Source organism: Mycobacterium mantenii, from assembly GCF_001667865.1.
GTDB lineage: Bacteria > Actinomycetota > Actinomycetes > Mycobacteriales > Mycobacteriaceae > Mycobacterium > Mycobacterium mantenii_A.
On record NZ_LZJP01000076.1, the window covers coordinates 1 to 56,389 of the forward strand.

At 69.3% G+C, this 56,389-nt stretch carries 50 protein-coding genes, 1 tRNA gene and 4 pseudogenes; 41 read left to right on the top strand and 14 right to left on the bottom strand.

Annotated elements, in window-relative coordinates:
- Window positions 1-201: pseudogene (locus A5688_RS11710) on the top strand (MmpS family transport accessory protein); the annotation flags it as partial.
- Complete coding sequence (locus A5688_RS11715; protein WP_067833647.1) at window positions 201-860, top strand: DUF2561 family protein; 660 nt, start codon at window positions 201-203, stop codon at window positions 858-860. The pseudogene A5688_RS11710 and the gene A5688_RS11715, both read left to right, overlap by 1 nt.
- A 311-nt stretch (window positions 861-1,171) precedes the next feature.
- Here A5688_RS11715 and qcrB read toward each other — a convergent pair whose 3' ends face one another.
- From qcrB to ctaE, 4 genes are read right to left on the bottom strand one after another with little or no spacing between them, the layout of a single operon-like run.
- Window positions 1,172-2,872, bottom strand: coding sequence for a cytochrome bc1 complex cytochrome b subunit (qcrB, locus tag A5688_RS11720; protein ID WP_067909911.1), 1,701 nt, complete (start codon window positions 2,870-2,872; stop codon window positions 1,172-1,174).
- Window positions 2,869-4,095 (bottom strand): cytochrome bc1 complex Rieske iron-sulfur subunit, encoded by a 1,227-nt coding sequence (gene qcrA / locus A5688_RS11725; protein WP_067833641.1) that lies wholly within the window; start codon window positions 4,093-4,095, stop codon window positions 2,869-2,871. Before qcrA ends, qcrB begins: the two co-directional genes overlap by 4 nt.
- Window positions 4,092-4,949, bottom strand: coding sequence for a cytochrome bc1 complex diheme cytochrome c subunit (gene qcrC / locus A5688_RS11730; RefSeq protein WP_067833638.1), 858 nt, complete (start codon window positions 4,947-4,949; stop codon window positions 4,092-4,094). Before qcrC ends, qcrA begins: the two co-directional genes overlap by 4 nt.
- Before the next feature lie 40 nt (window positions 4,950-4,989).
- Complete coding sequence (gene ctaE / locus A5688_RS11735) at window positions 4,990-5,601, bottom strand: aa3-type cytochrome oxidase subunit III (RefSeq protein ID WP_067833635.1); 612 nt, start codon at window positions 5,599-5,601, stop codon at window positions 4,990-4,992.
- A 138-nt stretch (window positions 5,602-5,739) separates the two neighbouring features.
- Between ctaE and trpD the strand changes: the two genes are divergently transcribed.
- The gene (gene trpD / locus A5688_RS26875) at window positions 5,740-6,852 is read left to right on the top strand and encodes an anthranilate phosphoribosyltransferase (protein ID WP_431602656.1); all 1,113 of its coding nucleotides are present in this window, start codon (window positions 5,740-5,742) and stop codon (window positions 6,850-6,852) included.
- Here the strand turns inward: trpD and A5688_RS11750 are convergent.
- Window positions 6,790-8,679 (bottom strand): annotated as a pseudogene (locus tag A5688_RS11750) (DEDD exonuclease domain-containing protein); the annotation flags it as partial. The gene trpD and the pseudogene A5688_RS11750 overlap by 63 nt on opposite strands.
- A 139-nt stretch (window positions 8,680-8,818) precedes the next feature.
- Between A5688_RS11750 and A5688_RS11755 the strand changes: the two are divergent.
- From A5688_RS11755 to pimB, 4 genes are all read left to right on the top strand, one after another.
- Window positions 8,819-9,073, top strand: coding sequence for a hypothetical protein (locus tag A5688_RS11755; RefSeq protein WP_207546651.1), 255 nt, complete (start codon window positions 8,819-8,821; stop codon window positions 9,071-9,073).
- Between the two features lie 180 nt (window positions 9,074-9,253).
- Window positions 9,254-10,414 carry a peptidoglycan hydrolase RipC gene (gene ripC, locus A5688_RS11760; protein ID WP_067909903.1) on the top strand — a complete coding sequence of 387 codons (1,161 nt, stop codon included), beginning with the start codon at window positions 9,254-9,256 and terminating at the stop codon, window positions 10,412-10,414.
- Between the two features lie 46 nt (window positions 10,415-10,460).
- Window positions 10,461-11,291 (top strand): hypothetical protein, encoded by an 831-nt coding sequence (locus A5688_RS11765; RefSeq protein WP_067909900.1) that lies wholly within the window; start codon window positions 10,461-10,463, stop codon window positions 11,289-11,291.
- 64 nt (window positions 11,292-11,355) lie between these two features.
- On the top strand, window positions 11,356-12,486 hold the full coding sequence (gene pimB / locus A5688_RS11770) for a GDP-mannose-dependent alpha-(1-6)-phosphatidylinositol monomannoside mannosyltransferase (protein WP_067909921.1): 1,131 nt from the start codon (window positions 11,356-11,358) through the stop codon (window positions 12,484-12,486).
- A gap of 6 nt (window positions 12,487-12,492) precedes the next feature.
- Here the strand turns inward: pimB and A5688_RS11775 are convergent, their stop codons facing one another.
- Window positions 12,493-14,295: an AMP-dependent synthetase/ligase gene (locus tag A5688_RS11775; RefSeq protein ID WP_067909897.1), complete on the bottom strand. Its 1,803-nt coding sequence runs from the start codon at window positions 14,293-14,295 to the stop codon at window positions 12,493-12,495.
- A gap of 177 nt (window positions 14,296-14,472) precedes the next feature.
- On the opposite strand from A5688_RS11775, the gene A5688_RS11780 reads away from it, so the two are divergent.
- The 5 genes from A5688_RS11780 to A5688_RS11800 all read left to right on the top strand — a co-directional run bounded on the left by A5688_RS11780 (window position 14,473) and on the right by A5688_RS11800 (window position 17,881).
- Window positions 14,473-14,862: a polyketide cyclase / dehydrase and lipid transport gene (locus A5688_RS11780; RefSeq protein ID WP_067909918.1), complete on the top strand. Its 390-nt coding sequence runs from the start codon at window positions 14,473-14,475 to the stop codon at window positions 14,860-14,862.
- Between the two features lie 102 nt (window positions 14,863-14,964).
- Window positions 14,965-15,402 carry an SRPBCC family protein gene (locus A5688_RS11785; RefSeq protein ID WP_067833618.1) on the top strand — a complete coding sequence of 146 codons (438 nt, stop codon included), beginning with the start codon at window positions 14,965-14,967 and terminating at the stop codon, window positions 15,400-15,402.
- Complete coding sequence (locus A5688_RS11790) at window positions 15,395-16,675, top strand: ArsA family ATPase (RefSeq protein WP_207546652.1); 1,281 nt, start codon at window positions 15,395-15,397, stop codon at window positions 16,673-16,675. Before A5688_RS11785 ends, A5688_RS11790 begins: the two co-directional genes overlap by 8 nt.
- Window positions 16,672-17,067 (top strand): hypothetical protein, encoded by a 396-nt coding sequence (locus A5688_RS11795; RefSeq protein ID WP_067909915.1) that lies wholly within the window; start codon window positions 16,672-16,674, stop codon window positions 17,065-17,067. Before A5688_RS11790 ends, A5688_RS11795 begins: the two co-directional genes overlap by 4 nt.
- Before the next feature lie 85 nt (window positions 17,068-17,152).
- On the top strand, window positions 17,153-17,881 hold the full coding sequence (locus A5688_RS11800; RefSeq protein WP_067833612.1) for a lysophospholipid acyltransferase family protein: 729 nt from the start codon (window positions 17,153-17,155) through the stop codon (window positions 17,879-17,881).
- On the opposite strand, the gene A5688_RS11805 is transcribed toward A5688_RS11800, so the two are convergent.
- Window positions 17,878-19,167 (bottom strand): glycosyltransferase 87 family protein, encoded by a 1,290-nt coding sequence (locus A5688_RS11805; RefSeq protein WP_120312531.1) that lies wholly within the window; start codon window positions 19,165-19,167, stop codon window positions 17,878-17,880. The two genes, A5688_RS11800 and A5688_RS11805, sit on opposite strands and share 4 nt — an antisense overlap.
- A 93-nt stretch (window positions 19,168-19,260) precedes the next feature.
- Here A5688_RS11805 and A5688_RS11810 point away from each other — a divergent pair, with 93 nt between their 5' ends.
- From A5688_RS11810 to A5688_RS11820, 3 genes are read left to right on the top strand one after another with little or no spacing between them, the layout of a single operon-like run.
- Window positions 19,261-20,145, top strand: a complete 885-nt coding sequence (locus A5688_RS11810; protein ID WP_067833609.1) for a hypothetical protein — start codon at window positions 19,261-19,263, stop codon at window positions 20,143-20,145.
- Between the two features lie 21 nt (window positions 20,146-20,166).
- Window positions 20,167-20,691 (top strand): polyadenylate-specific 3'-exoribonuclease AS, encoded by a 525-nt coding sequence (locus A5688_RS11815; protein WP_067833606.1) that lies wholly within the window; start codon window positions 20,167-20,169, stop codon window positions 20,689-20,691.
- Between the two features lie 44 nt (window positions 20,692-20,735).
- Window positions 20,736-22,124 (top strand): class II 3-deoxy-7-phosphoheptulonate synthase, encoded by a 1,389-nt coding sequence (locus tag A5688_RS11820; protein ID WP_067833669.1) that lies wholly within the window; start codon window positions 20,736-20,738, stop codon window positions 22,122-22,124.
- 18 nt (window positions 22,125-22,142) lie between these two features.
- Here A5688_RS11820 and A5688_RS11825 read toward each other — a convergent pair whose 3' ends face one another.
- Complete coding sequence (locus tag A5688_RS11825) at window positions 22,143-23,375, bottom strand: protein kinase domain-containing protein (RefSeq protein ID WP_067909893.1); 1,233 nt, start codon at window positions 23,373-23,375, stop codon at window positions 22,143-22,145.
- A gap of 188 nt (window positions 23,376-23,563) precedes the next feature.
- On the opposite strand from A5688_RS11825, the gene A5688_RS11830 reads away from it, so the two are divergent.
- On the top strand, window positions 23,564-23,968 hold the full coding sequence (locus A5688_RS11830; protein ID WP_067833602.1) for an Rv2175c family DNA-binding protein: 405 nt from the start codon (window positions 23,564-23,566) through the stop codon (window positions 23,966-23,968).
- Between the two features lie 10 nt (window positions 23,969-23,978).
- On the opposite strand, the gene A5688_RS11835 is transcribed toward A5688_RS11830, so the two are convergent.
- Window positions 23,979-25,520 carry an alpha-(1->6)-mannopyranosyltransferase A gene (locus A5688_RS11835; protein ID WP_067909890.1) on the bottom strand — a complete coding sequence of 514 codons (1,542 nt, stop codon included), beginning with the start codon at window positions 25,518-25,520 and terminating at the stop codon, window positions 23,979-23,981.
- A gap of 3 nt (window positions 25,521-25,523) precedes the next feature.
- Window positions 25,524-26,573, bottom strand: coding sequence for a bifunctional (2E,6E)-farnesyl/geranyl diphosphate synthase (gene idsA2, locus A5688_RS11840; RefSeq protein WP_067909886.1), 1,050 nt, complete (start codon window positions 26,571-26,573; stop codon window positions 25,524-25,526).
- A 261-nt stretch (window positions 26,574-26,834) separates the two neighbouring features.
- Here idsA2 and A5688_RS11845 point away from each other — a divergent pair, with 261 nt between their 5' ends.
- Window positions 26,835-27,731: a mycobacterial-type methylenetetrahydrofolate reductase gene (locus A5688_RS11845; RefSeq protein ID WP_067909882.1), complete on the top strand. Its 897-nt coding sequence runs from the start codon at window positions 26,835-26,837 to the stop codon at window positions 27,729-27,731.
- A 52-nt stretch (window positions 27,732-27,783) separates the two neighbouring features.
- On the opposite strand, the gene A5688_RS11850 is transcribed toward A5688_RS11845, so the two are convergent.
- Together A5688_RS11850 and A5688_RS11855 are read right to left on the bottom strand one after the other, a co-directional pair.
- A complete protein-coding gene (locus A5688_RS11850) occupies window positions 27,784-28,434 on the bottom strand; it encodes an LppM family (lipo)protein (RefSeq protein ID WP_067833666.1) in 651 nt (216 codons plus the stop codon).
- A 147-nt stretch (window positions 28,435-28,581) separates the two neighbouring features.
- Window positions 28,582-29,190, bottom strand: coding sequence for a GNAT family N-acetyltransferase (locus A5688_RS11855; protein WP_067833663.1), 609 nt, complete (start codon window positions 29,188-29,190; stop codon window positions 28,582-28,584).
- 332 nt (window positions 29,191-29,522) lie between these two features.
- Here A5688_RS11855 and A5688_RS11860 point away from each other — a divergent pair, with 332 nt between their 5' ends.
- The 20 genes and pseudogenes from A5688_RS11860 (at window position 29,523) to A5688_RS11955 (ending at window position 52,196) form a co-directional block, all read left to right on the top strand.
- Window positions 29,523-29,924: a DUF3040 domain-containing protein gene (locus A5688_RS11860; protein ID WP_067833587.1), complete on the top strand. Its 402-nt coding sequence runs from the start codon at window positions 29,523-29,525 to the stop codon at window positions 29,922-29,924.
- 411 nt (window positions 29,925-30,335) lie between these two features.
- The gene (gene mraZ, locus A5688_RS11865) at window positions 30,336-30,767 is read left to right on the top strand and encodes a division/cell wall cluster transcriptional repressor MraZ (protein ID WP_067909879.1); all 432 of its coding nucleotides are present in this window, start codon (window positions 30,336-30,338) and stop codon (window positions 30,765-30,767) included.
- Window positions 30,742-31,926, top strand: coding sequence for a 16S rRNA (cytosine(1402)-N(4))-methyltransferase RsmH (gene rsmH / locus A5688_RS11870; RefSeq protein WP_120312532.1), 1,185 nt, complete (start codon window positions 30,742-30,744; stop codon window positions 31,924-31,926). The genes mraZ and rsmH overlap by 26 nt, the downstream gene beginning before the upstream one ends.
- Window positions 31,923-33,203 carry a hypothetical protein gene (locus A5688_RS11875; protein WP_067909873.1) on the top strand — a complete coding sequence of 427 codons (1,281 nt, stop codon included), beginning with the start codon at window positions 31,923-31,925 and terminating at the stop codon, window positions 33,201-33,203. Before rsmH ends, A5688_RS11875 begins: the two co-directional genes overlap by 4 nt.
- 104 nt (window positions 33,204-33,307) lie before the next feature.
- Window positions 33,308-35,269: a peptidoglycan D,D-transpeptidase FtsI family protein gene (locus A5688_RS11880; RefSeq protein WP_082951194.1), complete on the top strand. Its 1,962-nt coding sequence runs from the start codon at window positions 33,308-33,310 to the stop codon at window positions 35,267-35,269.
- Between the two features lie 103 nt (window positions 35,270-35,372).
- Window positions 35,373-36,958, top strand: a pseudogene (locus tag A5688_RS11885) (UDP-N-acetylmuramoyl-L-alanyl-D-glutamate--2,6-diaminopimelate ligase).
- Complete coding sequence (locus tag A5688_RS11890; protein ID WP_067833569.1) at window positions 36,955-38,520, top strand: UDP-N-acetylmuramoyl-tripeptide--D-alanyl-D-alanine ligase; 1,566 nt, start codon at window positions 36,955-36,957, stop codon at window positions 38,518-38,520. The pseudogene A5688_RS11885 and the gene A5688_RS11890 overlap by 4 nt, the downstream one beginning before the upstream one ends.
- Window positions 38,517-39,596 (top strand): phospho-N-acetylmuramoyl-pentapeptide-transferase, encoded by a 1,080-nt coding sequence (gene mraY / locus A5688_RS11895; protein WP_067833566.1) that lies wholly within the window; start codon window positions 38,517-38,519, stop codon window positions 39,594-39,596. The genes A5688_RS11890 and mraY overlap by 4 nt, the downstream gene beginning before the upstream one ends.
- Window positions 39,596-41,065 carry a UDP-N-acetylmuramoyl-L-alanine--D-glutamate ligase gene (murD, locus tag A5688_RS11900; RefSeq protein WP_067910007.1) on the top strand — a complete coding sequence of 490 codons (1,470 nt, stop codon included), beginning with the start codon at window positions 39,596-39,598 and terminating at the stop codon, window positions 41,063-41,065. The genes mraY and murD overlap by 1 nt, the downstream gene beginning before the upstream one ends.
- Window positions 41,066-41,072: 7 nt before the next feature.
- Entirely contained in the window at window positions 41,073-42,770 is a 1,698-nt protein-coding gene (gene ftsW / locus A5688_RS11905) for a putative lipid II flippase FtsW (protein ID WP_067910023.1), read from the top strand.
- A complete protein-coding gene (murG, locus tag A5688_RS11910) occupies window positions 42,767-44,002 on the top strand; it encodes an undecaprenyldiphospho-muramoylpentapeptide beta-N-acetylglucosaminyltransferase (protein WP_067910012.1) in 1,236 nt (411 codons plus the stop codon). Before ftsW ends, murG begins: the two co-directional genes overlap by 4 nt.
- Window positions 43,999-45,480 carry a UDP-N-acetylmuramate--L-alanine ligase gene (gene murC / locus A5688_RS11915; RefSeq protein ID WP_067833655.1) on the top strand — a complete coding sequence of 494 codons (1,482 nt, stop codon included), beginning with the start codon at window positions 43,999-44,001 and terminating at the stop codon, window positions 45,478-45,480. The genes murG and murC overlap by 4 nt, the downstream gene beginning before the upstream one ends.
- Window positions 45,477-46,490 (top strand): cell division protein FtsQ/DivIB, encoded by a 1,014-nt coding sequence (locus tag A5688_RS11920; protein WP_082955071.1) that lies wholly within the window; start codon window positions 45,477-45,479, stop codon window positions 46,488-46,490. Before murC ends, A5688_RS11920 begins: the two co-directional genes overlap by 4 nt.
- A 281-nt stretch (window positions 46,491-46,771) precedes the next feature.
- Window positions 46,772-47,932: a cell division protein FtsZ gene (ftsZ, locus tag A5688_RS11925; protein ID WP_067833653.1), complete on the top strand. Its 1,161-nt coding sequence runs from the start codon at window positions 46,772-46,774 to the stop codon at window positions 47,930-47,932.
- A 79-nt stretch (window positions 47,933-48,011) separates the two neighbouring features.
- Window positions 48,012-48,728, top strand: coding sequence for a peptidoglycan editing factor PgeF (pgeF, locus tag A5688_RS11930; protein ID WP_067910015.1), 717 nt, complete (start codon window positions 48,012-48,014; stop codon window positions 48,726-48,728).
- Window positions 48,729-48,733: 5 nt separating this feature from the next.
- The gene (locus A5688_RS11935; protein WP_067910026.1) at window positions 48,734-49,519 is read left to right on the top strand and encodes a YggS family pyridoxal phosphate-dependent enzyme; all 786 of its coding nucleotides are present in this window, start codon (window positions 48,734-48,736) and stop codon (window positions 49,517-49,519) included.
- Between the two features lie 66 nt (window positions 49,520-49,585).
- Window positions 49,586-50,230 carry a cell division protein SepF gene (locus A5688_RS11940; RefSeq protein WP_007770769.1) on the top strand — a complete coding sequence of 215 codons (645 nt, stop codon included), beginning with the start codon at window positions 49,586-49,588 and terminating at the stop codon, window positions 50,228-50,230.
- A 156-nt stretch (window positions 50,231-50,386) separates the two neighbouring features.
- Window positions 50,387-50,677, top strand: coding sequence for a YggT family protein (locus A5688_RS11945; RefSeq protein WP_007770770.1), 291 nt, complete (start codon window positions 50,387-50,389; stop codon window positions 50,675-50,677).
- 279 nt (window positions 50,678-50,956) lie between these two features.
- Window positions 50,957-51,766, top strand: a complete 810-nt coding sequence (gene wag31, locus A5688_RS11950; protein WP_067833556.1) for a DivIVA-like cell division protein Wag31 — start codon at window positions 50,957-50,959, stop codon at window positions 51,764-51,766.
- A 91-nt stretch (window positions 51,767-51,857) separates the two neighbouring features.
- Complete coding sequence (locus tag A5688_RS11955; RefSeq protein ID WP_067833553.1) at window positions 51,858-52,196, top strand: hypothetical protein; 339 nt, start codon at window positions 51,858-51,860, stop codon at window positions 52,194-52,196.
- Between the two features lie 30 nt (window positions 52,197-52,226).
- On the opposite strand, the pseudogene A5688_RS11960 reads toward A5688_RS11955, so the two are convergent.
- Window positions 52,227-52,910: pseudogene (locus tag A5688_RS11960) on the bottom strand (phosphoribosyltransferase); the annotation flags it as partial.
- Window positions 52,911-53,303: 393 nt separating this feature from the next.
- Window positions 53,304-53,389, bottom strand: a tRNA-Leu gene (locus A5688_RS11965).
- 112 nt (window positions 53,390-53,501) lie between these two features.
- Here A5688_RS11965 and A5688_RS11970 point away from each other — a divergent pair.
- The 4 genes from A5688_RS11970 to A5688_RS11980 form a co-directional block, all read left to right on the top strand.
- Entirely contained in the window at window positions 53,502-54,875 is a 1,374-nt protein-coding gene (locus tag A5688_RS11970; RefSeq protein ID WP_431602658.1) for a M20/M25/M40 family metallo-hydrolase, read from the top strand.
- Between the two features lie 37 nt (window positions 54,876-54,912).
- A complete protein-coding gene (locus A5688_RS11975) occupies window positions 54,913-55,443 on the top strand; it encodes a YbhB/YbcL family Raf kinase inhibitor-like protein (protein ID WP_067833544.1) in 531 nt (176 codons plus the stop codon).
- Window positions 55,444-55,585: 142 nt separating this feature from the next.
- Window positions 55,586-55,747: a hypothetical protein gene (locus A5688_RS27750; protein ID WP_165606928.1), complete on the top strand. Its 162-nt coding sequence runs from the start codon at window positions 55,586-55,588 to the stop codon at window positions 55,745-55,747.
- Window positions 55,744-56,389: DUF222 domain-containing protein (locus tag A5688_RS11980; RefSeq protein ID WP_120312533.1), on the top strand; the 646-nt coding region annotated here is incomplete at its 3' end. The genes A5688_RS27750 and A5688_RS11980, both read left to right, overlap by 4 nt.

Here is a 56,389-nt window from a genome sequence, read left to right on the forward strand (position 1 = left end):
GACGCGTCCGGCCGGCGCCGCACGCAGCACAACGTGTACATCCCCTGGTCGATGACCGTCACCCCGATCTCGCAATCCGACGTGGGCTCGGTGGAGGCATCCAGCCTGTTCCGGGTCAGCAGGCTCAATTGTTCGATCACGACCAGCGACGGAACCGTGCTCTCGTCGAACAGCAACGACTCACCGCAGACGAGCTGCTGATGGTCAGCAAGTATTCGGCGTATCGGCGCGGGGTGGGCGGCGACGACACCATCGCACCCGAAGTCATCGACCGCATCCTGATCGGGGCGTGCGCCGCCATCTATCTGGTGCTGCTGGGTGTCAGCGTGGCGGCCGCCGTTGCCCTGGCTGATCTGGGCAGGGGCTTTCACAAGGCGGCCAGCAGCCCGCACACCACCTGGGTTCTGTACGCGGTCATCATCGTGTCGGCGCTGATCATCGCGGGCGCGATCCCCATCCTGTTGCGGGCCCGCCGGATGTCGCAGTCCGAGCCGGCCGCTTCGGCGATGACCGCGCCGGCGCGCGGGCCGTCCAGGCCCTCGGTGCGGCTGGGGACCGGCGCTTCGCGCACCGGGACCGAGCGGATGCAGCAGACCACGGTGCAGACGGCGACGTCGGCGCCGGGTGCAGAGTGGTCGGGCGAGGCGGTGGACCGAGTCTGGTTGCGCGGCACCGTGATACTGACCGGCACCATGGGCGCGGCGCTGATCGCGGTCGCGACGGCGACCTATCTGATGGCGATCGGTCACGACGGCGGGTCGTGGGTCGGATATGGCTTTGCCGGTGTCATCACCGGGGCCATGCCGGTGGTGGAGTGGCTGCACATCCGCCAGCTGCGCCGCGTCATCGCCGAGCAATAGCCGCCGGCGAACAGGGCCGTCAGACGGGTCCGGCCAACAGGGGAGGGCGGCCGCCCCGCGACGCTGCCGGCCCGCATACCTCAACCGCTCACGAGCCCGCAATGCCGGATGCCTGACCGCCGTTAAGATTTCGCGGCGCTAGCGCCGACACGTAAACCACGCAGACGACACGCCGCGCTCGGTCGCCATGGTTTACGTCTCGCGGTCATGCCCGCCGGGTGCGTGCAGCGACGCAACCCGGTGCGGCGCTGGATTACCGGCTGTGCGCCGCCCGCGCAAGCGCGGCCGGCGTCGTCGCCTGACGGTGCGAGCTAGTGCTCGCCCCCCTCGCCGTTGGTCGACCCGTTCGTCGAACCGTTGAGCCCGTCCTGGTGTTCGCGCAGTGCGGTCAGGGCGCGCTGCTCGGAGCCGTGCGCCGCCTCCCGCAATGCCGCGTCCTCGGACGCCGGGTCGGCGAACAGGAAGCTACCGCTACCCGGCGATCCGGCCGAGCCCAGCTTGTTCATCTTCTTGGGCAACGGCGCACCCTGGTAGGCGAGCGGCAGCGGGTGGCCGTGGTCGTCGACCGGGCCCAGGGGCTGATGCAGTTCGATGTAGGCGCCGTGCGGCAGCCGCTTGATGATGCCGGTCTCGATGCCGTGCTCGAGCACCGCGCGGTCGCTGCGCTGCAGTCCGATGCACCACCGATAGGTGATGAAGTAGACCACCGGCGGAACGATCACCATGCCGATGCGCCCGATCCACGTCGTCGCGTTCAGCGAGATGTCGAACTTGTACGCGATGATGTCGTTCATCGCACACAGCGTCAGCAACATGTAGAACGCGATCGCCATCGCACCGATTGACGTGCGCACCGGCACGTCGCGCGGCCGCTGCAGCAGGTTGTGGTGGGCGTAGTCGCCGCTGAACCGCTTCTCCAGGAACGGGTAGACGATCAGCAGACCGAACACGCCGCCCATGATCAGCGCCACCCAGACCACCGCCGGGATGGTGTGATGCCAGAAGTAGAACTCCCACGGCGGCCAGATACGGGCCAAGCCTTCCGTCCACATCATGTAGAAGTCCGGCTGCGAGCCGGCCGAGACGTGAGATGGCTTGTAGGGGCCCAGGTTCCAGATCGGGTTGATCTGCAGCAGGCCACCCAGCAGGCCCAGCACGCCGACGATCGCGGCGAAGAACGCGCCGGACTTGACCGCGAACACCGGCATCACTCGCACGCCGACCACGTTGTGCTCGGTGCGGCCGGGGCCGGGGAACTGGGTGTGCTTCTGGAACCACACCATGGCCAGGTGCAGCCCGATCAGCGCCAGGATGATCCCGGGCAGCAGCAGGATGTGCAGGGCGTACATCCGCGGGATGATGTAACCCGCTGTGGCGCATTCGCTTCCGACGCCACCGCAGGGGAAGTCACCGCCGAACAGTGCCCAGTGCAGCCAGGTGCCGATCACCGGCATGCCCAAGGTGATCGAGGACAGCGCGGCGCGCAACCCGATGCCGGACAGCAGGTCGTCGGGCAGCGAGTAGCCGAAGTAGCCCTCGAACATGGCCAGGATCAGCAGCAGCGAACCGATGACCCAGTTGGCCTCGCGCGGTCGCCGGAAGGCGCCGGTGAAGAAGATGCGGGCCAGGTGGACCATGATCGACGCGGAGAAGATCAGCGCGGCCCAGTGGTGGACCTGGCGCACGAACAGGCCGCCGCGGACCTCGAAGGAGATGTCGAGGGTCGACGCGAAGGCCTTCGACATGTCCACGCCGCGCAGCGGCTGATAGGCGCCGTTGTAAGTGATTTCGCCCATGGACGGGTCGAAGAACAGCGTCAGGTACACGCCGGTGAGCAGCAGCACTATGAAGCTGTACATCGCGATCTCACCCAGCAGGAACGACCAGTGGGTGGGGAACACCTTGTTCAGCTGTCTGCGGACCGCAGCCGACGGGTGATAGCGCGTATCGATGTCCTCGCCCTGGCGGGCCAGGACATCGCCGATCTTCGGGGGACTCAATTTCGGACTCATGTTGTCGTCCTCTCCCAGAATGCCGGTCCGACGGGCTCGACGAAGTCACCGTTGGCGACCAGATACCCGTTGGTGTCGATGGTGATCGGCAGTTGCGCCAACGCACGCGCGGCCGGCCCGAAAATCGGCTTGGCGAAGTGCAGCGCGTCGAACTGCGACTGGTGGCAGGGGCACAAGATTCGGTAGGACTGCTCCTCGTAGAGCGAGGCGGGGCAACCCAGGTGCGAGCAGACCTTGGTGTAGGCGAAGAACTCGCCGAAGTTGAAGCTCTCCTGGCCCTGCCGCTTGACCACGCGGTTCATGTCGGTGGGCCGAACTCGGATGAGCATCACCGGGTTTCGCACACCCTGGTTGATGGCCCGCAGCTTTTCCTGCGACTCCGGGGTGGTGCCGTCGCCGTCGGACTCCCGCCACGGGAAGACGGTCTCCATGCCGCCGGCGTCGAGGTCCTCGGGGCGCATCTTGACGAACGGGGACGTGGAGGCCGAGCCGGTGGCGCGCGCCAGATAGATGGTCTCGCCGTGGTAGAGCGGGGTCCATCCGGACGTCCACAGCACGGCCTTCTTGCCGTCGGCGGTGGGCACGACCGGCTTCCACGGGTTCTTGATCAGGCCGCCGGCAAACGCGACCAGGGTGGACAGGCCGAACGCGCCCAACCCCATGCCCAGCGACAGGCCGATCAGCTTGCGTCGCCCGACGGTCGAACCCTGATACGCGTCGGCCAGGTTCGCCACCACCGTCTTGCGGTCGACGTCGCGCGAGGCGCCGTCGTGGCGGTCCTGGATCGAAATCTCTTCGGGGATAAAGCGTTTCTGGTACAGGATGACGCCGATCCCGATCGACAGGATCGCCATCCCGAAGGTCAGACCGTACAGCGGGGTGGTCAGGTCGTAGAGAATGCTGCCGCCGGCCTCCTTGGGCTTGTACTCCCACGGCCAGAACAGGAAGATCAGCAGCAGCGCCAGCCCGAAAAAGCCGCCCAGCAAAAGCCAGAGGGCGACGCCGCGTTCGGCGCGCTTCTCGGCTTTAGTGCCCTCGATCGGCCAACGAGGTTCCTTGAACACCGTTTCGACGCCGTCGAGCCTGCCGCCCAGCGCCACCAGTTCCTGCTGCGACATGGCGGCCAGGGCCGCGTCGTTGGGCTCGCGCTCGCCTGCGCCGTGCGGGTTCCCGCCGGTGTCAGAGCCGCGAACGTCTCCCTTGCCACCCACGGCGTCGCTCATGCTCGTGCCCCAATCCACAGTGCCAGCCCGATGGCGGCGACCATCCCGATGATCCAGGCGGCCATGCCCTCGGGTGCGGGCCCGAATCCGCCCAGGCCGTAGCCGCCCGGCTGGCGCTCCTCGGTGACGGCCTTGATGTAGCCGATGATGTCCTTCTTGGCCTCGAAGGACAGCTGGCGGTCGGAGAACTTCGGCATGTTCTGCGGGCCGGTTCGCATGGCCGCCAGGATCTGCTGTTCGTTGGCGGGCTCGAGGTCCGGCGCGTACTTACCCGACGACAGCGCCCCGCCCTTGCCGGTGAAGTTGTGGCACGAGGAGCAGTTCAGCCGGAACAGGTCGCCGCCGCGGCCCAGGTCCTCGCCGCGCAGCGAGCGCATCGCCAGGCTGCCGTCCGGGTTGCGCACCGTGGTGGGGCCGCCGCCGTTGGCCTGGACATAGGCGCCCAGCGCGTCGACCTGCGCCTCGTCGAAGATCGGTTCCTTGCGCGGGGCCTGGGCCTCGCCGGTCATCGCGGGCATCCGGCCGGTCGACACCTGGAAGTAGACGGCTTCCTCGCCGACACCGATCAGGCTCGGCCCGCGGTCGCGGACACCCTGCAGGTTGGCGCCGTGGCAGGACACGCACGACGTGTCGAACAGCTGCTTGCCGGTGCGCAGCAGCGCCGAGTTCGACTCGTCGGCGACGGCCACCTGGGGCCGCGGGGTCAGGATCGCGGCCAGGCCGCCGGCGATGGTCAGCGCGATCAGCAGCAGCAGGCCACCGGACAGCCGGCGACGCAGCCGCCGCCGCGAGCGGTCCCGCTGCCCTTTTGGCGATTTGACCGCACCGGATCGGGTAGATCCCAGTTTCTTCAACCCAGCACTCCTGTCCCGTCTTGTATTCGGAGCCGCCTGCTCATCGGATGAAATAGATCACGGCGAACAGCGCGATCCACACGATGTCGACGAAATGCCAGTAGTACGAGACGACGATGCTGGCCGTCGCCTGCGCCGGGGTGAACTTGCTCATCGCGGTGCGGGCCAGCAGGAAGATGAAGGCGATCAGGCCGCCGGTGACGTGCAGGCCGTGGAACCCGGTCGCCAGGTAGAACACGCTGCCGTAGGCGCTTCCGGGGATGGTCGTCCCGTGCGTTGCCAGGTGGAAGTACTCGTAGCCCTGGCCGCAAATGAAGAACAGGCCCATCAGGAAGGTCAGCACGTACCAGCGGCGCAGGCCGAACACGTCGCCACGCTCGGCGGCGAACACCCCCATCTGGCAGGTAAACGACGACGCGATCAGCACCAATGTGACCGGGACGGCCTGGTAGAGGTTTAGCTCGGTCGGTGGCGGCGGCCACTTCCCGCCCGATTGGGCGCGAGCGGTGAAGTACATCGCGAAGAGGCCAGCAAAGAACATCAGCTCGCTGGAAAGCCAAACGATGGTGCCGACGCTGACCATGTTGGGTCGGTTCAGCGAATGCACCCGCGACGTAATTGCAGTACCCGAAGTCCCGGCAGCGCTGGTCACATCCGCAAGTATGACGCTTTGTAGTTGTTGAACTCCACCCGGGGCGGCATTTGATGTCTGGCGCGTCGCGGTCGCGGGCGCGGCGGGCAGCTCGCGGCACGGTTGGGGCAGCTGTGGTCGGCGTGGGACCATCGGCGCGTGGCTTTGTCATCTGGGGCTTCGTCGTCCGGGGCTTCGTCGTCCGGGGCTTCGTCGTCTGGGGCGTCCACGACATCGTGGCCGCGGGTGCTGTCTCGCCTGACGGGTGGTCAGGACCTGACGCGCGGGCAGGCCGCCTGGGCCATGGACGAGATCATGGCCGGCGCCGCGACCCCGGCCCAGATCGCGGCCTTCGCGGTGGCGCTGCAGGTGAAGGGGCCGACGTCGGCCGAAGTCATCGAGCTGGCCGAGGTCATGCTCGACCACGCGTTGCCGATGCCGGCCGGCGCCGTCCGCGACGACACCGTCGACATCGTCGGCACCGGCGGCGACGGCGTCAACACCGTGAACCTGTCCACGATGGCCGCGATCGTGGTCGCGGCCGCGGGTGTGCCGGTGGTCAAACACGGCAACCGGGCGGCCTCGTCGTTGTCCGGCGGGGCCGACACGCTCGAGGCGCTCGGGATTCGGATCGACCTCGGGCCCGAGGAGGTCGCACGCAGCCTCGCCGAGGTCGGCATCGGGTTCTGCTTCGCGCCGTTGTTCCACCCGTCCTACCGGCACACGTCTGCGGTGCGCCGCGAGATCGGCGTGCCGACGGTGTTCAATCTGCTTGGGCCGCTTACCAATCCGGCCAGGCCGCGGGCCGGGTTGATCGGCTGCGCGTTCGAGGACCTCGCCGAGGTGATGGCGGGCGTGTTCGCCGCCCGCCGGTCCAGTGTGCTGGTGGTGCACGGTGACGACGGGCTCGACGAGTTGACGACCACCACCACCAGCACGATCTGGCGGGTGCAGGCCGGGACGGTGGACAGGCTGACGTTCGATCCGGCCGGATTCGGTTTCCCGCGAGCCGATCTCGACGACTTGTTGGGCGGCGACGCGCAGGCCAACGCGGCGGAGGTGCGTGCGGTGTTGACGGGCGGCAAGGGCCCGGTGCGCGACGCCGTCGTCCTGAATGCCGCCGGGGCGATCGTCGCCCACGCCGGTTTATCCAGTCGCGCTGAATGGTTGCCGGCGTGGGAGGACGGGTTGGCGCGCGCCTGCGCGGCCATCGATTCCGGTGCGGCCGAACACCTGCTCGCGCGATGGGTGCGGTTCGGCCAGCAGTTCTGATTCCCGCAGCGCCTGCGCCGAGAACTGTTCCGCGGCCAGTCGTGCCGAGCGCGCCGAGGCGGCCCACGCCGACCAGGCGCCCGCCGAGCGCAGCGGGGAGGCCCACCCCTCCTCCGACTCGGCCGTGACCCGAACGATGCGCACCCCGGGCGTCGTCAACCAGCGCGTGATCAGCGCGGTCTCCTCGACGAGCGCGCCGCCCAGCGGGGCCGGTGTGGGCAGAATCGCTTGTGCCCCAGCAACGATCGCATCGACGACCGGCATTGGCGGCACCCCGCGCTTGGCGCGGCCGGCCGCCGCGAGCTGGCCATGACGGACGACGGCCAGGTGATAGCCGCCCTCGCCGTCGGGCGCGGCGGCGATCAGCTCGGGCAACGCGGCCAGGGCGCGCAGCCGCTGACCGCGCCACAGCGTCTCGACCGCGGTGACGGTGCGGTCACGCAGGCGCGCGGCGCTCTCGAAGTGATGCCGCTCGGCCAGCGCGCCGACCTGGTCCACGGCCGAGGCCAGCGCGCTGTTGTCGACGCCGTCGACCAGCGCCGCGACCCGCGCCACGGCGGCGGCGTACTGGGTGGCGGTGACACCGCGCGTGGCCGGGCACGGCGACACCTCGGCCTCGGCACACAGCGGCCCGTGCAGGGCCGTGCGACCCAGCCGGTTGGTGCAGGTTCGCAGCCCGGTGAACCGGGCCAGCAGGGCGGCCGTGTCGGCGGCATCGGCGCGGGCGCGGAACGGGCCGACGGCACGGTCGTGCCGCGGCGCCCGCACCACCGCCAGCCTGGGAAACGCCTCCTCGGTCAGTGCCACCCACCACCAGCGCTGCGGGAACCTCGACCGCCGGTTGTACGGCGGGGCGTGCGCGGCCAGCAGTCGCAGCTCACGCACGCCGGCCTCCAGCGCGTGGGCGCACTCGACGTGATCGACCGCGCCGGCCAGCGCGACCATCTCCTTCATGCGGCCCCGGGGGTCGGCGCCGGTGAAGTACTGGCCGACCCGGCGCCGCAGGTCGACGGCGGTGCCGATGTAGAGCACCTCGCCCGACGGCCCGCGGAAGAGATACACCCCCGGCCGCCGCGGCAGGCCTTCGGCGAGCACCCGCTTGCGGCGCTGCGTGGGGGTGACGTCGGGGAGGTAGGCGCGCAGGTCGGCGTAGGTGTGCACGCCCTGGTTGCCTACTCGTTCGATGAGGGCGTGCAACACGTCGACGGTGGCGCGCGCATCGTCCAGGGCGCGGTGGGTGGGCTGGGTGGCGACGGCGAACAGCCGCGCCAGCGCCCCCAGCCGCACGCTGGGGGCTTCCTCACGGCTGAGCACCCGGCGGGCCAGCCGGACGGTGCACAGCACTTGCGGCCGCGGCCAACGGATTTCGCAATGCTCGGCGGCGGCTTTCAGGAAGCCGACGTCGAAGCCCGCGTTGTGGGCGACCAGCACCGCCCCGTGGTCCAAGCCGGCGAACTCCAGAAACATCGGCAGCACCGCGTCGATGGTCGGCGCGTCGCAGACCATTGCGGTGGTGATGCCGGTCAGCTGCACGATCTGGGGCGGGATGCTGCGCTGGGGATCGACCAGGGTGGCGAACTCGCCGAGTACCACGCCGCCGCGTACCTTGACCGCCCCGATTTCGGTGATGGCGTCGGGCACGGTTCCCTCGGTGCTCTTGGTGCGGCCGCCGGTGGTTTCCAGGTCGACCACGACGAAGGTGGTTTCCCGCAGGGCGAGTTCGTCGGGCGTGAACGGCGACCCCACGGGCGAACCTTCATAGGCGAAGCTCAGCTGAGTCGCACCCCGGGAAGCCACGGCGGTGACGTTAAGCGCGACGACCGACATCCGCGCAGCTCCCACGCCGGGCGCGGGGCCGGGATGCGTCGAAGGGAAACGTGTCGGTGCCCGCGGTTACCGTTCGGGCAGTCCGGCGTGATGTTCGCCCACCCAATTTGCCGGAGCCAGAGCGAGAGGACCGATCCCGATGGCACCAAGAACTGGACCCACCGACCTCGGCATGACGCCGCCGGACCCGGGGACGCCGGTGGTGATCGACTGCGACGATTGCGCGGTGCGCGGCCCCGGCTGCCGCGACTGCGTCGTCAGCGTGATACTCGGGGTCCCGGATACTTTATTGCAGGACGAGCGGGCGGCATTGGAGGTTCTTGCCGAGGTGGGCTTGGCGCCGCGACTTCGCCTCGTCCCGATTCGTCGGGATCGGGGATCTGGTGTAGCCTAATTGCCTTGTCCCACAAAGGTCCTCGGGCCACGCGAAACGATTCACATAGAAATGACAGGATTCTTTCTAATTTCTTAACCGCTCGCTTTGGACAAACGCCGATATCGTTTCGTAACCTGTTTGAGACCTAAACCAGCTCGACGACAACTTTTCGTCGATGGCCGTTTAAGGAAGCAAATCTTGAGGCTTGACTCTAGGTACCCGGTTGCGCGTGTCCTCACACGTTCGGCCATAGGGGCACTAGCTGGCTTCGCGATCTTCTCCGGCGTCATGACCGCCCCCGCGTGGGCAGACCCGGCCGAAGACGCCACGGCAAAACTTCACGAACTGTCCCGCCAGGCCGAGCAGACCACCGAGGCGATGCACAGCGCCCAGCTCGATCTGAACGACAAGCTGGCCGCGCAGCGCGCCGCGGACAAGAAACACAACGACGACCAGGCCGCGGTCGATGCGGCCAAGGCGCATCTGGCGTCGTTTCAGGACTCGGTCAACAAGCTGGCCGCGGCGACCTACATGGGTGGCCGCGTCGACGGCATGGAGGCCATCCTGACCGCCGGCTCACCGCAGGGCCTGATCGACAAGCTGGCCGTGCAGCGGGTGATGGCCACGCAGATGGCCAGCCAGATGAAGAGCTACCGGATCGCCGGGGACCAGGCCGCCAAGGCCGAGCGGGAGTCCGCCAAGTCCGCCGCCGACGCCAAGAGCGCCGCCGAGCAGGCGGCCGCTGTCCGGGCGAGCCTGCAGTCCAAGCAGAGCCAGCTGCAGGTGCAGATCGCGGTCGTCAAGTCGCAATACCTCTCGTTGACCGCCGATCAGCGCACCGCGCTGGCCAATCCGGCACCCGCGGCCGCGCCGGGCCCCGGGGCCCCGGCACCGGACGCGGCGCCCCCGGGCGCGGTTCCCGGGCAGGCGCCGGGCGAGGTTCCGCCCCCCGGTGGATTGCCCGGCATGCCCGGCATGCTGCCCCCGGGCGGCGTGGGCGGCGTGGGCGGCGGTGACCGCGCGACCGTCGTGCAGGCGGCGTTGACCCAGGTCGGTTCGTCCTATGTGTGGGGCGGCGCCTCACCCGGGGCGTTCGATTGCTCCGGGTTGGTGATGTGGGCGTTCCAGCAGGCCGGCATCTCGCTGCCGCACTCCAGCCAGGCGCAGGCCCAGGGCGGTCAGCCGGTGGCGCTGTCGGACCTGCAGCCCGGCGACGTGGTGACCTTCTACAACGACGCGTCGCACAGCGGCATCTACGTCGGCGACGGCATGGTGATCCATTCCTCCACCTACGGCGTGCCGGTGCGTGTGGTGCCCATGGGCGCGGCAGGCCCGATCCACGACGCCCGCCGTTACTAGAGACCCTCGACCGCGGCGCCGGCGGCTCCCCGTCCTGCTGGCCTGGGTGTTCGTCGTCGAGCTGCTGGTGGCCGCCGCGGTGCCGTTCGACGCCGCGCGGGAAAGCCGGATCCGGCCCGCCCAACTGGTCACGCCCGCCCGCAGCCAGATCAGCGCGTCGACGAAGTCGATCACCGTCGGCGGCCGCACCGTCCGGCTGCTGGGCCTCGGCGGTCCGGCCAGTGACCGGTTGCTGTCCCGGGTGGCGTCGGGCATGGGCGCGGCGATCGCCGCGGTGGAGTCGTTCTGGGGCGTCGACTGGACCCGCGAGATCTCGGTGGTCGCGGCGGGTACCGACGAGGAGTTTCGCGCGGCCGCCGGCGGGGGACCGGCGTCCCAGTGGGCCGATATCGCGGCCGTGACGGTCGTCGACCATGTTGATCCCGTTCGCCGGGTCGCTGTCGGCCAGCGGATTGTGTTCGCACCGGGCGCGGCCAACATGAGCGCCGCATCATTGCCAATCGTGTTGGCCCACGAGCTTTTTCACTACGCCGCGCGCGCCGACACCGTCGCGGATGCACCGCGCTGGCTCAGCGAGGGGGTCGCCGATTTCGTGGGCCGCCCACCGGCGCGGGTGCCCGCCGACGCGTTGCTCCCCATGACGCTGCCCACCGACAGCGACCTGGACGTGCCGGGGGAGCAGCGCTCGTTGGCCTATGACCGCGCCTGGTGGTTCGCGCGGTTCGTGGCCGACGACTACGGACCGCCGAAACTGCGCGACCTGTACCTGGCCACCTGCGGCATCAGGCACGCCGACATGGCCACCGCCAGCCAGGACGTGCTGGGCACCAGCCCGGCGGGCCTGCTCACGCGCTGGCATCAGTGGCTGACCCACTAGGGCCGGGTCGCCGCGCTCCGACCGTGTGCACGGTCTGCACGGTCGCCAGGCTAGCCTGACGCAGGTGAGTCGGGTCCTGCTGGTAACCAACGACTTTCCGCCCCGGCCGGGCGGCATCCAGTCGTACCTCGGTGAGTTCGTCGGCCGGCTCGTCGACGCCGGGTCGCATTCGGTGACGGTGTACGCGCCGCAGTGGAAGGGCGCCGACGCCTACGACGAGGCCGCCTGCTACCGGGTGGTGCGCCACCCGGGCACGCTGATGCTGCCCGGACCCGCGGTCGACACCCGGATGCGGCGGCTGATCGGCGAGTTCGGCATCGACGCCGTCTGGTTCGGCGCGGCCGCCCCGCTGGCGCTGCTGGCCCAGCGCGCCCGCGGGGCCGGGGCGACCCGGGTGGTGGCCAGCACGCACGGCCACGAGGTCGGCTGGTCGATGCTTCCGGTCGCGCGCTCGGTGCTGCGCCGCATCGGCGACGACACCGACGTCGTCACGTTCGTCAGCCGCTATACCCGGTCCCGGTTCGCGCCGGCCTTCGGCCCCAAGGCCTCGCTGGAATACCTGCCGTCCGGGGTGGACACCGACCGGTTCCGGCCCGATCCGGCGGCCCGGGCCGAACTGCGTCACCGCTACGGGCTGGGAGAGCGGCCCACCGTGGTGTGCGTGTCCCGGCTGGTGCCGCGCAAAGGGCAGGACATGCTCATCAAGGCGTTCCCGTCGATCCGGCGACGGGTCCCCGGCGCCGCCCTGGTCATTGTCGGCGGTGGCCCCTACGCGGACCCGCTGCGCGCACTGGCCCGCGACTGCGGGGTGGCCGACGACGTGACGTTCACCGGCGGGGTACCGGCCGCCGAGTTGCCCACGCACCACGCGCTGGCCGACGTGTTCGCGATGCCGTGCCGCACCCGCGGCGCCGGGCTGGATGTCGAAGGACTGGGCATCGTATTCCTCGAGGCGTCGGCGACCGGCGTGCCGGTCATCGCCGGAAATTCCGGCGGAGCTCCAGAAACGGTGCAGCACAACAAGACCGGACTGGTGGTGGATGGCCGCGAGGTGGACCAGATCGCCGACGCCATCACCGAATTGCTGACCGATCGCGACCGGGCCGCGGCGATGGGCGCGGCCGGGCGCGACTGGGTGACGGCCCAGTGGCGCTGGGACACCCTGGCGCAACGGTTGGGGACGCTGCTCGGCTGAGCGGCGCTACTCGGACTGGTAGATGGCCTCGATGTCGGAGGCGAACTTCTCGGCCACCACGTTGCGCTTGACCTTCATCGTCGGCGTCAGTTCACCGGTGTCCTCGGTGAAGTCCACCGGCAGGATGCGGAACTTGCGGATCGACTCCGCGTGCGACACCGCCTGATTGGCGTCCTTGATGGCCGCGTCCACCTCGGCGACCAGGTCGGGATCGGTGGCCAGATCGCCCACCGACGCGCCGGCCCCCTTCTGGTTGCGCTGCTTCCAGCCGTCGAACGCTTCCGGGTCGATGGTGATCAACGCGCCGATGAACGGCTTGTTGTCCCCGACCACCATCGCCTGACTGATCAACGGGTGGGCGCGCAGCCGGTCCTCCAGCACGGCCGGCGCGACGTTCTTGCCGCCCGCGGTCACGATGATCTCCTTCTTGCGCCCGGTGATCTTCAGGAAGCCGTCCTCGTCGAGCACGCCCAGATCGCCGGTCTTGAACCAGCCGTCGGTGAAGGCGTCGCTGGTGGCCTGCTCGTTGCGCCAGTAGCCGCTGAACACGACGCCGCCGCGCACCAGCAGTTCGCCGTCGTCGGCGATGCGCATGCTGTTGCCGGGCACCAGCGTTCCGACCGTCCCGATCTTGACGTTGCCGACCTGATTGACGGTGATCGCCGAGCTGGTCTCGGTCAGGCCGTAGCCCTCGTGAATGGTCAGGCCCACGCCGCGGTAGAAGTGCCCCAGCCGCGAGCCCAGCGGAGCGCCGCCGGACACGGCCGCGTGGCAGTCTCCGCCCAGCGCGGCGCGGAGTTTGGTGTACACCAGCCGGTCGAACAGGGCATGCTTGGCGCGCAGCGCGAGCCCGCGGCGGCCGCGATCCTGCGCCTCGCTCCAGTCGACGGCGGTCTGCACGGCCGCCGCGAAGATCTTGCCCTTGCCGTCGTTCGCGGCGTTCTGCTCGGCCGTGTTGTAAACCTTCTCGAACACCCGCGGGACCGACACCACCACCGTCGGTTTGAACACGGCGAACAGCGGGACCAGGTTCTTGATGTCGCTGGTGAATCCGACGGTGACCTTGTTGGCGAACGCGGACAGCGTCAGGGAGCGCGCCAGCACGTGTGCCAGCGGCAGGAAAACCAGCAGCCGCTGACCCTCGTCGAGCAGTGTCGGCAGGCTCTCCTTGGCGCCGCGGGTCTCGTACAGCAGATTCGAGTGCGTCAGCTGGCAGCCCTTGGGCCGGCCGGTGGTGCCCGAGGTGTAGATGAGCGTCGCCGGATCCTCGGCCCGCAGCGCCTCGAGGCGGGCGGTGAGCTCGGCCGGTTCCACCTCTGCGCCGGCCTCCACCAGCTGGTCGAGCGCCTTGGGGCCCGAACCGTCGATGTGCAGCACGCGGCGCAGCGACGGCAGTTCGGCGGTCAGCTCGGTGACCATCGCCGCGTGCTCGTCGGTCTCGGCGAACGCCAGCACCGCCTCCGAGTCCTGCAGCACCCAGCGCACCTGCTCGGCCGACGACGTCTCATAGATGGGCACGGTGACCGCGCCGACCGCCAGGATCGCCAGGTCGAGGATCGCCCACTCGTAACGGGTGGCCGAGAAGATGGACACCCGGTCGCCGGCCTGCACGTCCAGGGAGATCAAACCGAGTGCGGCGGAGCGGATCTGGTCAGCCGCCTCTGCGCAGGTGACGTCGGTCCACTCGCCGTCGACTTGACGTTGGTAGATGACGAAGTCGGGGTCATCGCGCTCGTGTTCGAAGACCATCGCCGCGATGTTGTCGTGTTCGCCGACGGTGAAGCGGGCGGGGACGCTGTACTCACGCACTCTTATGACCTCGATTTGACCTCGTGGAGATTCCCGGGAGCGGGTTGCTGTTGACCAGCCTAATCCGCGCGTTGACCCAGCCCCGCCGGAGTCGGGCGGGCCGGGGCGGCGATTGCCCGCGCGACGAGCGGCCCGCCCTGAGCGGGGTGCCGCCGGCCGGTGTGTGAAGCTGTGGTCATGAACAGCATCCAGATCGCGGATGAGACGTTTGTCGCCGCCGACGGCGCACGGGTGGGCGCCGCGGTCGCCGATCAGTCGAGCTGGCGCCGCTGGTGGCCGGACCTGCGGCTGGAGGTCGTCGAGGATCGCGGGGAGAAGGGCATCCGGTGGTCGGTCACCGGCGCGCTGACCGGCACCATGGAGATCTGGCTGGAACCGTCGCTGGACGGCGTCGTGCTGCACTACTTCTTGCACGCCGAGCCGACCGGGGTGGCGGCCTGGCAGCTGGCCAAGCTGAATCTGGCGAAGATGACGCACCGCCGTCGGGTGGCGGGAAAGAAAATGGCCTTCGAGGTCAAGACGACACTGGAACGTTCACGTTCGGTCGGAGTTTCTCCGGTAGTTTAGCCGGGTCAGGTCCGCGCGGGGAGTACCGTGTCGGACCGGGACTTGCGGGATCCCCCACATCGGAGGGGTCGATCCGTTCGCAGGAGAGAGGGCAGCAACCAGGTGGCGGAGAAGACGACGCAAACCATCTACATCGAAGCCGACCCGGACACCGTGATGCGGGTGATCGCGGATATCGATTCCTATCCGCAGTGGATCTCGGAGTACAAGGAAGCCGAGGTTCAGGAGAAGGACGCCGACGGCTACCCCAAAGTGGCGCGGATCGTCATGGACGCCACGGTGCTCAAGGACACGATGGTGATGTCCTACGAGTGGCCCAAGGATCGCCAATCGGTGAGCTGGACGCTGGTGTCGAGCTCGCTGCTGCGTGCCCTTGAAGGCTCTTATCGGTTGGCGGCCAAGGGGTCTGGCACCGAAGTCACCTACGAACTCTCCGTTGACCTGGCCATGCCGATGATCGGCCTGCTCAAGCGCAAGGCCGAGCGCCGGCTGACCGACACCGCGTTGAAGGATCTCAAGAAACGAGTCGAGGCTGAGTGAGTCCACTGAATTCCGAGCGCCCGCCCCGGCCCGGATCAGCCTTTTCGTCGGCAAAGGCGGGGTAGGGAAATCCACCCTGGCTTGCGCCACCGCCGTCGGCGCGGCAAGCGCCGGGCAGCGAGTGCTTGTGGTCTCCACCGACCAGGCGCATTCGCTGGGTGACGTCCTCGGCGTTCCCGTTTCGCCGAGTCAGGGCGAACGGGTGCGGGTGTTCGCCGACCTCGAAACCGGCCACGCGGAGTCCGGTGGCGGGTTTCTCGACGCGCTGGCATTGGACACCCTGGCCCTGCTCGAGGCCCGGTGGCATGACGTCGTGGCGACACTGGACCGGCGCTTTCCCGACTCGGAATTGAGCACCATTGCGCCCGAAGAGCTTTCGGCTCTGCCGGGGGTTCAGGAAGTGCTCGGCCTGCACGCGGTCGGCGAGCTGGCCCGCTCCGGGGAGTGGGACCGCGTGGTGGTCGACTGCGCGTCGACCGCCGATGCCCTGCGGATGCTGACGTTGCCCGCCACCTTCGGGCTGTATGTCGAGCGGGCGTGGCCGCGGCACCGCCGGCTGTCGGTGACCGCCGACGACGCCCGGTCGGCGGCGGTGGTCGCGCTGCTCGAGCGGATCAGCTCAAGCGTGGAGTCGCTTGGCGCGCTGCTCACCGACGGTGATCTGGTCGGTGCGCACCTGGTGCTGACCCCCGAGCGGGTGGTCGCGGCCGAGGCGGCCCGAACGCTGGGGTCGCTCGCCCTGATGGGGGTGCGCGTCGAGGAGCTGATCGTGAATCAGGTTCTGCTGCAAGACGACTCGTACGAGTATCGCAACCTGCCCGAGCACCCCGCCTTCTACTGGTACACCGAGCGCATCGCCGAGCAGCAAACCGTGCTCGACGAGCTCGACGCCACCATCGGTGAGGTGGCGCTGGTGATGACCCCGCACCTGTCCGGCGAGCCGATCGGTCCCAAGGCGCTGAGCGGGCTGCTCGACGCCGCGCGTCGCCGGGGCGGCGCGGCGCCGCCGGGACCGCTGCGGCCCACCGTGGACCTCGAATCCGGGACGGGACTAGGGTCCATCTACCGAATGCGGCTAGCGTTGCCGCAACTCGATCCGTCGGCCCTGACGCTGGGCCGCGTCGACGACGATCTGATCATCAGCGCCGGGGGACTGCGGCGCAGGGTTAGGTTGGCGTCGGTACTTCGGCGGTGCACGGTGCTGGACGCACATCTGCGGGGTAGCGAGCTGACGGTGCGTTTTCGACCAGATCCGGAGGTGTGGCCGAAGTGAGTGGGGCTCATTCCGACATCGGTCCGGAACTGCGCAGGCTCGCCCAGACGATCCTGGACGGCATCGACCCCGCGGTGCGCGCGGCGGCGGCGCTGACGGCCGGCGCGGGGGTCGGCACCGGCAAGTGCCAACAGGTCTGGTGCCCGGTGTGCGCGCTGGCCGCGTTGGCGACCGGCGACCAGCACCCGTTGCTGACCGCGATCGCCGACCACAGCATCGCCCTGCTCGAGGTGATTCGGAGCATCCTCAACGACGTCGACCGCTCTGCCAAGCCGACACCGGAGCCGCCGCCGGACGGCCCGCCCGGCGGCGGACCGGGCGCGCCGGTCGACGCCAAGGACTCGCCGCCGCGGACCCGTTATCAGTCCATCCCGGTCACGCTCGAGGAGTGAGCGCGCTGCGTCGCAGGTGGTCGGTTCGGGTGGGGATGGGTACAGTTGGCGCAGAACATCAGCGGTATAGCCGAGAGGGAGGGCCATGTGGTACTGGCTATTCAAGTACGTGCTCCTCGGCCCGCTGCTTTCACTGCTGGGACGCCCGAAAGTTGAAGGCCTAGAACACGTTCCGAATTCGGGACCGGTGATCCTGGCCAGCAACCACCTGGCGGTGATGGACAGCTTCTACCTTCCGCTGGTGGTGCGGCGCCGAATCACGTTCCTGGCCAAGTCGGAATATTTCACCGGCACCGGCCTCAAGGGCTGGTTCCAGCGTTGGTTCTTCACCGCCGTCGGTCAGGTGCCGATCGACCGCACCGACGCCGACAGTGCCCAGGCCGCGCTGAACACCGCGCAGCAGGTGCTGAGCCAGGGCAAGTTGCTGGGCATGTATCCCGAGGGCACGCGGTCGCCGGACGGCCGGCTGTACAAGGGCAAGACGGGCCTGGCGCGCCTGGCCCTGGAGACCGGAGTCCCGGTGATCCCGGTCGCGATGATCGGCACCAACGTCGTCAACCCGCCCGGGACGAACATGCTGCGGTTCGGCCGGGTCACCGTCCGCTTCGGCAAGCCGATGGACTTCTCCCGGTTCGACGGCATGGCCGGCAACCGCTTCATCGAACGCGCCGTCACCGACGAAGTGGTCTACGAGCTGATGGGGCTGTCCGGCCAGGAGTACGTCGACATCTATGCGGCGAGCCTGAAGAAGGGCGGTGACGGCGCCGCGTCCGACGGCGAGGCGGCCCGGATCCCCGAGACGGCCGCGGGTTAGCCGACGGCGGTCACCGGCGTCAATTGCTGCGGAGCGGCATCCCGCGAAACTCCGCGGGCGGCGACGGTGAACCCGACCGTGACGATCACCGCCAGCGCCCACCACACGTAGGACATCCCGGCGAGCTGCCGCCACCAGACCGCGCTGGCCTCGTGGTGCTTGGGAAGCAGGTCGATCGGCGACCAGCGCGTCAGCGCCACCCCGACGGCGCTGATCACCATCAGCGCCGCGTTGCGGCGCCGCCAGCCGACAATCCCCGTCACCAGCACCGCCGGCAGCACCCAGACCCAGTGGTGCGACCAGGACACCGGCGACACCACCAGCCCGAACAGCGCGACGCACACCAGCGCGAGGGTGGGCTCGTCGGCGCGCAGCACCCGTCGCATCGCCCACACGGTCACCGCCAGCACCAGCAGCGACGCGGCCACCCAGAGCAGGCGCTCCTGCTGTCCCAGCCCCAGCCGGGCCAGGGCGCCGGCGATGTTCTGGTCGGTGTTCAACGACGCGGAGCCGATCCGGTCGGTGTGATGAACGGTGTGCGTCCAGTACTCCCAGGAGTCGTCCCAGGCCAGGGCGAAACCGAGCAGCGTCGCCCCCACGAACGACACCAGCGCGGTCAGCGCCGCGCGGTTGTCGCGCCGCAGCAGGAAATAGAGCAGGAACACGGCCGGGGTCAACTTCAGCGCCATGCCCAGACCCAGCAGCAGCCCGCGCGGCCACGGCGTGCGTCGCGGCAGACAGTCGGCGATCACCAGCGTCATCAGCACGACGTTGATCTGACCGAAGGCGAAGTTCGAGCTGATCGGTTCCAGCCAGACCGTCGCCCCCGCCGCGATGACGATCGCCAGCCACCACCGCCGCAGCCAGGCCGGGCCGGGCAGCGTCGTCGATGCGCTCCAGACGTCGAGGCGGGTCAGCACGATCACGGTCGACACGACCAGCAGCACCAGCGTCAGGGCGGTGATCGCCACGCTGGCGGTGGGCATGTGCATCCAGGCGAACGGGCAGAACACGATGGCGGCCAGCGGCGGATAGGTGAAGGGCAGATCCACGATCGGGGTGTGGAACAGCACGTCCCCGCGGTACAGCGGGTGGCCGTCCATCCAGGCCCGGGCGCCCATCTGATAGACGTCGATGTCGATGCGGTAGGGCGTGTGCCCGAACAGCTGCCACGCCGCGTAACTCAGCCCCGCGGCGGCCGCCAGCCAGGCCAGCCCCCACCACAGCGCCCACCCGGGACCACTTCTGCTGGGAAAGCCCACGCCGGGCGCCTGCCGTGTACTCATGTCGCACAACAGCGTAATGGGTGTCGCGGCCCCGACCCGCCTGGTGCAGCGCGGGTCCCACGGGCCCGGCGCCCACAGGCGTAGGTTTCAAGGGTGCTCCATTCGTTCGCGGCCGAGGTGACCCGATGGTTTGCACACGACATCCACGACCGCGGCCACCTGCCGTTACTGTGCTGCCTGGTCGCCTTCATCCTGACGTTCTTCGTCACGCGAACGTTCGTGCGTTTCATCCGTCACCGCGCCGATACCGGCCGGCCCGCGCGGTGGTGGCACCCGCGCAACGTTCACGTCGGGGGAGTGCACATCCACCACGTGACGTTCGGGGTGGTGCTGACCCTGCTCTCCGGTCTGATGTTGGTCACGTTGTCCATCGACGGTCATGAACCTGAGTTCATCATTGCCGCAACGCTTTTCGGGATCGGGGCCGCCCTGGTCCTGGACGAGTACGCGCTGATCCTGCACCTGTCCGACGTCTACTGGTCCGAGGACGGGCGCACCTCGGTGGACGCGGTGTTCGCCGCGGTGGCGGTGGCCGGGCTGTTGATCATGGGTCTGCACCCGCTGATGTTCTTCCTGCCGATCTGGCACGGCACCGACTCGGCGGCGCTGCGGGCCGTGGTGGCCGGCGCCATGGCGCTGACACTGCCGCTGGCCGTCGTGGTGGTGCTCAAGGGCAAGGTGTGGACCGGCCTGCTGGGCATGTTCCTGGTCATCCTGCTGGTCATCGGCGCCATCCGGCTGTCCCGCCCGCACGCCCCCTGGGCCCGGTGGCGCTACTCCAGGCAACCGGACAAGATGCGCCGCGCGCTGCAGCGCGAGCGGACGCTGCGCCGCCCGGTGGTGCGGGTCAAGCTGTACCTGCAGTGCGCAATCGCCGGCACACCGCGGATGCCCGACGAACGCACGGTCGACGCCACGCTCGACCACGAGATCCACCCGGCGCCGGCGCCCACCGGGCCCATCCTGATCAGTCGCTGACGTTGTCCCTAAGCTTTTGAGGTGCGGTATTTCTACGACACCGAGTTCATCGAGGACGGCCGCACCATCGAGCTGATCTCGATCGGGGTGGCCGCCGAAGACGGCCGCGAGTACTACGCGGTGTCCACGGAATTCGACCCCGAGCGCGCCGGGCCCTGGGTGCGCGCCAACGTGCTGCCCAAGTTGCCGGCCCCGGCATCGCAGCTGTGGCGCTCCCGCCGCCGGATCCGGGAAGACCTGGAGGAGTTCTTCGGGGTCGGCGGCACCGAGCCGATCGAACTGTGGGCGTGGGTGGCGGCCTACGACCACGTGGCGCTGTGCCAGCTCTGGGGAACCATGCCGGAGTTGCCGCGATCCATTCCCCGCTTCACCCGTGAACTGCGGCAACTGTGGGAAGACCGGGGCAGCCCGCGGATGCCGCCGCGGCCGACGGATGCCCACGACGCGCTGGTCGACGCCCGCGATCAGCTCCGCAGATACCGGCTCATCACAGCCGGGGACCCAGACGCCGGGTGGGACGCGCCCGCGGAGTCGCGTTCGCGCTGATCAACCTTGACCAGCGGCGTCGGCGCCCCGGCTACGATGGACCGATGAACTGGACCGTCGACATACCGATCGACCAGCTGCCGCCGTTGCCGCCGCTGCCGACCGATCTGCGGGCGCGGTTGGACTCCGCGCTGGCCAAACCGGCCGCCCAGCAGCCCAGTTGGAACGCCGACCAGGCGGCGGCGATGCGTAAGGTCCTGGAGAGCGTGCCGCCCGTGACGGTGCCGTCGGAGATCGTCCGGTTGCAGGACCAGCTGGCCCAGGTGGCCCGGGGTGAGGCGTTCCTGCTGCAGGGCGGCGACTGCGCGGAGACGTTCACCGAGAACACCGAACCCCACATTCGCGGCAACGTGCGCACCCTGTTGCAGATGGCGGTGGTGCTCACCTATGGCTCGAGCATGCCGGTGGTGAAGGTGGCCCGCATCGCGGGGCAGTACGCCAAGCCGCGCTCGGCCGACATCGACGCGCTGGGGCTGAAGTCCTACCGCGGCGACATGATCAACGGTTTCGCGCCGGACGCCGCGGTGCGCGAGCACGACCCGTCGCGGCTGGTGCGCGCCTACGCGAACGCCAGCGCGGCGATGAACCTGGTTCGCGCGCTGACGTCGTCGGGACTGGCCTCGCTGCACCTGGTGCACGACTGGAACCGGGAATTCGTCCGGACCTCGCCGGCCGGCGCCCGTTACGAGGCGCTGGCCACCGAGATCGATCGCGGGCTGCGCTTCATGAGCGCCTGCGGGGTGGCCGACCGCAACCTGCAGACCGCCGAGATCTATGCCAGCCATGAGGCTTTGGTGCTCGACTACGAGCGGTCCATGCTGCGCCTGGCCGAAAGCGACAGCGGCGACCCGCAGCTGTACGACTTGTCGGCGCACACCGTCTGGATCGGTGAGCGCACCCGCCAGCTCGACGGGGCGCACGTCGCCTTCGCCGAGGTGATCGCGAACCCGATCGGCGTCAAGATCGGCCCGACGATCACCCCGGAGCTGGCCGTCGAATACGTCGAGCGGCTCGACCCGCACAACAAGCCAGGCCGGCTGACCTTGGTGAGCAGGATGGGCAACAACAAGGTTCGCGACCTGCTGCCCCCGATCGTGGAGAAGGTCCAGGCCACCGGGCACCAGGTGATCTGGCAGTGCGACCCGATGCACGGCAACACCCACGAATCGTCGAACGGCTACAAGACCCGACACTTCGACCGCATCGTTGACGAGGTGCAGGGCTTCTTCGAGGTGCACCGCGCGCTGGGCACCCACCCCGGCGGCATCCACGTCGAGATCACCGGCGAGAACGTCACCGAGTGTCTGGGTGGGGCGCAAGACATTTCGGACACCGACCTGGTCGGACGCTACGAAACCGCCTGCGATCCAAGGCTGAACACCCAGCAGTCGCTGGAGTTGGCGTTCCTCGTCGCCGAGATGCTGCGCGACTGAGCGCCCCGCGCGGCCCTGCTACAGCAATCCGTTGAGGTTGCTCCCGACGGTCCATGCCGCGGTGGCGACCAGCCCGGTGATCGCCAGGACCAGCGCCACCCAGACCAGCACCATGCGCCGGTTGTGCTGGCGCGCCCACACGAATTCGCTTATCGGAATGCCCGCGAATTCGCCTGCGACAGACTCGTATTCGTAATCATCCTCGGGTTCGTCGTCGGTGCGGCCCGGGCGTTCCGGCTCCGCCCAGTCCTCGGGACCCCTCGTCATCTGACGCGTGGGCTGACGCACCGGCGCCGGGTCGTCGGGCCGGGGTTGCTGCGCGGCGGCGGGCCGCTGGCCCATCGGGCTGTGCTGTAGCGCCCTGTGGTGTAGCGCTGCCGACCGGTGTTGCGCGGAGTTGCGCGGCGCCGGCACCCGAAAGGCCGGCAGCGCAAGCTCATCGGCGATCGCGTCGAGGTCGGCGCGCATCTGGGTCGCGTCGGCGTAGCGATCGGCCGGGTCACGGGCCGTCGCGCGCTCGACGAATTCGTCGAACTGCGCGGGCACACCGTCGATGACGGAGCTGGGCGCCGGCACGTCGGTGTCCAGTCGCTGGTAGGCGAGCGACAACGCCGAGTCGCCGGTGAACGGTGTGCGCCCGGTCAGCAGCTCGTAGGTCATGATGCCCGCGGAGTAGACGTCGCTGCGCGGACTGGCCTCGCCGTCGCGCACCTGCTCGGGCGACAGGTAGGCCGCGGTGCCCAAAATCACGCTGGCGGAGGTGATTCCGGCGGCCGCGACGGCCCGGACCAAACCGAAGTCGGCGATTTTGACCTCGCCGTCGTCGGAGATCAGCACGTTCTCGGGCTTGACGTCGCGATGCACCAGGCCGGCCCGGTGCGCGGCGGCCAGCCCGCCGAGCACCGGTCGAAGCACCGCCGCCACGGCGTACGGCGGCATGGGTCCGCGTTCGCCCAGCAGTTCGCGCAGCGTGCCACCCTCGATCAGTTCCATCACCAGGAACGGGTGCCGCCCGTCCAAGCCCTGGTCATAGACCGCGACCAGCCCGGGATCCTTCATCCGGGCCACGGTTTGGGCCTCCCGCTGGAAGCGGGTCAGGAACTGTTCGTCGCCGGCGTAGCGAGAATCCATCACCTTCACCGCGACGGGACGGTCGAGCCGGGTGTCCAGGCCGCGGTACACCGTTGACGTGCCGCCGCTGGCGATCCGGGACTGGACCAGGTAACGCCCGTCCAGCAACGTGTTGTCCAACGGATCGACCGGCCCGCCCCCGGGTCGGCGACGATCCGGCCCGCCCCGGCCCGGGCCGGGGGCACCTCCCGCTCGTGGGGGAGGGCCGGGCAAATCAGCGTTGGCCACGGGGCCATCGTAGGTGCGCGGCCGTGATTGGCCGGTTGAACACGGGCTCAACGCGGGCATCTGGGCCTACACTTGCCGGGATGAGCAGTATTCCTGCCGGCGACGATGTGCTAGAACCCGACGAGCCGATTTACGACTTGAAGCGGGTCGCCGAACTGCTGGGGGTGCCGGTCACCAAGGTGCACCAGCAACTCCGGGAGGGGCACCTGGTCGCGGTTCGGCGCGACGAGGGACTGGTGGTACCGCAGGTGTTCTTCACCAAGTCCGGTGAGGTGGTCAAAAGCCTGGCGGGATTGCTGACGATCCTGCACGACGGCGGCTATCAGGACACCGAGATCGTGCGCTGGTTGTTCACCCGGGACCCCTCGTTGACGGTCACCCGCGACGGCAGCAGGGACGCCCTCAACAACGCCCGTCCCGTCGACGCCCTGCACGCCCATCAGGCGCGGGAAGTCGTGCGCCGGGCACAGGCGATGGCCTACTGAGCCTGGCCGCTCATCCGGCGGTGACGTCGGCCGGCTCGGCGCGCCGGGCGGGGGCCCGATACAGGCTGTACCCGGCGATCAGCGCGCACACGGTGGCCAGCGAAAAGTGCAGCCACGAGTACATGCCGTGCGAGCCATCGGGTTTGAAGATCACCATCACCCAGGTCGACAGTCCGCCGATGACCGCGACGGCCCGTCGGGACTGCGCCAGCGGGGCCACAATCGCCAGCGGCCACGAGTAGTACCAGGGCAGGGCGGCCGGCACGAACAGCACCACGATCACCATCGACCACGCGATGCCGGTCAGCGCGGCCCGGTCGTCGCGACGGAACCGCCACCACAACAGCGGCAACGCGACCGCGATGATCGCGATGCCGACGAGCCGGGTGACGCGAAGGATCGGATAGAAGCTCACCGGGAAGAACCCGCCGCCGATCGCGTGGATCAGGTTGGCGGCGGCGGTCGGCACGGTCAGCCAGTTGATGATCTTCACCGATCCGGCCAACGCGGTCAGCCACCCCAGGCCGACGCCGGCCACCGCGGACAAGATCGCGAAGACCACGGCGAAGATCAGCAGCGCTGCCGCCGTGGCGGCGAAAAACGCCGGCACCGCCCGGTAACCCCGCCGGTCGCGCAGCTGCCGCATCCACACCCACACCAGGAAGGGCAGTGCGATGCCGGCGGTGGCCTTGACCGCGATGGCGACGGTGATCAGCGTGATGCCCGCGACGGGGCGGCGACCCAGCGTCAGCGCGATGCCGGCGGCCATCAGACCCACCATCAGCATCTCGTTGTGCACCCCGCCCATCAGATGGATGAGCACCAGCGGGTTGAGCACGCAGATCCACAGCGCCGTCGAAGCGTCAGCGCCCAGATGGCGCGCCACCCGGGGGGTGGCCCAGATCAACAGCATCAGGCCGGGCAGCATGCACAGCCGCAGCAACATGGTGCCCGCCACCACGTTGTTGCCCACCAGGATGGTGATGACCTTCGCCACCAGGATGAACACCGGGCCATAGGGTGCGGTGGTGATCGACCAGATCGGACTGACGTTGTCCAGCAAGCTGTTTGGGTTGGCGACCGGACCGACCGCGTACGGGTCCAGCCCGTCGCGCAGCAACGCGCCCTGCGCCAGATAGGAATAGGTGTCGCGGCTGAAGACGGGCACCGACACCAGCAGTGGCGCCAGCCAGAAGCCGGTGGTCGCTTTCATGACGAACTCGGTCGCCTGGCCGGCCAGCACCCGACGGCCCAGGGCCAGCCAGGCGATCAGCATCAGGCCGACGCCAATCCACAACACGATCGACGACAGCACCAGGCCGTGGCCGAACCGCAACCAGGACATGTGCATCGACTCGAGCAGCGGGTCGTGCTGGCGGGTGCTGCCCGCGCCCAGACCGCCAAGGGTGATCAGCACCGAACCCAGCAAGCCCAGCTTCGCCGGGCCGGAGTCGGCGGCGGCGACGAATGCTCTCAGCTGCGAAAACCATTCGCCGCGAGAGGGTTTGGCCGTCGGCGAGTCGGCCGCCGGGGTGTCCGTTGGGGTCGTCATCGGTTAGGCGGACCGGTTCGTGGCCAGCTTGGCCATCTCGGACAGCCCCGCTTTGGCGGCGCTGTTGATGGGCGCAGCGGCCAGCGTGGCCAGCGCCCGCTGGGTCAGCGTCGCGATCCGCTGTTCGGCCGCGGCCAGGGCGCCCACCGACTCGATGACGTCGCGCAGCCGATCCACTTGTGCGTCGGTCAGCCGGGCTCCGATGGAGGTTCGTAACAGGTTGGCCGCCAACGGGTCTGACTTCTCCGCCAGCTCGATGGCCTCGGCCAGCAGCACGGTGCGCTTGCCCGACCGCAGATCATCACCCGACGGCTTGCCGGTCACCGCGGGGTCGCCGTAAACCCCCAGCACGTCGTCGCGCAGCTGAAAGGCCACCCCCAGGTCGGTGCCGAACTGGCTGAAGACGTCGTGGACGTCCGGCCGGTCGCCGGCGGCGGCCGCCCCGAGCTGCAGCGGCCGTGACACGGTGTAACAGGCGGTTTTGAAGGTGTCGACGTTCATCGCCGAGGCGATCGAGGCCGCCGCGCTGGCCTCGGCGACGATGTCGAGGTACTGCCCGCCGAGCACCTCGGTTCGGATGTTGGCCCACACCTGCCGCACCCGCCGATGGGCCTGCGGCGTCAGTTCGACGCCGAACACGATGTCGTCGGCCCAGGCCAGTGCGAGATCGCCGAGCAGGATGGCGGCCGATATGCCGAACTGCTCCGGCGAGCCCTGCCAGTGCCGGTCGCGATGCAGCGTCGCGAACTGGACGTGAGCGGTGGGCCGGCCCCGGCGGGTCGAGGATTCGTCGATCACGTCGTCGTGTACGAGCGCGCAGGCGTGCAGCAGCTCGAGTGCGGAAAACAGCAGCAGCGCTTGCTCATCGGGAGCTTCGGTGGTCACGGCGCGCCAGCCCCAATAGGCGAAGGCGGGCCGTAACCGCTTGCCCCCGTTGAGCACGAAACCTTCCAGCGCGGCGATCAGGCCGCTGTAGTCGTCACCGATGTACGCGGTCTCGATGCGCCGGTCATGCATATACCGCCGCAACTGGTCGGTGATGGCGCCGGTCAACTCGACGGTTGCCGCTGCTTCTGAAGCTCCTAAGCTCAGCGCCGCGCCCCTTTCTGCTCGGCTGGCTGGGTGTTCCAGGCCCGACCAGTGTATTCGCCGCACCACCGGAGCTGCTCTCCCCATGACGCGGGCGGGGCCGACCCAGTTGCTTCGACTGCCTCATTAACCCGCCCCTATGCTGGCGGGTGCGCTGGGCTCGTGCGGATACCGCGCGGCCATAAGACGCCCCGGGCCAACAGTCGTCAGATGGAGAGAAGCCGCGTGACCCTCAACACCATTGCGCTCGAGCTGGTGCCGCCGAACGCCGACGAAGGTCGGGAGCGGGCACTCGAAGAGGCGCAGAAAGTGGTGCGGAATTCCGCCGAATCCGGTCTCAAGGGCCGGATCCGGCACGTGATGATTCCGGGGATCATCGCCGAGGACGACGATCGTCCCATTCAGATGAAGCCCAAGCTGGATGTGCTCGACTTCTGGTCGGTCGTCCAGCCGGAACTGCCGGGGATCAAGGGCTTGTGCACCCAGGTCACCGCGTTCATGGACGAGTCGTCGCTGCGCACGCGGCTGACCGAGCTGACCTCGGCCGGCATGGAGGGCGTGGTCTTCGTCGGGGTGCCGCGCACTATGAACGACGGCGAGGGCTCCGGCGTCGCCCCCACCGACGCCCTGTCGATCTACCGCGAGCTGGTGACCAACCGCGGCGTCATACTCATCCCCACCCGGGACGGCGAACATGGCCGGTTCAACTTCAAGTGCGACCAGGGCGCCACCTACGGCATGACCCAGCTGTTGTATTCGGACGCGATCGTCGGGTTCCTGCGCGAGTTCGCCGGCCAGACCGACCACCGGCCGGAGATCCTGCTGTCGTTCGGGTTCGTGCCGAAGATGGAGAGCCGGGTCGGACTGATCAACTGGCTGATCCAGGACCCCGGCAACCCGGCGGTGGCCCGCGAGCAGGAGTTCGTCAAGCAGCTGGCCGCCGGCGAACCGGCGCAGAAGCGCCGGCAGATGGTCGACCTCTACAAACGCGTCATCGACGGGGTCGCCGAGCTCGGCTTCCCGCTGAGCGTCCACCTCGAGGCGACCTACGGGAACTCCGGGCCGGCCTTCCAGACGTTCGCGGAGATGCTCGCCTACTGGTCACCGGCCCGGCAGGGCTAGCCCGCCCGACGACGATGCAGGCCGGTGCGGCCCGAGGAGGAGTTGGGCAGATTCAGCTGGGCGGCGGTTGGTCGCGCGGTGCGGTCAGCCGCGGTGACCGGTCCCGGCTGACCCAGGCCAGCAGCCCCACGACCCCGGCGGCGGCGAAGGACGCGATGCCCAGCCACACCACCGCTCCGGTGAAGGACCGGGTGTTGGGGTCGGTGTAGCGAGCCTGGGCGGTCATGGTGGTCACCACGCCCGGTTTGAGCTTCCACGTCACCACGTCGGGTTCGGCCCGGTCGCCGTTGGTGGAGGTCACCACGCCGGGGAAGGCGACCGTCAGCTCGACGTCGGCCTCCGAATCGGTCAGCGCCGTCAGGTCCGCCCGGCCTTCCAGGATCACCAGGTTGCCGTTGCGGCGCAGCGTCAGGTTGACCCCGGAGGCGTCGGAGTTCATGTTCGCCAGCTGTGGCAACTCGGCGAATGTCAGATCGGAGAACACCGCCTGCGAGCCGACGTAGCCGTCGCTGTCATAGTTCGATACCGCCACCTTCTGGCTGAACGGCAGGTTATTGCTGTCCAGCTGCGGACCGGTGTCTTTGGAGGTCTTGGGTTTGGCGGCGGCGACGATCTCACCGGACACCAGGTCATCGGGCGAGATGGTGAGCGAGGCCCGGACCCGCAGGCATCCGGTGGCCAGCGGCACCAGCATGAGCAACATCGCGATGGCCACCAGGCGGCGCCGTCGAGTCCGAGACGCTCGGGATCCTCGGCTGCGGGGCGGGGGAGAGCTGGCTCGCACCACGTCATCGTGCCAGATCCGATGTGCCCCTTAACGGAGCCTGCCGATGTGTGCCGGGTCGGGGTGCTACAGGGGCAGCTTGCGGCCCAGGATCGCGAACGCCCGCGGGTCGCCGGCGAAGTGGTAGCCGCGGATGATGTCGTTGAACCCCAGGCGTCGGTACAACCGCCAGGCGCGATTGGGTTCACCACTGGTTTCCGGCGTGGAGAGCAGCACATTCTGCTCGGCACGGCCGGCGAGCAGCCGCCGGGCCAACGCCTCGCCGAGGCCGCGACCCTGGGCGCAGGGATGGATGTGCAGCTCGGTCAACTCGAAGTAGCTGTCCATCAGCCGGGAGATCTCCTGGGGCGGCGAGCCGCCGCGCTGCATGCCCAGCACGACCTGCTGCTGCCACCATTGCCCGGGCGCACCGGGGTAGCCGTAGGCGACGCCGAGCAGCCGGGCGCCGGCCAGGTCTTCCGCCGAGGGCAGCTGTGCGCCTTCGCCGCCCGCATCGGGGGTTTCCACGACGCCGGCGCCCTGCCAGCCACGTCGCCGGATGTGTTCCAGCCACATCGCGGCGCGCTGATTCTCGGTGCCCCGCGGGTAGCGCATCGCATCGACGTACACCGACAGCGCGTCATCCAGGCGACGCTCCATGTCGCCGGGAAGCAGATCGATGAGGAATATCGCCAATTCGCGGTGTCCCTCCTCTGATCCAGGTTCGTGCGGCGCCTCGCAATTATGTGGGTCGCTGTGTACCGGGCCGCTGTCGCCCATTATCGGACCCGTGTGCGGCGGGCCGACGAGCGGTGGCACCGGACCGACGAGCCGCCCGGTACGGGAAGCCGGTTGTAGCGCACGGCCGTTCCGGTCTGGCGGGGTGCCGGGAGGCGGTCGGGATAGAATCGGCGCCGAACCAGTGGTATGGGGCAGATTGACCTCGTATCATTCAATTAGTTGCCCCCGCAACGGGCATCAGCGTGTTATCGATAGTCACGTGCCAAACTGTCGGCAAGGAGGGACGAATGCCACTCTCCGATCATGAGCAGCGGATGCTCGATCAGATCGAGAGCGCTCTCTACGCCGAGGACCCCAAATTCGCGTCAAGCGTCCGTGGCGGCGGGTTTCGCGCACCGACCGCCCGTCGGCGGCTGCAGGGCGTAGCGCTGTTCGTCATCGGTCTGGCGATGCTGGTCTCCGGGGTGGCGTTCAAGGCCACGATGATCGGAAACTTCCCGATCCTCAGCGTCTTCGGGTTCATCGTCATGTTCGGCGGGGTGATCTTCGCGATCACCGGCCCCCGGTTGTCCGGCAGGTCCGATCATTCCGGCCCGGCCCCCACATCGCTGCGCCAGCGCCGCAACAAAAGCGGGGGTTCGTTCACCAGCCGCATGGAGGACCGCTTCCGCCGCCGCTTCGACGACTGAGCGCATCCGTGCACTCGGGGCAGCCGGCCGGCTGCCCCGATTTGTTTGTCCGGGACCGGGTGTCGGCGCCCCTGCCGTCGCGGGTCTGACACCTGCGCAACCGTCGATGCCGTTTTGCGGCCCGATCGAGGCCTAACCGAGGCGCGTCGCAACCTCGGAGCCCCACCGGGCCCCACTAATGTTCCCCACTACGCCCCACAAATCGCGTTTTGCCTGGTTGGCAGGGTGTGGTCGATGACCCGGAACACGCCCGGTCGCGGGCTCGACACACCCCGTCCGAGGCTTTTGCGGCCTCCTGACGACGCATAACCCCAGAAACGCCACGGCGACACTCAAAGAATGGGGCGAAGTGGGGGATTGTGGGGTATGGTGGCTGCAGTGTTTGGGTGACCTCGAACGGGAGGTGAGCTGGTGTTTCTCGGCACCTACACGCCCAAACTCGACGACAAGGGGCGGCTGACGTTGCCCGCCAAGTTCCGCGACGCATTGGCAGGGGGGTTGATGGTCACCAAGAGCCAGGACCACAGCCTCGCCGTCTACCCGCGGGCGGAATTCGAGCTACTGGCCCGCCGCGCGAGCAAGGCGTCGCGGAGCAACCCGGACGCCAGGGCCTTCCTGCGCAACCTCGCCGCCGGCACCGACGAGCAGCATCCCGACGCGCAGGGCCGCATCACCCTGTCGGCCGACCACCGTCGCTACGCGAGCCTGTCCAAGGACTGTGTGGTGATCGGCGCGGTCGATTACCTCGAAATCTGGGATGCGCAGGCCTGGCAGGACTACCAGCAGACCCACGAAGAGAACTTCTCCGCGGCCAGCGATGAAGCACTCGGCGACATCATCTGAGGCGCATGCCCGTGCAACGTGGCCTCTGCCCGAACCGACCCTGACGTACTTCCCCAACGCCAGGTTCGCGTCTTCGGTCAGAGGCCTCGATGCAGGGGCGCCGCGCCCGATCAGGTGCCGGCAGATCCGTGGAGGCGTTGCGGTGGCTGACAATTCGAGTTCCGACGATTATGGGCATGTCCCCGTGCTGCTGGAGCGCTGCGTCGAACTGCTCACGCCCGCCCTGACTCGTCAGCACCCCGACGGGTCGGGGGCGACCCTGGTCGACGCCACCCTCGGCGCCGGCGGTCACGCGGAACGGTTCCTGACCGACCTGCCCGGCCTGCGGCTGATCGGGCTGGACCGCGACCCCAGCGCGCTGGACATCGCCCGGGCGCGGCTGGCGCGCTTCGACGACCGGGTCACCTTGGTGCACACGCGCTACGACGGCGTCGCCGACGCGCTGGCCGAATCGGGTTATGCGGCAACCGAGTCGGTGGACGGCATGCTGTTCGACCTCGGGGTGTCGTCCATGCAGCTGGATCGCGCCGAGCGCGGCTTCGCCTACGCCCAGGACGCGCCGCTGGACATGCGGATGGACCCCTCGGCGCCGCTGACCGCGGCCGACATCGTCAACACCTATGGCGAGGCGGAGCTGGCGAGCATCCTGCACCGCTACGGCGAGGAGCGGTTCGCGCGTCGCATTGCCGCGCACATAGTTCGCCGGCGTGCCCGCGAGCCGTTCACGTCGACCTCGGACCTGGTAGCCCTGCTCTACGAAGCGATTCCGGCCGCGGCCCGGCGCACCGGCGGGCATCCGGCCAAGCGCACGTTCCAGGCGCTGCGGGTCGCGGTCAACGACGAACTCGACACGCTGCGCCGCGCGCTGCCGGCCGCCCTCGACGCTCTCACCGTCGGCGGGCGCATCGTGGTGATGGCCTACCAATCGCTGGAGGACCGAATCGTCAAGCGGCTCTTCGCTCAGGCCGTCGCGTCGCGGACCCCGGTCGATCTGCCGGTCGAGCTTCCTGGGCATGAGCCCCGATTCCGGGCCCTGACGCACGGCGCCGGACGCGCCGACGCCGCCGAGGTTGAACGCAATCCACGTAGTGCCGCAGTGCGATTGCGGGCGCTGCAACGAATGGAATCACAGCACGCTAGCGGGAGAGGCGACGCATGAGAGCAGAACGCGACACGTCGAAACGGCGCGGTGGCAGCGACCGTCGGGGCGGACGCGACGGTTCTGCCCGGCGGAGCAGTCGCCCCGGGGCCGAATCCGGGTCGGCGCGGCGCACCCGAAGCGGCCGGACCTCGGCGCCCGCCCGCGAAGCCCGGGCGCCCAAGTCCGGACCGCAGACCAGCCCCATCGCGCGGCCGGTAGAGCGGCCGGCGCGGCCCAAGAGCACCAGCCAGGCCAAGGCGCGGGCTAAAGCCCGGAAAGCCAAGGCCCCCAAGGTCGTTCGTCCCCGCCTGAGCGAACGGTTGGCCGCTCGGCTGGCGTCGATCGACCTGCGGCCGCGCACATTGGCCAGCAAGGTCCCGTTCGTCGTCCTGATCATCGGTGCGCTGGGCATCGGGCTCGGGCTCACGCTGTGGCTGTCCACCGACTCCGCCGAGCGTTCCTACAAGTTGAGCCACGCCCGGGAGCGGACCCGGTTGCTGCAGCAGCAGAAGGAAGCGCTGGAGCGCGATGTTCGCGAGGCCGAGGCCGCCCCGGCGCTGGCCGAGGCGGCCCGAAAGCAAGGCATGATCCCGAGCCGGGACACCGCGCACCTGGTCCAGGACCCGTCCGGTAACTGGGTGGTGGTCGGCACGCCCAAGCCGGCCGACGGTGTTCCGCCGCCGCCGTTGAACAACAAGCTTCCCGACGAGGCGCCGCAACCCCCCAAGCCGCCCGCCGCCCCTCCCGAGGTCTCGGTTCGGGTGGAACCGGCCCCCGGCGCCCCGGCCAGGTCCGGCCCCGAAGCCCTGCTGCGCGCTCCCGACGGCGCGTCGACGGTGGGCGGTCAGCACCTGCCGCCGGCGGCGCCCCCGGTGCCCGGCGCGCCTGCCGCCCCCGGTGTGCCGGTGCCCGGTACGCTGCCCGGCATGCCAGGTGGACCGGCGACGGGTGCATTGCCCGTTATGCCCGTAGCCCCGCCAACCGGTGCGCTGCCCGCTGCACCCGCCGCTCCGCTCACCGGACACGCGCCCGGCGTCCTGCCGGCGCCGCCCACGCCCGGACTGCCCATGCCGGCCGGGCCGGCGACCGCTCCGGCGCCCGCCGAGGTGCCGATTCCGTTGGGCGGGCTGCCGATTCCGGCTCCCGGCCAGGTGCCCGCGCCGTTGCCCGCCGAGATCCCGGTTCCCTTGCAGTTGGGCCGCCCGGCGGCGCCGGCTCAACCCGTGGTTCCCGCCGCCCCGGCTAACGGCCTGCCCGGGCCCGCCACCGTCGCGGCGCCAGGTGCCCCCAGGTGACCCGCGGTGAATCCCCGCGGGCACGCCGGTCCCAGTCGGCACGGCCGACACGTGGTCCCCGGAAGGAATTGGCGGGCAAGGGCGGACGGCAACCCAAGCGTCGCCTGAAGCCGCAGCAAGCCGAAGCCGGCCGGGACGTCCAAGAGCCGAAGCGCTTCCGGAAAGCCAAACAGGCCAAGGGCGTAGGGGCAACGCAGCGGTCCGAGGCGGTGGGGCACTCGGCGCGGGAGCGTCGCACCCGTCAGCTCGTGGAATTGACCAGCCGCGGCGGGTCGTTCGTCTTCCGGCATCGGGCCGGCAATGTGGTCATCCTGGTGTTGATGCTGGTGGCCGCCGCCCAGCTGTTCGTCCTGCAGGTGACCAACGCCGCGTCGCTGCGCGCCCAGGCGGCCGGCCAGCTCAAGGTCACCGATGTGGAAAAGGCGGTGCGCGGCAGCATCATCGACCGCCGCAAAGACCAGCTTGCCTTCACCATCGAGTCGCGTGCGCTGACGTTTCAGCCGAAGCGGATCCGCAAGCAGCTGGAGGAGGCCAAGGCCAAGAATTCGGCCGCCCCCGATCCGCAGCAGCGGTTGCGCGATATCGCCAAGGAGGTCTCCAGTCGCCTGGGCAACAAGCCGGACTCGGCGACGGTGTTGAAGAAGCTGCAAACCGACGAGAACTTCGTCTACCTGGCCCGCGCGGTGGATCCCGCTGTCGCCAGCGCGATCTCGGACAAATATCCCGAGGTCGGTTCCGAGCGTCAGGACCTGCGCCAGTATCCGGGCGGATCGCTGGCGGCGAACATCGTCGGCGGCATCGACTGGGACGGTCACGGGCTGCTGGGGCTGGAAGAGGCCATGGACTCGGTGCTGTCCGGCACCGACGGTGCGGTCACCTATGACCGCGGCTCTGACGGCGTGGTGATCCCCGGCAGTTACCGCAACCGGCACCGGGCGGTCAACGGCTCGATGGTCCAGTTGACCCTCGACGACGACATCCAGTTCTACGTGCAGCAGCAGGTTCAGCAGGCCAAGAATGTGTCTGGCGCGCACAATGTTTCGGCCGTCGTGCTCGACGCGAAGACCGGCGAGGTGCTGGCCATGGCCAACGACAACACGTTTGACCCCTCCCAGGACATCGGGCGTCAGGGCGACAAACAGCTGGGCAACCTGGCGGTGTCCTCGCCGTTCGAGCCCGGCTCGGTGAACAAGGTGATCACCGCGTCCTCGGTCATCGAGTACGGCCTGTCCAATCCCGACGAGGTGTTGCAGGTCCCCGGCACCATCCAGATGGGCGGGGTGTCCATCCACGACGCGTGGGATCACGGCGTGATGCCCTACACCACCACTGGAGTGTTCGGAAAGTCTTCCAACGTCGGCACTTTGATGCTCGCCCAGCGCGTCGGCCCGGAACGCTTCTACGACATGGTCCGCAAATTCGGTCTGGGGCAGCGCACCAATGTGGGGCTGCCCGGCGAGAGCGCCGGACTGGTGCCGCCGATCGACCAGTGGTCGGGCAGCACCTTCTCGAACTTGCCCATCGGCCAAGGTCTTTCGATGACACTGCTGCAGATGACCGGCATGTATCAGGCGATCGCCAACGACGGGCTGCGGATACCGCCGCGGATCATCAAGGCCACCATCGCACCCGACGGCACGCGGACCGAAGAGCCCCGTCCGGAAGGCGTGCGGGTGGTGTCGCCGCAGACGGCGCAGACGGTGCGCAACATGCTGCGCGCCGTCGTGCAGAAGGACCCGATGGGTTACCAGCAGGGCACCGGGTCGGCCGGCGCGGTGACGGGCTACCAGATGGCCGGCAAGACGGGTACCGCGCAGCAGATCAACCCGGCCTGCGGCTGCTACTTCGACAACGTCTACTGGATCACGTTCGCCGGTATGGCCACCGTCGACAACCCCCGGTACGTCATCGGCATCATGATGGACAACCCGGAGCGCAACGCCGACGGCACACCGGGCCACTCGGCGGCCCCGCTGTTCCACAACATCGCCGGCTGGCTCATGCAGCGCGAGAACGTGCCGCTGTCGCCCGACCCCGGCCCGCCGCTGACGCTGCAGGCCACCTAGCGAAGTCGGGCAAAGCCCGCCTTCGTGGAGCCGCTCGGCGGCCCCGTCGGCGTGCGGATCACCTCGTGGCCGGTTGCGGCTAGGTAGGGTGTCATGGCCGATCATGAGGATCACGCGGCGTCGGAGGGAGGTGTGGCTGAGGTGGTGTCGGTGCCCACTGGGTTACGCCCCAGCGCCGCCGCGGGTGTGCGGCTGGCCGCGCTCGCCGATCAGGTGGGCGCGGTGCCGGCGGACGGTCCAGGTCAGGGCGGCGTGCCCGACGTGACCATCACCGGCGTCACGCTTCGCGCCCAGGACGTGCGGCCCGGTGACCTGTTCGCTGCGCTGGGGGGTCTGACGACGCACGGGGCCCGCTACGCCGCCGAGGCGATCGAACGTGGCGCGGCCGCCGTGCTCACCGATCCCGCCGGAGTCGACCAGATGTGCGCGGCCGGCGCCCCGGCCGTGCCGACGCTGGTGCATCCCGACCCACGCAGCGTGCTCGGCGGCCTGGCCGCCACGGTGTACGGGAACCCGTCCGAGCGGGTGGCCGTCATCGGCATCACCGGCACCTCCGGCAAGACCACCACCACCTATATGGTCGAGTCCGGTCTGCGCGCCGCCGGCCGCCGGGCCGGGCTGATCGGCACGATCGGCATCCGCATCGACGGCGTCGACATCCCCAGCGCGCTGACCACTCCGGAAGCCCCCGCGCTGCAGGCGATGCTGGCGGCGATGGCCGAACAGGGCGTGGACACCGTCGTCATGGAGGTCTCCAGCCATGCGCTGGCATTGGGCCGGGTGGACGGAACCGGCTTCGCGGTCGGGGGTTTCACCAACCTGTCGCGCGATCACCTCGACTTTCACCCCACCATGGCCCACTACTTCGACACCAAGGCCATGCTGTTCGACCCGCACTCGCCGCTGCGGGCCCGCCGCGTGGTGGTGTGCATCGACGACGAGGCCGGGCGGGCCATGGCGGATCGAGCCGGCGACGCGATCACCGTCAGCGCCGAGGGGCGGCCCGCGCACTGGCGCGCCGTCGATGTCGCGCCGATGGGCGCCGGGGGACAGCAGTTCACCGTCATCGATCCCGACGGCGCGCGGCATGAAATCGGGGTCCCGCTACCCGGCCACTACAACATTGCCAATTGCCTTGTGGCACTGGCCCTTCTGGACGCCGTAGGGGTGTCACCGGAGGATGCGGCGCCGGGACTGCGGCAGACCCGGGTGCCGGGACGCATGGAAGAGATCGACGCCGGGCAGGACTTTCTGGCGCTGGTCGACTACGCCCACAAGCCGGGCGCCTTGCGCGCGGTGCTGACCACGCTGGCGGGCCCGGGTCGCCGGCTGGCGGTGGTGTTCGGCGCCGGGGGCGAACGCGATCCGGGCAAACGGGCCCCGATGGGCGCGACGGCCGCCGAGCTGGCCGATCTAATCGTCGTCACCGACGACAACCCGCGCGGTGAGGACCCGGCGGCGATTCGCCGGGAAATCCTGGCTGGTGCGTCCGAAAGTGGTTGTGCGGCAGAGGTTGTCGAGATCGCCGATCGGCGCGAAGCGATCAGGCACGCGGTCGCCTGGGCGGGTCCCGGTGACGTCGTGCTGGTCGCCGGCAAGGGCCACGAAACCGGACAGCGCACCGGCGACCACACCCGCCCCTTCGACGACCGCGTCGAGTTGGCGCAGGCGTTGGAGGATCGCGCATGATCGACCTCACGGTCGCGCAGATCGCCGAGATCGTCGGCGGCACGCTGGCCGACATCTCGGCGCCGGACGCCGCGCAGCGGCACGTCACCGGGACGGTCGAGTTCGACTCACGCGCCATCAAGCCGGGCGGGCTGTTCCTGGCGCTGCCGGGCGCGCGCAGCGACGGGCACGATCACGCCGCCTCGGCCGTGGCGGCCGGCGCGGTGGCCGTCCTGGCTGCGCGACCGGTCGGCGTTCCGGCCATCGTGGTCGCACCCGAGGGGGCTTCGGGATCGCGGGCCGGGGTGCTCGAGCACGACCCGGACGGCTCGGGGGCCGCAGTCCTGGCCGCGCTGGCCAAGCTGGCCCGGGCGGTGGCCGCCGAACTGGTGGCCGGCGGGCTGACCATCGTCGGCATCACCGGATCGTCGGGGAAGACCTCGACCAAGGACCTGGTGGCCGCCGTGCTGGCGCCGCTGGGCGAGGTGGTGGCCCCGCCGGGGTCGTTCAACAACGAGCTCGGGCATCCGTGGACGGTGCTGCGCGCGACGGCCGACACCGACTACCTGGTTCTCGAGATGTCGGCGCGCCATCCCGGCAACATCGCCGCGCTCGCCGAAATCGCCACACCGTCCATCGGGGTGGTCCTCAACGTCGGCACCGCGCACCTGGGCGAGTTCGGCTCACGCGAGGCCATTGCCCAAACGAAATCCGAACTGCCGCAATCAGTTCCAGTTTCCGGCGTGGTGGTCCTCAACGTCGACGATCCGGCGGTGGCCGCGATGGCGGCGGTGACCGCGGCCCGGGTGGTCCGGGTCAGCCGCGCCGAGCACACCGGCGCGGGTCCCAGCGACGTGTGGGCCGGGCCGGTGTCGCTCGACGAATTGGCCAGGCCGCGGTTCACGCTGCACCGGCGCGACCCGTCCGGGGTGAGGCAGGTGCCGGTGCAACTCGGTGTCTACGGCGACCACCAGGTCGGCAACGCGCTGTGCGCGGCCGCGGTCGCGCTGGAATGCGGCGCCGACCCCGAACAGGTGGCGGACGCACTCGCCGGGGCGGGTCCGGTGTCGCGGCACCGCATGCAGGTCACCACCCGTGCTGACGGGGTTACCGTGATCGACGATGCCTACAACGCCAACCCCGATTCGATGCGGGCCGGGTTGCAGGCGCTGGCCTGGATCGCGCACGGCGGGGGTGAAGCGGGCGCGCGGCCCCGCCGCAGTTGGGCGGTGCTCGGCGAAATGGCCGAGCTCGGTGAGGACGCCATAGTCGAGCACGATCGCATCGGCCGGCTGGCCGTGCGCTTAGATGTGTCTCGACTCGTTGTCGTGGGAAGTGGGAGGTCGATGAGCGCCATGCACCACGGAGCGGTCATGGAGGGTTCCTGGGGCGCGGCCGATCAGGGGGCCGTCAACGTCGCCGACAGCGATGCCGCTCTGGCGCTACTGCGGGCCGAGGTGCGACCCGGCGACGTCGTCCTGGTCAAGGCGTCGAACTCGGCCGGCCTCGGTGCGCTGGCCGACGCCCTGGCCGCCGAAGAGTCGGCAGGCTCGGCGGGCGCCAACGGCGGGACGCGCGCGTGAGGCAGATCCTGATCGCCGTCGCCGTCGCACTGACCGTGTCGATACTGCTGACCCCGGCGCTGATCCGGCTGTTCACCCGGCAGGGATTCGGCCACCACACCCGCGAGGACGGCCCGCCCACCCATCACGCCAAGCGGGGCACGCCGTCGATGGGCGGGGTGGCCATTCTGGCCGGCATCTGGGCGGGCTACCTGGGCACGCACCTCGCCGGGCTGGCCTTCGACGGTGACGGTGTGACCGTGTCGGGCCTGTTGGTGCTGGGACTGGCCACCGTGCTCGGGGGCGTCGGATTCCTCGACGACCTGATCAAGATCCGCAGGTCGCGCAACCTCGGTTTGAACAAGACGGCCAAGACCGTCGGGCAGGTCGCCGCCGCGGTGCTGTTCGGCGTGCTGGCGCTGCAATTCCACAACAACAACGGCCTGACACCGGCCAGCGCGGATCTGTCCTACGTGCGCGAGATCGCCACTGTCACCCTGGCGCCCGGGCTGTTCGTGTTGTTCTGCGTGGTCGTCGTCAGCGCCTGGTCCAACGCGGTCAACTTCACCGACGGCCTGGACGGCCTGGCCGCCGGAAGCATGGCGATGGTCACCGCCGCCTACGTGTTGATCACCTTCTGGCAGTACCGCAACGCCTGCGTCACCGCGCCCGGGCTGGGCTGCTACAACGTGCGCGATCCGCTGGACCTGGCACTAGTCGCGGCGGCCACCGCCGGCGCCTGCATCGGCTTTCTGTGGTGGAACGCCGCGCCCGCCAAGATCTTCATGGGCGACACGGGATCCCTGGCGCTGGGCGGCATCATCGCGGGCCTCTCGGTGACCAGCCGCACCGAGATCCTCGCCGTCGTGCTGGGCTCGCTGTTCGTCGCCGAGGTCACCTCGGTCGTGTTGCAGATCTTGACTTTTCGCACCACCGGGCGCCGGGTGTTCCGGATGGCGCCCTTTCACCACCACTTCGAGTTGGCCGGCTGGGCCGAGACCACGGTCATCATCCGCTTCTGGCTGCTGACCGCGATCGCCTGCGGGCTGGGCGTGGCCCTCTTCTACGGTGAGTGGCTGGGCGCGATCGGTGCCTGATGAGCGGTCTTGAGGCCTCGCTGGAACCGCTGGTGCCCGGCGCGCCGGTGCTGGTGGCCGGCGGCGGGGTAACGGGCAGGGCGGTGCTGGCCGCGCTGACCCGGTTCGGCGCGGCACCCACGATGTGTGACGACGATCCGGCCACGTTGCGCGGTTTCGCCGAGGCCCGCGTGGCGACCGCGGCCACCGCGACCGCGATTGAGCAGATCTCCCGTTACGCGCTCGTGGTCACCAGTCCCGGCTTCTCGCCGACCACCCCGCTGCTGGTCGCCGCCGCGGCGGCGGGGGTGCCGATCTGGGGTGACGTGGAGCTGGCCTGGCGGCTCGACGCCGCGGGCCACTACGGACCGCCGCGGCGGTGGCTGGCGGTGACCGGAACCAACGGCAAGACGACCACCACGTCGATGCTGCACGCCATGTTGACCGCCGCCGGCCGGCGCAGCCTGCTGTGCGGCAATATCGGCGAGCCGGTGCTCGACGTCCTGCCCCAACCCGCCGAGCTGCTGGCCGTGGAGCTGTCGAGCTTCCAATTGCATTGGGCGCCTTCGCTACGGCCGGAGGCCGGCGCGGTGCTCAACGTCGCCGAAGATCACCTCGACTGGCACGGCAGCCTGGCCGCGTACGCCGCGGCCAAGGCGCGGGTGCTCGATGGCCGGGTGGCGGTGGTGGGCCTGGACGACGGCCGGGCGGCGGCGCTGCTGGACACCGCCCGGGCGCCGGTGCGCGTCGGCTTCCGCCTGGGCGAACCGGCGGCGGGGGAGCTGGGCGTGCGCGACGGCCAGCTGGTCGACCGTGCCTTCGCCGACGACCTGGCGCTGCTGCCCGTCGAGTCCATCCCGGTGCCGGGGCCGGTCGGGGTGCTCGACGCCCTGGCCGCCGCGGCGCTGGCGCGCTGCGTCGACGTGCCGGCCGAGGCGATCGCCGCCGCGATCGCCTCGTTCCAGGTGGGCCGGCATCGGGCCGAGGTCGTGGCCGTCGCCGACGGGATCACCTACGTCGACGACTCCAAGGCCACCAACCCCCACGCCGCGGAGGCCTCCGTGCTGGCCTACCCCCGGGTCGTCTGGATCGCCGGCGGTCTGCTGAAGGGCGCGTCCGTCGACGCCGAGGTTTCCAGGATGGCGTCCCGGCTGGTCGGGGCGGTGCTGATCGGCCGAGATCGGCAAGAGGTTGCAGAGGCGTTATCGCGACACGCGCCGGATGTACCCGTCCTCCACGTTGTGACAGGCGAGGATGCTGGTATGGATGCGACTGCTGTGGTGCATGGGGCAGATGTGACAGAAGTGAAACAATTCGGTGGCGATCTGAGCACGGCGGTGATGGACGCGGCGGTAGCCGCCGCGCGCACCGTGGCGAAGCCCGGCGACACCGTCGTGCTGGCACCGGCGGGCGCATCGTTCGACCAATTCGCTGGTTACGCCGACCGTGGCGACGCCTTCGCGGCGGCCGTGCGCGCGGCGCTCCGGTAGGGCGGGCGTGGGTAACGCACTGACCCGGCTGCTGCGCCGGGGTAAAGACGCTTCCGAGACCGCCGCGGCCGAGCCCGGGCCGGGCGGAGAGCCCGACGGGGACGACGGCCTGAACGCAGATGCCGACAAGCAGGCCGACAAGCAGGCCGAGAAGGCGCCCAAGGCCAAGAAGGACAAGGCCACCGCCGCGGAGGGCGGTACGCACGGCCGGTTCGGCGCCTGGCTGGGCCGGCCCATGACGTCGTTTCACCTGATCATCGCGGTGGCCGGGTTGCTGACGACGCTGGGGCTGATCATGGTGCTGTCGGCGTCGGGCGTGCGGTCCTACGACGCCGACGGATCGGCGTGGGTGATCTTCGGCAAACAGGTGCTGTGGACCGTGATCGGGCTCATCGCGTGCTACGCCTCGTTGCGGATGTCGGTGCCTTTCATCCGGCGCGTCGCGTTCACCGGCTACGTCGTGACCGTCATCCTGCTGGTGTTGGTGCTCGTTCCCGGCATCGGCAACCTGGCCAACGGATCTCGTAAGTGGTTCGTCGTCGCGGGCTTCTCGATGCAGCCGTCCGAGCTGGCCAAGATCGCCTTCGCCATCTGGGGCGCCCACATGCTCGCCGCCCGTCGCCTGGAGCGGGCGAGCCTGCGGGAGTTGCTGATTCCGCTGGTGCCGGCGGCGGTGATCGCGCTGGCGCTGATCGTGGCGCAGCCCGACCTCGGGCAGACGGTGTCGCTGGGCATCATCCTGCTGGCGCTGCTGTGGTACGCCGGGCTGCCGCTGCGCGTCTTCGTCACCTCGCTGCTGGCCGTGTTCGTGGCCGGCGCGGTCCTGGCCATGTCGGCCGGCTACCGGTCGGACCGGGTGCGGTCCTGGATCAACCCCGAGAACGACCCGCAGGACACCGGCTACCAGGCCCGGCAGGCCAAATTCGCGCTGGCGCACGGCGGTATTTTCGGCGACGGCCTGGGCCAGGGCGTGGCCAAATGGAATTACCTGCCCAACGCCCACAACGACTTCATCTTCGCGATCATCGGCGAGGAGCTCGGTTTCGTCGGGGCCTTCGCGCTGCTGGTGCTGTTCGGGTTGTTCGCCTACACCGGCATGCGGATCGCCCGCCGCTCGGCCGACCCGTTCCTGCGGCTGTTGACCGCCACCACGACGATGTGGGTGCTGGGCCAGGCGTTCATCAACATCGGCTACGTGATCGGCATCCTGCCGGTGACCGGCATCCAGCTGCCACTCATCTCCGCCGGTGGAACATCCACCGCGGCAACGCTTTTCATGATCGGCATCATGGCCAACGCGGCTCGTCACGAACCGGAGGCGGTTGCCGCGCTGCGGGCGGGCCGCGACGACAAGGTGAACAGGATCCTGCGGCTGCCGCTGCCCGAGCCCTACTCGCCGACGCGGCTGGAGGCGTTCCGCGATCGCAGGCGTGCCCGTCCCAAGTCGGCCGAGGCGACGCGCAAGGGCCCGGGGGCGCCCGGGCGCAAGACGGCCCGCAAGGCCCCCCACAAGGCCTCCCATAAGGCCTCCCAGGAGGCCGACGCGCCGCTGCGGCGAACCACCGGCCGGCCGGCTCGCCAGACCGGGGGTACCGCCCGCTCACGGGCGAGGCATCATGGATCTGGCCAGCGCCGCGTCAGCCAGGCGGCCGGCCAGCGTCAGCCACGACGCGCTCGCGCATTGGAAGGTCAGCGTTACGGGTGAACAACACGGTCAACAAGCCGACCGGCGGGCGGGGGGTAAACCCTTCGCCCGCCGGTGCCGCGTTGTCCTCTTTTACCTCTCACAAGCCGCTGTCGGTCGTGCTGGCCGGGGGCGGAACCGCCGGCCACGTCGAACCGGCGATGGCCGTCGCCGACGCGCTGAGTGCTCTCGATCCGCAGGTCAGGATCACCGCGTTGGGCACCGCCCGGGGGCTGGAGACCCGGCTGGTGCCCGAGCGCGGCTATGACCTCGAGCTGATCACGCCGGTGCCGTTGCCGCGCAAGCCCAGCGGCGACCTGGCCCGGCTGCCCTCGCGGGTGTGGCGGGCGGTCCGGGAAACCCGTGCCGTGCTGAGGGCGGTCGACGCCGACGTGATCATCGGTTTCGGTGGGTACGTGGCGCTGCCGGCCTACCTCGCGGCCCGCGGGGTGGCGGGGCGCAAGCGCCGGGTCCCGGTGGTGATCCACGAAGCCAATGCCAGCGCCGGGCTGGCCAACCGGGTCGGGGCCCGCAGCGCCGACCGGGTGCTCTCCGCGGTGGCCGACTGCGGGCTGCCGCGCGCCGAGGTGGTCGGCGTGCCGGTGCGCGAGGCCATCACCTCGCTGGACCGCGCGACGCTGCGCGGCGAGGCTCGCAGGTACTTCGGTTTCGCCGACGACGCCCGGGTTGTGCTGGTGTTCGGCGGCTCGCAGGGGGCCGCCTCGCTGAACCGGGCCGTCTCCGGGGCGGCCGCCGAGCTGGCCGCCGCCGGCGTGGCCGTCCTGCATGCGCACGGCCCCAAGAACACGCTCGACCTGCGCGAACCGCGGCCGGGTGACCCGCCCTACGTGGCGGTGCCCTACCTCGACCGGATGGACCTGGCCTACTCGGCCGCCGACCTGGTGATTTGCCGGTCCGGCGCGATGACGGTCGCCGAGGTCTCGGCCGTGGGCTTGCCGGCCATCTACGTGCCCCTGCCGATCGGCAACGGCGAGCAGCGCTTGAATGCGCTGCCGGTCGTCAACGCCGGGGGCGGCATGATCGTCGCCGACGCCGATCTGACGCCCGAGTTGGTCGCCCGGGAAGTGGCGGCGCTGCTGGGCGATCCGCCACGGCTGGCGGCCATGACCGCTGCCGCGGCGCGAGTGGGACATCCCGACGCGGCACGCCAGGTCGCCCAGGCGGCGCTGGACATCGCCAGGAAGGCGCAGCTCGGCCGCCCGAGTACCCGGTGGACCAGGGAAACCTCGTGAACACCGAACAGCTGCCGCCCGAGCTGCAGCGGGTGCACATGGTCGGCATCGGGGGAGCCGGCATGTCGGGCATCGCGCGCATCCTGCTCGACCGCGGCGGGCTGGTGTCCGGCTCGGATGCCAAGGAGTCGCGCGGCATTCACGCGCTTCGCGCCCGGGGTGCGCAGATCAACATCGGGCACGACGCGTCCTCGCTGGATCTGTTGCCCGGCGGCGCCACCGCGGTCATCACCACCCACGCCGCCATCCCGAAAACCAATCCCGAGCTCGTCGAGGCCCGGCGCCGCGGGATCCCGGTAATCCTGCGGCCGGCGGTGCTGGCCAAGCTGATGAACGGGCGCACCACGCTGATGGTCACCGGCACGCACGGCAAGACGACGACGACGTCGATGTTGATCGTGGCGCTGCAGCACTGCGGACGCGACCCGTCGTTCGCGGTCGGCGGCGAGATGGGGGAGGCCGGCACCAACGCCCACCACGGCAGCGGCGACTGCTTCGTCGCGGAGGCCGACGAAAGCGACGGCTCGTTGCTGGAGTACACGCCCGACGTCGCCGTGGTCACCAACATCGAGACCGATCACCTGGACTTCTACGGCAGCGCCGACGCCTACGTCGCGGTGTTCGACGCCTTCGTGGAGCGGCTGGCCCCCGGCGGGGCGCTGGTGGTGTGCGTGGACGACCCGGGGGCCGCGGCACTGGCGCGGCGCACGGCCGAGCTGGGCATTCGGGTGCTGCGTTACGGGTCGGCGGCGCAGGGGGGTGCGGCGCAGTCCGGCGAACTGGCCGCCACGTTGTTGTCGTGGCAACAGCAGGGCACCGAAGCCGTCGCGCAGATCCAGCTGGCCCCCGAACTGGACCGGGAGCAGCACCCGAGGGTGATGCGGTTGTCGGTGCCCGGACGCCATATGGCGCTCAACGCGATGGGCGCGCTGGTGGCGGCGATCGAGATCGGCGCCCCGGCCGACGCCGTGCTGGACGGCCTGCAGGGCTTCGAGGGCGTGCGCCGCCGATTCGAGCTGGTCGGCAGCGCGGCGTCGGTGCGGGTGTTCGACGACTACGCGCACCACCCCACGGAGATCAGCGCGACGCTGACGGCGGTCCGCACCCTGCTCGAGCAGAGCGGTGACGGCCGCGCCATCGCGGTATTCCAGCCCCATTTATATTCGCGGACAAAGGCTTTCGCCGAGGAGTTCGGGCGAGCGCTGGACGCGGCGGACGAAGTCTTCGTTCTCGACGTCTACGGCGCGCGTGAACAACCGCTGGCCGGCGTCAGCGGGGCCACCGTCGCAGAGCACGTCAGCGTGCCGGTGCGCTATCTGCCGCACTTCTCCGCCGCCGCCGAGCAGGTGGCTGCGGCCGCCGGGCCGAACGATGTCATCGTCACCATGGGAGCGGGCGACGTGACCCTGCTGGGGCCCGAGATCGTCACGGCGTTGCGGGTGCGGGCCAACCGGAGCGCCCCCGGGGCGTTGCGATGACGCAGTCGGACGATCCCGTCCCGACCAACGTGGTCGGCGAACAGGCCGACGGTCGGCCGCCCGGCGTCGACGCAGACGACAGCGCGGCCACCGAACCGCTCGCCACCGGCGCCGGCCCGGACCGGACGGGAGCCGACGCGGGGGTCGATCGGCAGCGCGAAGAAGAGGCCGATAAGGAGGCCGGCGAGGCCGGGGTCGAGGGCCCGCGCCGGCGCGCCCGCCGCGAACGGGCCGAACGCCGCGCCGCGCAGGCCCGCGCCACCGCCATCGAAGAGGCCCGCCGGGAGGCCAAGCGCCGCGCCAGCGGACGACTGGTCAACGAGCCCAAACCCGTTGCGCGCGGCGTGGTTCGGGGCCTGAAGATGCTGCTGGCGACCGTCCTGCTGGTGATCGTCGGGATCGGGCTGGCGTTGATCCTCTATTTCACGCCCGCGATGGCGGCCCGCAACATCGTCGTGGTCGGCACCGGGGTGGTGACCCGGGAAGAGGTCCTGGACGCGGCGCGGGTGCGGCCCGGAACGCCGCTGCTGCAGATCAACACCAGCCAGGTCGCCGACCGGGTGGCCGCGATCCGGCGAGTGGCCAGCGCGCGGGTGCAGCGCCAGTATCCGTCGGCGCTGCGGATCACCATCGTCGAGCGAGTCCCGGTGGCGGTCAAAGACTTTCCCGATGGCCCGCATCTCTTCGACCGGGACGGCGTGGACTTCGCGACCGGGCCGCCGCCACCGGCGCTGCCCTACCTCGACGTCGCGGACCCGGGGCCGAACGACCCGGCGACCAAGGCGGCGCTGCAGGTGCTGACCGCGCTGCGTCCCGAGGTCGCGGGCCAGGTCGGCCGGATCGCGGCGCCCTCGGTGGCCTCGATCACGCTGACCCTCGGCGACGGCCGGGTGGTGATCTGGGGGACCACGGACCGCACCGACGAGAAGGCCGAGAAGCTGGCCGCGCTGCTCACCCAGCCCGGCAAGACCTACGACGTGTCCAGCCCCGACCTACCGACGGTCAAATAGCGATCTTTGTCACGCCGCTCGGGCCTACACACCGTCGAACAGCACGCACGCCGCACCGGGGGAGGAAAATTGCGCAAAATTTGCGGAACGCGTGTCGGCGCGCCTGCCGTGTTAGGGCCCGCCATACCCATACCGTTCTGGTTGCGCGGTACTACTTGACATAACTCTAACTCTATGGTTGAGGTTGAGGGTTTGCCAGAGAGAACCGCGAACGTCCGGAGGAGCCACCGCCGGTAGCCCATCACCGGGAGAACTAAGCCCATCAGGGAGGAAGACGAATGATGACCCCCCCGCACAACTACCTGGCCGTCATCAAGGTCGTGGGTATCGGTGGCGGCGGCGTCAACGCCGTCAACCGGATGATCGAACAAGGCCTCAAAGGCGTGGAGTTCATCGCGATCAACACCGATGCGCAAGCGCTGTTGATGAGTGATGCCGACGTCAAGCTCGATGTCGGGCGCGACTCCACGCGTGGCCTGGGCGCCGGCGCGGACCCCGAAGTCGGCCGCAAGGCCGCCGAGGACGCCAAGGATGAGATCGAGGAGCTGCTCCGCGGCGCGGACATGGTGTTCGTCACCGCCGGCGAGGGCGGCGGGACCGGGACCGGCGGGGCGCCCGTCGTCGCCAGCATCGCGCGCAAGCTGGGTGCGTTGACCGTCGGCGTGGTCACCCGCCCGTTCTCGTTCGAGGGCAAGCGGCGCGGCAACCAGGCCGAGAGCGGCATCTCGGCGCTGCGCGAAAGCTGCGACACCCTGATCGTGATTCCCAATGACCGCCTGCTGCAGATGGGCGACGCCGCGGTATCGCTGATGGACGCCTTCCGCAGCGCCGACGAGGTGCTGCTCAACGGTGTGCAGGGCATCACCGACCTGATCACCACGCCGGGCCTGATCAACGTGGACTTCGCCGACGTCAAGGGCATCATGTCCGGCGCGGGCACGGCCCTGATGGGTATCGGTTCCGCACGCGGCGAGGGCCGTTCGCTCAAGGCCGCCGAAATCGCCATCAACTCACCGCTGCTGGAGGCATCGATGGAGGGCGCCCACGGCGTGCTGATGTCGATCGCCGGCGGTAGCGACCTGGGCCTGTTCGAGATCAACGAGGCGGCCTCGCTGGTGCAGGACGCCGCCCACCAGGACGCCAACATCATCTTCGGCACCGTGATCGACGACTCGCTGGGCGACGAGGTGCGCGTCACCGTCATCGCCGCGGGCTTCGACGCCGCCGGCGCCGGCCGCAAACCCGTGATCGGCAGCGGCGCCGACAAGGAGGAGAAGACCGGCGGCGCGCACCGGATCGAGTCGGCGAAGGCGGGCAAGCTCACCTCGACGTTGTTCGAACCGGTCGACGCGGTCAGCGTGCCGGTTCACACCAACGGCTCGACGTTGAATATTGGCGGCGATGACGATGACGTCGACGTGCCGCCGTTCATGCGTCGCTGAGATCATGCCCGTGACCCTGGACCCCCGATCGGAACAGTCGGGGCCGCCTGGCCGACACGGAATCTTCGATACTGGTCATGTGAGCGTTCGCGTCAGGCGGGTGACCACCACCCGCGCCGGTGGTGTCTCCAAGCCGCCCTTCGACACCTTCAACCTGGGCGACCACGTCGGTGATGACCCGGCGGCGGTGGCCGAAAACCGGGCCAGGCTGGCGAAGGCGGTCGGACTGCGCCCGGGCCGCCTGGTGTGGATGAACCAGGTTCACGGCGATCGGGTCGAGGTGGTCGACGGGGCTCAGCGAACCGCGGTCGGCGGAAGGGTAGGCACCGACGCGTTGGTGACCCGCACGGCGAGACTCGCGCTGGCGGTGGTGACCGCCGATTGCGTTCCGGTGTTGATGGCCGATGCGCGTGCCGGGGTGGCCGCGGCGGTGCACGCCGGCCGGGTCGGCGCCCAGCGTGGCGTGGTGGTCCGGACGGTGGAGGCGATGCTGGCGCTCGGCGCGCAGCCCGAAGACATCTCGGCTCTGTTGGGCCCGGCGGTCAGCGGCCGCAACTACGAAGTGCCCGCCGCGATGGCCGACGAGGTCGAGGCCGCGTTGCCGGGCAGCCGCACCACCACCGCCGCCGGAACACCCGGACTGGATCTGCGGGCCGGAATCGCTTGCCAGCTAAGGGATTTGGGTGTGACGGCAATCGACATCGATCCGCGGTGCACGGTGGACGACCCGGCGTTGTTCAGTCATCGCCGGGACGCGCCGACCGGCAGGCTGGCCTCACTGGTCTGGATGGAGTGACCTCGATGGCGGTGGGAATACCAGCCCCGGACAGTCGAAGCGACCGCGAATCGGAATTGACCCACGCATTGGCATCGGTGCGCTCGCGCCTTGCGGCGGCGGCCGAAGCGGCGGGCCGCAATGTCGGTGAAATCGAAGTCCTACCGATTACCAAATTCTTTCCAGCAACCGATGTTGTGATTTTGTCCCGATTGGGTTGCCGGGCCGTTGGCGAATCGCGGGACCAGGAGGCGACGGCGAAAGTGGCCGAAGTCACTCGGCTGCTGGCGGCGCCCGGGCGGGCGAACGTGGGAAATCCGCGGTGGCACATGGTCGGTCATATTCAGCGGAACAAGGCCCGGTCGGTGGCGCGCTGGGCGCATACCGCTCACTCGGTGGACAGCGCACACCTGGTGTCCGCGCTCGACAAGGGGGTGGGCGCGGCCTTGGCCGAGGGCAGCCGCACCGACCCGATGCGGATCTACGTCCAGGTCAGCCTCGACGGCGACGAGTCTCGCGGCGGCGTCGACATTTCGCGACCGGGCGCCGTCGACGAGGTGTGCGACCAGGTCGAGGAGTCCACGAACCTGGACCTGGTCGGGCTGATGGGGCTCCCCCCGCTGAACGCGGACCCCGATGAGGCCTTTGACCGGCTCCAATCCGAGCATCGCCGCGTTCTCGAGTCGCATCGCAACGCGGTCGGACTGTCCGCCGGCATGACCAACGACTTCGAAATCGCCGTCAAACACGGTTCGACATGTGTGCGTGTCGGTACCGCGCTATTGGGTCCGCGGCGGTTACCGTCACCGTAAGTAGTCACTGCAGTAACAGCTTTATCACTAACACCAGTACTCCCAGGGGCTAGAAGGGTCAACGCAATGAGCACACTGCACAAAGTCAAGGCCTATTTCGGTATGGCCCCAATGGACGACTACGAGGACGAGTATTACGACGACCACGCTCCGTCCCGTGGTTTTCCGCGCCCGCGATTTGACGACGGATACGGTCGCTACGAGCAAGACGACTACGACGATCCGCGCCGCGAGCCCGCCGACTACCCGCCGCCCGCCGGCTACCGCGGCGGCTACGGGGACGAGCCTCGCTACGGCGCCGTCCACCCCCGCGAGTTCGACCGGGGCGAGCGGGGCGGGCCGCGCTTCGGGTCGTGGTTGCGCAACTCCACCCGCGGAGCGCTGGCGATGGACCCGCGCCGCATGGCGATGATGTTCGAAGAGGGCCACCCGCTGTCCAAGATCACCACGCTGCGGCCCAAGGACTACAGCGAGGCCCGCACCATCGGTGAGCGCTTCCGCGACGGCACCCCGGTCATCATGGACCTGGTGTCGATGGACAACGCGGACGCCAAGCGCCTCGTCGACTTCGCGGCCGGCCTGGCCTTCGCGTTGCGCGGCTCCTTCGACAAGGTCGCGACCAAGGTGTTCCTGCTCTCACCCGCCGACGTGGATGTGTCCCCGGAGGAGCGCCGCCGGATCGCCGAAACCGGTTTCTACGCTTACCAATAGGCGAATCCGCCGTCGGCTTCGCCGCGGTGATTCGGTTTCCTGAGGAACTGAAGGGGCCACGTGAGATAAGGCCTCTCACGCAGAGTCGGTAGGCTGGCAGGCGCCGCGCTGGTCCGCGGCGCTTGGCATCTCATCGTTAAGGTCGGGGCACTTCAGTTGGTGTTGTTCTTTCAGATCCTCGGGTTTGCGCTGTTCATCTTCTGGCTGCTGCTCATCGCTCGGGTCGTCGTCGAGTTCATCCGCTCGTTCAGCCGGGACTGGCATCCCACCGGGATCACCGTGGTGGTGCTGGAGATCATCCTGTCCATCACCGATCCGCCGGTGAAACTGCTGCGCAGGCTGATCCCGCAACTCACCATCGGAGCGGTCCGCTTCGACCTGTCGATCATGGTGCTGTTGCTCGTCGCGTTCATCGGCATGCAGCTGGCCTTCGGCGCCGCGGCGTAGCTTCCTGCGCTGCGTGGGCCGCGAGCAGCCCCTCGGCGTGGACCCATTCCGGGCACGGAGACGGTACGGCCACGCTTTAGCATCGGTTTGGTTCCGCCGATTTAAAATTTCTAAGGTTTCGGATTTTATTGCCCTCAATGTTTGAAATTGGCTCTTATTTATTGGGCTAATCAGCAACGGTCGCGCCTGGTGTGACAGGATGGACGGCAGTTGCGCTACGGCTACCACTGCGTTCTACACTTTCCAGAACGTTCGACAGGAACTTGAGGGGACGAAACAATGCCGCTTACACCAGCCGACGTCCACAATGTGGCGTTCAGTAAGCCACCGATCGGCAAGCGCGGCTACAACGAAGACGAGGTGGATGCCTTCCTCGATCTGGTGGAAGCCGAGCTGACGCGACTCATCGAGGAGAACAGCGATCTGCGCCAGCGGATCGAAGAGCTGGACCACGAGCTGGCCTCCGGTGGTGGCTCGGTCACTCCGGCGGCCGCCGCCGCGCCCACCCAGGCCATTCCTGTGCGCGAGCCCGTCCCCGAACCGGAGCCGGCCAAGCCGGCGCCGGCCGCAGCCCCGGCCGCGGCGGTAAGCAACGAGGAACAGGCCATGAAGGCCGCCCGGGTGCTGACGCTGGCGCAAGACACCGCCGATCGCCTGACCACGACCGCCAAGAACGAGTCGGAAAAGATGCTGGCCGACGCCCGCGCCAATGCCGACCAGATTCTGAGCGAGGCGCGCAGCACCGCCGAGACCACGGTCACCGAGGCCCGGCAGCGTGCCGACGCGATGCTCGCGGATGCGCAGACCCGTTCGGAAACCCAGTTGCGGCAGGCCCAGGAGAAGGCCGATGCCCTGCAGGCCGACGCCGAACGCAAGCACTCCGAGATCATGGGCACCATCAACCAGCAGCGCACCGTCCTGGAAGGCCGCCTCGAGCAGCTCCGGACGTTCGAACGCGAATACCGCACCCGGCTCAAGACCTACCTGGAATCTCAGCTCGAGGAGCTCGGGCAGCGTGGGTCGGCGGCACCGGTGGACTCCAGTGCGGATGCGGGCAGCTTCGACCAGTTCAACCGGGGCAACAACTAGCCTTTCGGGCGTGCCGGTCACTCGCCGAGCTTCGGGGTTGGCACACTAGGTCATGAAACCGCCGTCCCGCTCGTCGCTTGGAGGATGACTGATGCTCATCATTGCGCTGGTATTGGCCCTGATCGGGCTCGTCGCGTTGGTGTTCGCGGTCGTCACGAGCAATGAGCTGGTGGCCTGGGTGTGCATCGCCGCCAGCGTGGTGGGCGTGGTGCTGTTGATCCTCGACGCGCTGCGGGAGCGCCAGCGGCGTGAATTGGGCGGCGACGAAGCGGAGGACGCCGGCGAGGCCGAGGCCGGCGAGGACGACTACGTCGACTACCCGGAGGAAGAAGTCCCCGGTGAGGGCGAACCGGCGGCGACCGGGGAGGCCGCGCAGACCGAGGGGTCCCGGGTCGCGGCCGACGGCCGCGGCGACGAGCCCGCCAAGTAAACCCTGGCCCGCCCCTGGGGCGGGTCCGCTTTAGCTGGTCGGCGTGGTGAGCAGTTCGCGCACTTCGTCGTCGCTGACCTGATGGAAGTCGTCGTAGACCTGCCCGACCGCTTCGAATCCGGGCGGCATCGTCGCGCACACCACGTCGTCGGCCTCCTGCGCGAGCTCGCGGCAGGTCGACTCCGGTCCCACCGGAACGGCGACCACGATCGACCTTGGGCCGGCGGCTCGAATGGCGCGCACGGCGGCGAGCATGCTTGCGCCCGTTGCGATTCCGTCATCGACCACGATGACGATCCGGTCGCGCAGGTCGGCGATCGGGCGACCGCCCCGGTATGCGTGTTCGCGCCGGAGCAGCTCGGCCGTCTCGTGGTCGATCACCTTGCGCACCTGCTCGTCGGTGACGTGCAGGCTGGCCAGCACGTCCTCGTTCATCACCACGCCACCGCCGCTGGCCAGCGCGCCCATTGCCAACTCCGACCAGTGCGGCACCCCGAGCTTGCGAACCAGGAAGACGTCGAGCGGGGCACCCAGGGCCGCGGCGACCTCCCAGGCCACCGGCACTCCGCCGCGGGCCAGTCCCAACACCAGCACGTCGTCGCGGTCGCGATAGGACGTCAATTCCCGCGCCAGCGCGCGTCCCGCCTCGCGTCGGTCGGCGAACGTCTTCAGTGATGTCCGCCGGAAAAAACCACTCGATGGGTTCATTCGTTTAAGCTCCCGGCTGCTGGGCCTCATTCCAGGCTACGTGCGGTGGCAAGGCCCGGGCCGGCGAACGCGACCGGCCCGCCATACATTCCCGCTGGTGTGTGGCGGGTGAGCTGTCGGCGACGGTTCCCATCGACGTCTGCCCGCCGCCGAAGCGGCATACCCGGCAGGGGATACGCGTGTGCTCGCGGCTTCGCCGCTCAACACACTCCATCGGCTCGGAAATGAACGCAAGCGTCCATTTCGCTCGGCTCAGTCGGGTGTGCTCGCCGCTTCGCGGCTCAACACACTCCATCGCCTCAGGAACGCTCAGTCGGGTGTGCTCGCCGCTTCGCGGCTCAACACACTCCATCGCCTCAGGAATGAATGCGAGCATTCATTCCATTCGGCTCAGTCGTGTGTCCGAGGGGGGACTTGAACCCCCACGCCCATTAGTAGGGCACTAGCACCTCAAGCTAGCGCGTCTGCCATTCCGCCACTCGGACAAGGCCAAACCCGCATGGGTTGGCAGCTAAGGCTATCGGATCGCGTGCCGCGAACCCAATTTAGCTCCTCGAGACGTCTCGATGCTCGGCGTCGAGCCGTCCAGCCTCGGCAATGGTAGGAAAGGGGGTTGTGACCATTCAGAGCGGGGCGACCGAGGTGCCGACCAACCCGAGCGACGACGTGGTCGAGGTTGTCAGCAAGTTGATCCGGTTCGACACCACCAACACCGGCGAACCGGAGACGACCAAGGGTGAGGCCGACTGCGCGCAGTGGGTCGCGGAAAAGCTCGCGGAGGTCGGCTACGCGCCGCACTATGTCGAATCCGGCGCGCCGGGCCGCGGCAACGTGTTCGTGCGCCTGCCGGGCGCCGACAGCTCGCGTGGCGCGCTGCTGATCCACGGACATCTCGACGTGGTGCCGGCCGAGCCGACCGAATGGAGTGTGCACCCGTTTTCCGGCGCGATCAAAGAGGGCTTTGTCTGGGGCCGCGGCGCGGTCGACATGAAGGACATGGTCGGCATGATGATCGTGGTGGCCCGCGAGTTGAAGCGGGCGGGCATCGTGCCGCCGCGCGACCTGGTCTTCGCGTTCATCGCCGACGAAGAACACGGCGGCACCTTCGGAGCGCAGTGGCTGGTCGACAATCGGCCGGAGCTGTTCACCGGCGTCACCGAGGCGATCGGCGAGGTGGGCGGGTTTTCGCTGACGGTGCCGCGCCGGGACGGGGGCGAACGTCGGCTCTACCTGATCGAGACGGCCGAAAAGGGGCTGTCCTGGATGAAGCTCACCGCCCGGGGCCCGGCCGGCCACGGCTCGATGGTGCACGACCAGAACGCCGTCACCGCCGTCGCCGAGGCCGTCGCCCGCCTGGGCCGCCACCAGTTCCCGCTCGTGCTGACCGACACGGTCGCGCAATTCCTGGCCGCCGTCAGCGAGGAGACCGGGCTCACCTTCGACACCGATTCGGGTGACCTGCGCGGAGCGATCGAAAAGCTGGGCCCGATGGCCCGCATGCTCAAGGCGGTGCTGCACGACACCGCGAACCCCACCATGCTCAAGGCCGGATATAAGGCCAACGTCGTCCCGGCGATCGCCGAGGCGGTGGTGGACTGCCGGATTCTGCCGGGCCGCAAGGCGGCGTTCGAGGCCGAGATCGACGAGCTGCTCGGGCCGGACGTGACGCGCGAGTGGATCAAGGACTTCTCGTCCTATGAGACGGGCTTCGACGGTGACCTGGTCGATGCCATGAACGCCGCCGTGCTGGCGTTCGATCCGGGCGCCCGCACCGTGCCGTATATGCTTTCCGGCGGTACCGACGCGAAGTCGTTCGCGCGCTTGGGTATTCGCTGTTTCGGGTTCAGCCCGCTGCGACTGCCGCCGGACCTGGATTTCACCGCGCTGTTCCACGGCGTCGATGAGCGGGTACCCATCGATGCGCTGCGGTTCGGCACCGACGTGCTGGCCCACTTCCTGACCCACTGCTAGACGAACAAACGCACGCCGATCACACGAGAGGACCGCCATGAGCACTGCTCCTGACCCGTACGCATCGTTGCCGAAGCTGCCGACCTTCACCTTGACCTCGCAATCGGTTACCGACGGCCAGCCGCTGGCCAATCCGCAAGTCAGCGGGATCATGGGTGCGGGCGGCGAGGACGTCAGCCCCCAGCTGAGCTGGTCGGGATTCCCGGCCGAGACCCGCAGCTTCGCCGTCACCGTCTACGACCCCGACGCGCCGACGGCCTCCGGGTTCTGGCACTGGGCGGTGGCCAACCTGCCGGCCGACGTCACCGAACTGCCCGCGGGCGCCGGTGACGGCAGCAACCTGCCCGGGGATGCGCTGACCCTGGTGAATGACGCCGGGCAGCGCCGCTACATCGGGGCCGCGCCGCCGGCGGGTCATGGCCCGCACCGGTACTACATCGCCGTGCACGCCGTCGACACCGACAAGCTGGACCTGCCCGAGGATGCCAGCCCGGCCTTCCTCGGCTTCAACCTGTTTCAGCACGCCATCGCGCGGGCGGTCATCCACGCCACCTACGAACAGAAGTAGGGCGCGGGTTTAGGCTCTCGCCGTCGGGCTTCGGCCCGCGGGTTAGAGACACCGAGACCTGGGCCGAAATCACTTGTGCCACTTTCGCCCCGGTGGTTTCACCGCGGCGTGTTTTGTCGGTGGGCGGTCGTAGCATTCGAACATGAGTTCGATTAATCGTTTTCCGGTGCACTCGGATGAGGCACTGTTGCCCGCTGAGCTGATGGAGCTGCTGGAGGAGCGCGCGTTTCTGATCGGCCGGTTGAAGGCACTCAGGTATGAGCTGTGCAGTCCGTTCGCACGGCCGATTGGGCCGCGCAGATGACCGTGACCGACCGCGAGGAGATGCAGGACGACGTTGACGCGTTGCGCGCCGTCGTCTCCCGCTTCCAGAAGCATTCGTATGCGGCGCTCACCAACCCGGAGCGGTTGCAGATGCTCGAGATACTCGAGTGTGAGACGCGCAAACTCCGGACTCCCAGTCATCAATTGATCAATCAGGTTGGTGAGCAGGCGGATTCGGCTGAGTTGGGTGGCAAGTTGTCGTGGGTGTTGGCCGATCGGTTGCATATCAGCCGGGCCGAGGCGGGCCGGCGTATTGCTGAGGCGGCCGAGTTGGGGCCGCGGCGGGCGCTTTCGGGTGAGCCGTTGGGGCCGGTGTTGCCGGCGACGGCGGCGGCCCAGCGTGAGGGGGCGATCGGGGCCGATCATGTGGCGGTGATCCGGCGGTTTTTCCACCGGCTGCCCGAGTCGGTCGACGTCGAGACCTGTGTGCGCGCCGAGCAGCATCTGGTGGTCAAGGCCGGTGAGTTTGGGCCCGAGCAGTTCGCCAAGCTGGCCCGGCGTTTGATGGACTGCCTTGATCCTGACGGCAGCTACACCGACCAGGGCCGGGCGCGGGTGCGCGGGCTGGTGCTGGGCAACCAGCAGGCCGACGGCATGTCACGTGTGCGTGGATGGCTGACAC

Coding starts and splice junctions, on each gene's coding strand:
- A5688_RS11715 (WP_067833647.1), top strand. CDS start 201: ATGGTCAGCAAGTATTCGGCGTATCGGCGCGGGGTGGGCGGCGACGAC.
- qcrB (WP_067909911.1), bottom strand. CDS start 2,872: ATGAGTCCGAAATTGAGTCCCCCGAAGATCGGCGATGTCCTGGCCCGC.
- qcrA (WP_067833641.1), bottom strand. CDS start 4,095: ATGAGCGACGCCGTGGGTGGCAAGGGAGACGTTCGCGGCTCTGACACC.
- A5688_RS11755 (WP_207546651.1), top strand. CDS start 8,819: ATGGCACCAAGAACTGGACCCACCGACCTCGGCATGACGCCGCCGGAC.
- A5688_RS11780 (WP_067909918.1), top strand. CDS start 14,473: ATGAACAGCATCCAGATCGCGGATGAGACGTTTGTCGCCGCCGACGGC.
- A5688_RS11800 (WP_067833612.1), top strand. CDS start 17,153: ATGTGGTACTGGCTATTCAAGTACGTGCTCCTCGGCCCGCTGCTTTCA.
- A5688_RS11805 (WP_120312531.1), bottom strand. CDS start 19,167: ATGAGTACACGGCAGGCGCCCGGCGTGGGCTTTCCCAGCAGAAGTGGT.
- A5688_RS11820 (WP_067833669.1), top strand. CDS start 20,736: ATGAACTGGACCGTCGACATACCGATCGACCAGCTGCCGCCGTTGCCG.
- A5688_RS11830 (WP_067833602.1), top strand. CDS start 23,564: ATGAGCAGTATTCCTGCCGGCGACGATGTGCTAGAACCCGACGAGCCG.
- A5688_RS11835 (WP_067909890.1), bottom strand. CDS start 25,520: ATGACGACCCCAACGGACACCCCGGCGGCCGACTCGCCGACGGCCAAA.
- A5688_RS11850 (WP_067833666.1), bottom strand. CDS start 28,434: ATGTTGCTCATGCTGGTGCCGCTGGCCACCGGATGCCTGCGGGTCCGG.
- A5688_RS11860 (WP_067833587.1), top strand. CDS start 29,523: ATGCCACTCTCCGATCATGAGCAGCGGATGCTCGATCAGATCGAGAGC.
- rsmH (WP_120312532.1), top strand. CDS start 30,742: ATGAAGCACTCGGCGACATCATCTGAGGCGCATGCCCGTGCAACGTGG.
- A5688_RS11875 (WP_067909873.1), top strand. CDS start 31,923: ATGAGAGCAGAACGCGACACGTCGAAACGGCGCGGTGGCAGCGACCGT.
- A5688_RS11890 (WP_067833569.1), top strand. CDS start 36,955: ATGATCGACCTCACGGTCGCGCAGATCGCCGAGATCGTCGGCGGCACG.
- murD (WP_067910007.1), top strand. CDS start 39,596: ATGAGCGGTCTTGAGGCCTCGCTGGAACCGCTGGTGCCCGGCGCGCCG.
- A5688_RS11920 (WP_082955071.1), top strand. CDS start 45,477: ATGACGCAGTCGGACGATCCCGTCCCGACCAACGTGGTCGGCGAACAG.
- ftsZ (WP_067833653.1), top strand. CDS start 46,772: ATGACCCCCCCGCACAACTACCTGGCCGTCATCAAGGTCGTGGGTATC.
- A5688_RS11935 (WP_067910026.1), top strand. CDS start 48,734: ATGGCGGTGGGAATACCAGCCCCGGACAGTCGAAGCGACCGCGAATCG.
- A5688_RS11940 (WP_007770769.1), top strand. CDS start 49,586: ATGAGCACACTGCACAAAGTCAAGGCCTATTTCGGTATGGCCCCAATG.
- wag31 (WP_067833556.1), top strand. CDS start 50,957: ATGCCGCTTACACCAGCCGACGTCCACAATGTGGCGTTCAGTAAGCCA.
- A5688_RS11955 (WP_067833553.1), top strand. CDS start 51,858: ATGCTCATCATTGCGCTGGTATTGGCCCTGATCGGGCTCGTCGCGTTG.
- A5688_RS11970 (WP_431602658.1), top strand. CDS start 53,502: ATGGTAGGAAAGGGGGTTGTGACCATTCAGAGCGGGGCGACCGAGGTG.
- A5688_RS11975 (WP_067833544.1), top strand. CDS start 54,913: ATGAGCACTGCTCCTGACCCGTACGCATCGTTGCCGAAGCTGCCGACC.
- A5688_RS27750 (WP_165606928.1), top strand. CDS start 55,586: ATGAGTTCGATTAATCGTTTTCCGGTGCACTCGGATGAGGCACTGTTG.